Source organism: Planomonospora corallina, assembly GCF_042650625.1.
In the GTDB taxonomy this organism is placed as follows: Bacteria; Actinomycetota; Actinomycetes; order Streptosporangiales; family Streptosporangiaceae; genus Planomonospora_B; species Planomonospora_B corallina.
The window spans coordinates 144,232-199,714 of the sequence record NZ_JBHSBM010000010.1 but is presented as its reverse complement, the minus strand read 5'-3'; the positions used below and the strand labels follow the sequence as shown (position 1 = coordinate 199,714).

Here is a 55,483-nt window from a genome sequence, read left to right as displayed (position 1 = left end):
AGGAACTGGTCCCTGATCAGGTTGCCGACCATGATCGAACGGCCGCCGCCGAGCAGCTCGGGGATGATGAAGTTGCCGAAGCACGGCACGAAGACGAACAGGCAGCCGGTGGCCACGCCCGGCATGGTCAGCGGGAGCGTCACCAAGAAGAAGGTGCGCGCCGGCCCGGCGCCCAGGTCGGTGGAGGCTTCGCGGAGCTGCGGATCGAGCTTCTCGATCGCGGCGTAGAGCGGGAGCACCATCAGCGGCAGGTAGGAGTAGACCAGGCCGGTGACGATCGCGCCCTCGTGGTAGAGCAGCTCGAAGGGCCCCAGCCCCGCCGTCTCCAGCGCGCCGTTGACCAGGCCGGGACCGCTGAGCAGCACGATCCAGGCGTAGATGCGGACCAGGAAGTTCGTCCAGAACGGCAGCACGATCGCGACCAGCGCGACCGTCTTCCACCGGCGCGGCAGGCGCGTGATCAGGTACGCCGTGGGGTAGCCGGCCAGCAGGGCGATCACCGTGGAGATCGTGGCCAGCTTCAGCGACGAGAGCACGACGTCCAGGTAGAGCGGGTCCAGCAGCCGGGTGAAGTTCTCCCCGGTGACCTCGTGGACGACCCCGCCGAAGCGCCCCCGGCGGAAGACCGTGTAGCTGAGCAGCAGCGCCAGCGGGATCAGCAGGAACGCGACCAGGTAGGCCAGGCCGGGCGCCAGGAACACCAGCCGCCCCGGCCCGCGCGACCGGCGCGACCGCGCTGTCGCGGCCGCGCCGGGGACGACGGTGGAGGGGGTCACTGCTGGGCCGCGACCTCGGTCGCCAGGCGGGTGAACTTGGTGGAGTCCTCACCCAGGTCGATGATCGACTCACCCTGGAGCAGGTCCGCCGGGGTCATCTGCAGCGGCGTGTTCTGGGCCTTCAGCTCGGCGTCGACGATGTCCATCGCGGCCTTGTTCGGCACCTTGTACAGGATGTTCTCCGCGGCCCAGCCGTGCACCTTCGGGTCGAGGATGTAGTTGATGAAGGCGTGCGCGGCCTCCTTGTTCTTGGAGGACTTCAGGATGACCATCGTGTCCACCCAGAGGTCGCTGCCCTCGTCGGGGACCACGAACTTGATGTTCTTCTCGGAGGTCGGGCACCAGCCGTCCCACGCCTCGACCATGACGGCCTCGCCCTTGGTCAGGCGCTGGCCGAAGGTGGTGTCGTCGTAGGCGAGCAGGTTCGGCTTGGCCGCCAGCAGCTTCTCCTTGACCTTGGCCAGCTCCTCGTCGCTGCGGGTGTTGACCGAGTAGCCGAGCGCCTTGAGCGCGGGCAGGGCCAGCCAGCGCTCGGTGGTCATCATGGTGACCTTCTTCTTGGCCTCGGCCGGCGGGTCGAGGATGTCGTTCCAGCTCTTGGGCGGCGTCTTGACCAGGTCCTCCCGGTAGCAGATGCCGGTGGTCCCCCAGGTGTAGGGCACCGAGAAGGTGTTGCCCTTGTCGTAGGAGAGCTCCTTGGCCTCGGGGTAGAGGTTGGCCAGGTTCGGGATCAGCTCGGGGTGAAGGGGCTCCAGCAGGCCGGCCTCGTTGAGGGCCTGGGCGTACTGGCCGGAGACGAAGGCCACGTCGAGGCCGGTGTCGGCGCCCGAGGTGAGCTTGGCCATGGCCGTCTCGTTGGTGTCGTGCAGGGTGATCTTCAGGTCGAAGCCGAGCTTGGCCTTGACCTCCTGGGGCAGCTCCTTGGGCGTGTAGCCGTCCCAGACGGTGACCGTGAGGCTCTGCTTCGTCAGGTCGGCGTTGGGGTCGAGCTGCGCGGTGGAGGCACCGGTGGCCGGGGACGCCGAGGTGTCAGCGGACTCCCCGCCGCACGCCGAGACCGCGAGCGCGAGACCGGCCGCCAGGACGGCGGACGGAAGACGACGGGTGTACCGGGAACGGGACACAGCCGCTACTCCTTCATAATTCAGATGTCTTAGGGCGGTCCGGTCCTTACGGGCATGACAGACCAAAGCAGGAGTGTTGCAGGCAACATCAACTTCAGCAACACTGATCGCATCATCACCACGCATGTAATCGAGTCGTTTATTTGAATTCATGTTCAATATGGGACCGCCTGGACACCGCTCCCCGGGCGGGCGACGGCCGGACCGCCGAACTGCTGGCCGCTCTCACCTGTCACGTTCCCGCACCGTACGGGCTGGAGATCTTCCAGCCGCTCCCCGCCCTGCCGACCGGCAAGGCTGAACGCGGGTTCGACGTGGACCAGACGAACCACTCCGTCGTGGTCGGCGAAACCGTCGTAGTGAAATGGCTCACACCTCCCGCCCGGCTCCCCCAGCCCGCTCCCGAGACGCTCGCCCACCTGTCCGCGGTCGGCTTCACCGCCACGGCCGCGCCGTACGCGGCGCTCTCCCGCGGCGGCGAGCTGCTCGCCCTGGTCACCGCCTACCTGCCGCAGGCGCGGGACGGCTGGGAGTGGTGCGTGGACGACGCCGCCGCCGGCCGTACGGACTTCACCGCCGACCTGGGCGTGCTCGCCGCCGACCTGCACGCCGCCCTGGCCACCCCGTCGGCCGTCCTCCCCGACCCGGTACGGCTCCCGCCCGCCCGCCCGGCCGGCGCGATGGAGCGGGTCCCCGCCCGGTCGCCGGAGGACGGCCCGATCCCCCGCCAGGACGCGCCGGAGACGGTTCCCGGCGCGAGCCATCCGTGGTCCCGGCGCGCCGAGGCCGCGCTCCGCGAGGCGCTGGAGCTGACCGGCGGCGAGGACGGCGCGTGGCTGGCCTCCCGCGCGGGCCTCCTGCGGCGGGACTTCGCCGCCCTTCAGAACCCCGGCCCGGCCCCGCTGATCCGCATCCACGGCGACCTGCACGTCGGCCAGGTCCTGCGCTGGCCCGGCGGCTACGCGGTGGTCGACTTCGACGGCAACCCGACGGTCTCCGACACCGAGCGCTTCCAGCCCGCCGCCCGCGACCTCGCCCAGCTGCTCACCAGCCTGGAGCACGCCGGGCAGGTCGCGGTCAGGCGCCGGGACGCCGACCCCGCCGCCATCGGGCGCTGGGCCGCCGAGGCCACCCGATCCCTGGCGGACGCCTACACCGCGCGCCTGCGCGAACGCGGCCACGCCCGTCTGCTCGCACCGGGGCTGCTGCGGGCCTTCGCCGCCGAGCAGGAGTGCCGCGAGCTCGTCTACGCCGCCCGCCACCTGCCCCGCTGGCGCTACGCCCCCATGGGCGTGCTCCGCTCGTGGTACCCCTGACCCGCCCCACCACCCGGACGGAGCCCGGGCCGGCGGGACCCGATCCCCTCCCGACCAAGGAGAACGCGTGAACCCCGAGTTGTACCTCGCCGACCTGGAGGCGAAGCCCGCCGCGCTGGCCGGGCTCGCCGACGCCCTGGAGAGCGGCGACCCGTTCGCCGGGCTCCCGGACCCGGCGCGGATCCGGCGGGTGCTCCTCCTCGGCATGGGCAGCTCCCGGTACGCCGCCGGGGTCGCCGCGCTCCGCCTGCGCGCCGCCGGGATCGACGCGGCCGCCGAGTACGCCTCGGCCCCGTTCTCCTACCCGCCCTCCCCGGAGACCCTGGTCGTGGCGATCTCCGCCACCGGCGGCAGCCGCGAGACCCTGGACGCGGTCGCCCGCCACCGGGGCCGCTCCTCCGTGCTCGCCGTGACCGAACGGCCCGGCTCCGCCGTCACCGAGGGGGCCGACCTGGTCGTGCCGCTGCGCGCGGGCGAGGAGCGCGGCGGCGTCGCCTGCCGCAGCTTCCAGCACACCCTCGCCCTGCTGCTCGCCCTCACCGGCCGCCTCACCGGGACGGCCCGGGACCTGCCCGCCCTGCTGCGCCGGAGCGCGGAGGCCACCGCCGACCTGCTCGACCGGCGCGGCGAGTGGCTCGCGGACGCCGCCGCGCTGCTGGACGGGCCCGCCGGCGTCTACACCATCGCGCCCGCCGAGCGGCTGTCGTCCGCCGAGCAGTCCGCCCTGATGGTCCGCGAGGGCCCGCGCCGCCCCGCCGACGCCTGCGAGACCGGCGACTGGGCCCACGTCGACGTCTACCTCACCAAGACCCTCGACTACCGGGCCGTGCTCTTCCCCGGCTCCCGCTACGACGAGCAGGCCATGGAGTGGGTGCGCGAGCGCGGCTCCACCGTCCTGACCGTCGGCGGCGAGCTCCCCGGCGCCGCCGCCTCCGTCCGCTACCGCCACGACGACGACCCGGACGTCGCGCTGCTCACCGAGACCCTCGTCTGCGAACTCGTCGCCGCCCGCTGGTGGCTCGGCTCCTGACCCGCACCGGCGGTGGACCCTCCCCCGAGTCGCGGGACGGGCCCCGCGTTCCGCGCCGGGCCGGTCACCGCGGGCGCCGGGCGGTGCTCCGGTCCGGCCGGTCGCGCCCCGAGCGTGTCATCCCTCCAGGCCGAGCTTGGCGCTCAGCTCACTCAGGCACTCCTCGAAGACCGGCTCCATGTCGGAGTAGGCGAAGTCGACCTGGTGCAGGACCTCCATGCACAGCAGGCCGTACAACCTGATCCAGCACGACAGGAAGACGTGCGCGGCCTCCGGGGGCAGGAGTCCGCCGATCGTCTCCGAGTACGCGTGCAGCTGCTCCAGCAGGGAGGGGCCGAGCTCGGCGGGCTCGGGCACGGGGAACGGCCGGGTCCGCCACAGCTCGACGACCTGGTCCAGGAGGATCTGCTCGAAGCGACGGCCGGCCAGCTGACGCGGCGCGTCGGGGTGCCGGTCGGGCGACGCGACGGGACTGGCGAAGATCCACCCGAACTCGGCCGGATGGGCGACCGCCCAGGCACGCATGGCCCGGCAGGTCGCCAGCAGCCGATCGGCGGGCGGCGCGTCGGCGCGGGCGTCACGCGCCTGTTCCATGGCCTCGGCCAGTTCGCGGAGGAAACCGGCGGTCACGGCGCCCACCAGTTCCTCATGACCGGCGTAGTAGTGGTACAGGGCCGGCCCGCTCATGCCCATCTCCCGGGCGACCGCGTTGACGGTCACCGCCGTGGGCCCCTTGGTGACCAGCAGTCTGCGCGTCACCGCGTGGATCTCCTCCAGCGTGGCCTGCCGGAGCCTCTCCCGCCGGCTCGGAGTCTTCGCCGCCATATCCCTCTCTCTCATCGCGTTGACATACTATGCCATCTATGTTTGCTTAATAGCTCTAAGGAAATCTAGAGCAATGAGGTTCATCTATGAGTAATCGATGGTGGCTCCTGTCCGCTCTGTCGGTGCTGCTCCTGACGGCCGCGTGGTGGGGCAGGTCGCGATCGGTCCATCGGCGCCGCGCCGTCCGAGAGGAGCGGTGACATGCGTAATCCGCTGGCAGGAGCGTTCGCCAAATACGTCGTCACCGCTGCCGTCGCCGAGACCGAACCGGTCACTCCCACGATGCGGCGCATCCGCCTGGTGGCCGACGGACCGATCGCCTTTCCCTACACCCCGGGTCAGCACATCCGGATCCAGCTCAAGGACCCGCTGTCGGTCTCCGGGATCCTGCGGCCCGCCGACACCCTGCGCACCTACACCATCTGGGACTTCCAGCCCTCGGAACGCGCGCTGGAACTGCGCGCCCACCTCTACGAGGGCGACGGCATCGGACTGGCCTGGGCCCGCACGGTGCGTCCCGGCGACCCGGTGACCTTCTGGTGGCCTCAGGGGGACTTCTTCACCCGTGAGGCCCCCTACCACGTGTTCATCGGCGAGGAGACCGCCAGCGCGGCCTTCGGGCCCATGATCAGGGGGCTCGGCGCGTCCGCCCGGGTGTACGGCGTGCTGGAGAGCGACTCCCCCGAACACGACCTGCCCATGCCCGGCCCCCACCGGCTGCACCGGGTGCACCGCCACGGTGCGCCGACGGCCTCGTCCCGGGCGCTGCTGACCGCCGTGGCCGCCCTCGACCTCCCGGGCAACGCGGGCGCCGCCTACGTGGCCGGCGAGGCCAGGACCTGTCAGATGATCCGCGACTACCTGGTCAGGCAGCGCAACTGGTCGCGCACCTCGATCAAGGTCAAGCCCTTCTGGACGCCGGGCAAGCGCGGGCTCCACTGACATGCGGGCGACTCCGGACCGGCCCGGGCCACGGCACCCCTGGCCCCTGCCCCCCTGGCAGGCCTGCCCGCGACGGCAGGCCGGAGCACCGGCCTGCCCCACCTATGACATCCCTTGACGCGACGAGCCAGAGGATTCTCTCGGTCAGGTACGTGAAGTACTCTAAGTACTTGCATGTCGGAGGCAATCACCGGCAGACCGGAAGAAGGAACCATGGCCTCTCTCCACTACGACAGTTACACCGATGCGCGTGCCCACCTGAAGGATCTTCTGGATGCGGCGGCGCACGGCCGGATCGCCACCGTCCGGCGCGACGAGACCAAGGCCGTCGTGGTGGACGCGGAGCGGTTGAGGCACTTCCTGGTCGCCGTCACACCGTCACGTGCCGAGGTGGTGGCCGAGGGGGAAGGGTGGTCGGTGTTCATTCCCGGGCTGCCGATCGCCGCGGACGGATCCACCTTCGAGGAGGCGATCGGCGAGATGGTCGGCGCACTCCGCGAGTACGCCGAGGACTGGCAGGACCATCTGCTCAACGCACCCAACCACCGGGAGAACTGGGGACTGGTCCAGCTGATCGCTCTCAGTGACGACGAGCAACTCCGCCGCTGGCTCATCGGGCAGGCGGCATGACCTGGCCGCAGGCGACCAGGGAAGAGCATGAACGGTTCTGCCTGACGGAGGGATGGAACCGGGTCAGGGACGCCCGCGGGCGCTCGGGCACCCACCACGTCACCTACGAGATGTGCCTTCCGGACGGTCGCGTCCTCCGGACCAGGATCTCGCACCCTCCGGACCGCACCTCGTACGGCCGCAGCCTCTGGAACCACATCCTCCGTGACCAGCTCGTGGTCACGGAGGAGGAGTTCTGGAAGTGCGTGAAGGAGGGCGAGAAGCCGAATCGGGGAACACCGGCCATCCCCACCGAGACGCTTCCCGCCGACCTCGTCCACCTGCTCATCACCAAGGTCGGGCTCCCAGAAGCGGCGGTCGCGAAGATGACCAGAGAGGCCGCGATCACCAGGCTTCAGCGCTTCTGGACCGAGGGCGAGTGACCTCGCCGGCCTGCCGCCATTGGGCACCGGACTCTCGGCGGCAGACAGTTGCGGAGCACCCATCGCGGGCGGAGCTCCTCATGGGTGCCGCTGCAGGGCTCCCTACGGCGCCCGGCCCGAGCTCCTTCCCGACAGGATGGCCGCAAGGCGACGGCAAGCAGCCATCAGCCGGTCCCGCGCGGATCGCTTCAGCGTCGGCGAGAACACTGGGCGGCCCGGAGGCGAGACGCTACGGCCCGCGTGAGTACGGCATGCACGGAGCGTGGGGGCGGGCCGGTGCTCCGGCCGGCGTAAAAGGGTCCGCAACCCCGCGCGCCCGGCCGACGCCGGAGGCGAAGACCCACCAGAGAGCAACTGCGACGGCCGGCCGGAGCACCGGCCCGCCTCCACGTCTGCGGCCATCAACCTGGCATGGGAACGCCGGACCCGCCCAGGACACCTCGAGGGGGAGCACCCGGACGATCTCCGAAGGGACACGGCGGATATCGTCGATGGTCCCGACGGAGGAGGCCGTGATGTCACGCGAACGTGCCGCTGAGATGGTCGAGAGCCAGGCGAGGTCCTGCGCGCAGCTCGGCTCGCCGCTCTACGCCGCCCTGCTCGGCCGGGTGGCCGAGGACGTGCGGGCCGGAGGGCCCTGCGCGGACGCGCTGGCCGGGTACGAGGACGCCCCCGGCCCCGACGCGATCGCGCTCCGGCTGCTCGGCGGGGTCCACGCCCTCGCCCTCACCGGCCGCGCCCCCGAGCTGGCCGCCTGCTATCCGAGCACGGGCGGGACCTTCGACCCGGACCGGCCCGACGCCTGCTGGCCCGCCTTCCGCGAGGCCGTCGCCGCCGAGCCGGAGCAGGTCCGCGACTGGATGACCCGCCCGCCGCAGACCAACGAGGTCGGCCGGGCCAACCTGCTGATCACCGGACTGCTGCACGCCGTACGGTCCGCCCCGCTGCCCGTCCGCCTGTTCGAGCTGGGCGCGAGCGCCGGGCTCAACCTCCGCGCCGACCGCTTCCGCTACGTGGCGGAGGACTTCGCGTGGGGGCCGGCGGACTCCCCGGTCGTCCTGGAGAACGCCTGGGAGGGCGCGCCGCCCGCGTGGCTGGTGGAGGCCGGTCAGGAGCACCCGGCCCTCACGGTCGTGGAGCGGCGCGGCTGCGACCTGACGCCCGTCGACCCGTCCTCCCCCGAGGGGGTGCTCGCCCTGCGCGCCTACCTCTGGCCGGACCAGGAGATCCGGGCCGCCCGGCTCGACGGCGCCCTGCGGCTGGCCGCCCAGGTGCCGGCGGCGGTCGAGACCGCCGGCGCCGCCGACTTCCTCGCCGGCGTCACCCCGGTCCCGGGCACGCTGACGGTGGTCTGGCACTCGATCATGCGCCAGTACGTCCCGGCCGAGGAGTGGTCGCGCGTCGAGGGCGAGCTGGACCGGCTCGCCGCCGCGGCCGCGCCGGACGCGGCGTTCGCCCACATCTGCTTCGAGCCGCGCAGGGTCGACGGCCGGCACCGCTTCCAGCTCGCCGTACGGCTCGGCGCGGAGCCGGAGCGGGTCCTGGCGGAGGCTCCCCCGCACGGCCTGCCGGCCCGCGCCGCCGGCTGAGCGCCCGTTCCGGGGGACGCCGGAGGCCGGTACGGCGGGAGCCGTACCGGCCGCACGCGCCGGGCCGTCAGACGGACATGCCGTAGGCGGCGCGTACCCTCAGGACGTGCTCGACCAGCGTGATCAGCGTGGCCTTGACGGACTCGCGGGAGCGGGCGTCGGTGCGCACGATGGGGACGTGCGGGGCGAGCGCCAGGGCCTCCCGCACCTCCTCCTCGGTGTGCGGGAACTGCCCGTCCCAGCCGTTGATGCCGACCACGAAGGGGAGCTTGGCCTCTTCGAAGTAGTCGATCGCCGGGAAGCCGTCGGCCAGCCGGCGGGTGTCGATCAGGACCACCGCGCCGATGGCGCCGCGGACCAGGTCGTCCCACATGAACCAGAACCGGTGCTGCCCCGGCGTGCCGAACAGGTACAGGATCAGGTCCTGGTCCAGGGACAGACGGCCGAAGTCCATGGCGACCGTGGTGGTGGCCTTGTTCGGAGTGAGGCCGAGGTCGTCGACCCCGGAGCTCGCCTCCGTCATGACCGCTTCCGTGGTCAGCGGGAGGATCTCCGACACGGCGCCCACGAACGTGGTCTTGCCGACGCCGAACCCGCCCGCGACGACGATTTTCGTCGACGTCAGGCCGCCGCGGTTAGAGCCTGCGAAGTCCACTGAGCACCCTTTCGAGCATGTTGAGATCCGGTTGTCCCTGGTCGAGACGTGGCTGGTGGAGCCGGACGAGGCCCTCGTCCGCCATGTCCGCCACCAGCACACGGGCCACGCCGAGCGGGACCCGGAGCAGCGCCGAGATCTCGGCGACCGACCGGAACGAGCGGCAGAGCCTGATGATGGCGTCCTGCTCGGGGGTGAGCAGGGCCAGTTCCTCGTCCAGGATGGGCGAGGAGGAGACCAGCGTCTCCATCGCCAGGTGATAGCGGGGCTCGGCGCGACCGCCGGTCACCGTGTACGGACGGAACAGGGGCTCCTCGTCCCCGGTTCCGTCAATGCCCAGCACGGCCCTCTCCAGGTGCGGGCACCGGCGAGGACGGGCGGGACGATCGCGTGGTCCCGGCGCACCGGGTGTGTGTGCTCCCGGTCATCAGCGCCCCCGCGAGGCCTGCAGCTCGGCCCGGATCGCCGGGGTGAGCACCTGGCCCGCGCGGTCGACGAGCAGGGTCATCTGGTAGGCCACCAGACCCATGTCGCACTCGGGGGAGGCCAGCACCGCGAGCACGGAGCCGTCGCTGATCGCCATGACGAGCAGCAGGCCGCGCTCCATCTCGACCACGGTCTGGGTGACCGCGCCGCCCTCGAACACCCGGGACGCGCCCACCGTCAGACTGAGCAGTCCGGCGGCGACGGCGGCGAGCTGGTCGGCGCGGTCATCCGGGAAACCCTCAGAGCTGGCGATCCGCAGACCGTCGGCCGACACGACCACCGCGTGCGCGACACCGGGGGTGCCGCGGACGAACTCGGTGATCAGCCAGTCGAACCTGCGGGCCTCATGGCTCAGGGTAGTCACTGGCCCTCCTCCTTTTCCGCCCTGTTGCTGGCGGTGTCCTCATATAGTTCCGCACGGCCCCGTCGTACGCCCTGCTGGAAGCTCGACAGCCTGTTCCGCACCCGCTCGGGCGAGATGGGCGGCATCGGCGTCGCCGGGACGCTGGACGCCGCTCCCGGAACCAGGTTGGCCTTGGGGGTCCGCTTGGGCAGACCCGCGGCGGTGATCCCGCCGAGGCTGGGGTCGCTGGCCGCCTTGGCGGCCTGCCAACCGGCGTCGGCCGGGGTCTGCCAGTTCTCCGGCTCGCGGGCCTGGATCGTCCGCCTGAGCGGAACGGCGGACGGCGCCGCGGCGGTCACCGGCTCACGGGCCGGTTCGGGCGCCGGCGGGCCGGTCCCGGACGCGCGGCCGGGGATCTCGGCCTCGATCCGCTCCACCTCACCCGTCCGGTCGATGTCCTCGACCTCGGCGACCTCGGCGAGCTCCGCGGGCTCCATGGGCTCCATGGGCTCCATGGGGTCCACCACCCGGCGGAACCACGCCGACTCGACGGAGGCGAAGATCGGCAGGAACTCCTCCTGCTCGGGTTCGAGCGGGGAGACGCCGACCGCCGGCATCGAGGCCGTGGCGGGGTCGTCCTGGGAGGCCTGCTCCCACGAGGGGGCGAAGGCGGCGAAGCCGTCCCCTCCGCCCGCTCCGCCCGAGCCGGCGCTGCCGTTCAGCGTGCCGCCGACCTGGCGCTTGGGCAGCGGAGACTCGCCGTTCTGCGGCGGCGCGCCGAACAGGCCGGACGGCTCCCGCCGCGGAAGCGGCGGCTCCGTGGCGACGGGGCCGTAGGAGGGCGCCGGCGGCGTGGAGGCCTGGCCGAACGGGCTCTGCCCGAAGGGGTTCTGGTCGAAGGGGTTCTGGTCGATGGAGGCCTGGCCGAACGAGTTCTGGCCGGGGAAGGCCTGGTCGGCGGAGCCCTGCCCGAACGAGCCCTGCCCGAACGAGCCCTGCCCGAAGGAGCCCTGCTCGATGGAGGCCTGGCCGAACGAGTTCTGGCCGAGGGATGCCTGCGCGAAGGAGCTCTGGCCGGGCGGGCCCTGGGCCAGGGATGCCTGTCCGAAGGAGCCCTGCGAGCCGAACGACTCCGATCCCCACGACGGGGTCGGGACCTGGACCGCCGACTCGGCGATGAGCTCCGGCGGGAAGAGCACCATGGCGATGAGGCCGCCGCTCTCCTGCGGGCGGAGCTGCACCCGGATGCCGTGGCGCAGTGCCAGGCGGCCGACCACGAACAGACCCATTCGCCGCGACACCGACACGTCCACGACGGGCGGGTCGGCCAGGCGCCGGTTGGTCTCGACGAGCTCCTCCGGCGTCATGCCGATACCGGCGTCGCTGACCGCGAGCAGCGCGCCGCCGCCCTCGATCATGCTGCTGGAGACGACGACCTGGCTGTTGCGGGGCGAGAACTGGATGGCGTTCTCCACCAGCTCGGCCACCAGGTGGACGATGTCGTTGGCGGCGCTTCCGGCGACCGAGATGCCGCGGTGCACCTTGACCTGGACCCGCTCGTAGTCCTCGACCTCCGACAGGGAGGCTCGGACGACGTCGACGAGCTTGGCCGGCTGGCTGCGCCGCCGGGCCGGCTCGTGACCGGCGAGGACCAGGAGGTTCTCGGAGTTGCGGCGCATGCGGGTGGCCAGGTGGTCGAGCCTGAACAGGTCGGCCAGGCGGCCGCCGTCCTGCTCGCCCTTCTCCAGGCCGTCGATGAGCGAGATCTGGCGCTCCACCAGGGTCTGGGTCCGCCGGGAGAGGTTGACGAACATCGCGCTGATGTTGGAGCGGAGCTCGGCCTCCTCGGCCGCCAGCCGTACGGCCTGGCGGTGGACCTCGTCGAAGGCCTTGGCGACCTCGCCGATCTCGTCGCGGCTGTCGACGGAGATGGGCTCGACCTCGGGGGTCTGGCTGTCTCCGGAGATGCGGAGCTTGCGCACGACGTCGGGGAGCCGGTTGCCGGCGACGTCCAGCGCCTCGACCCGCAGGCGGCGCAGCGGCTGGACCATCGACCGGGCGATGAGGACGGTGAGGCCGAGGACCAGCAGGAGCAGGGTCACGATCAGCGCGGTCGCGATGATGGCGGAGCGCTGCTCGGCGTCCTCCAGCTCACGGGCTCGGGCGATCACGTCGCCCTCGACCTTCTCCTCGACCTTCTTCATCCGGTTGAGGACCTCGGTGTTGTCCGAGAACCACTGCTTGACCTCGGCCAGGTCGTTCATCAACCGGCCGGAGGCGTTCGGCTTGCTGGCGAGCGCGAGCGCCTTGGACTTGGTCAGCTCGGCGCGGTGCACCCGCTCGTCGACCAGGGTGGTGCTCAGCAGCTGGCTGTTCTCCGCGCCCGACTCGATGGAGAACTCGGCCTTGCGCTCGTCCATCCGCGACCGGGAGGCGATGAACTGCTCGATCCGCTGGGAGGTGACCAGGGCGGGCGCGTAGTAGCCGGCCAGCAGGATGGTCCGCTGGAGGGAGACCTCTTCCTTGGCGTAGGCCAGCGCGCTGAGACCCCGGGTGTTGCCGACGATCTCCGGGTCGTCACTGACCAGCGCGAGCTCCTCGTGAACCTGGAGGAGCATGCCGATCAGGGGCGCGTAGCCCTCGGCCCGCGCCGTGCTGGGCAGATCGCGGGTGGTGTCGAGGCTCTCGAGCTGGTACGCGGCGTCACCGGCGGCCTTGACCGCGCGGGGGCCGAAGGACTCGTCGATCGCCCGCAGGTCCTGGCGGACCTTCTGCACGAGACCGTCGACGACCTCCTGCTGCTCGATGAGGCTGCTCTCCAGCCCCTTGTTGCCGGGCTGGAACGACGACCAGGTGCCCCGGTCGCGTTCCAGGCCGAGTGCCTGCGTCAGATCTCGCAGGCGGCCGGAGTAGACCGCGGCCGTCTCCGTGCGCTGGTGGACGGAGATGCCCTCGACGGAGTCCACCACCTGTCCACCGGCGAGCAGCACGCCCACCGCGGTCGGCACCAGGATCAGTGCCGTGAGGCGCGTCCGCACGCGCCAGTTGCGCAGACCGAATCGAGCGGCAGCCCGCTTGCCGCGGTCGCGCACCGATGCGGTCTCGCTATCGGTAGGTCCCGTCGTCACCGCTCTAGATACCCTTCACCATCACGACACAAGTGGCCATCATCAGACCACAGCCCCACGGGACAGAAGCGACATAAGCGGCAAATCGGACTTAATCGTTACAGAGGTGACGGGAGAATGATTTGCGATGGTTATCTCAGAGCGCTGAGTACCTGATCCCGCACCTGTGCACGCTGGGCCCTGTCCGCCAGAGGACGTCCTGCCCTGTCAACCACGTAGAAGACGTCCACCGCCTCTGCGCCGAGAGTCTCGACACGCGCGGCGCGTACGTCAAGACCACATTCCCCAAAAGCTCTACCAATCCGCCACAATAGCCCCGGACGGTCGTGGGCGCGTACTTCTACGACGGTCGCGGTGAGCGACGCGTCGTCCACGAGGGTAACCCGTGGCGGAGCCACCGGAACCCGCGCCGGTCGCAGCGAGCGGGTACGGCGCGCCAGACGCTCCTCGATGTCCAGCCGGCCCGCCAGGACGAGCCGCAGGTCGGCCTCCAGCGTCGCGGGGTCGGGCGGCGTCCCGTACTCGGGCACCACTGAGAATTCGATCACAGCGGTGGAGCCCGCCGAGGCCGCCGAGGCGGCGCGGACCACCATCCGGTGCGCGGCGAGCACCCCGGCCGCGTGCCAGAGCAGACCCGACCGGTCGGGCGCGACCACGGTGACCGACCCGCCGCTGACCCGGATCGCGCCCCCGCCGTGCCGGGCCAGCGCCGCCTGCCGGGCGGAGAGCGCGGGCGCGGGCCGCGGCGGGGCGCCGGACAGGACCGAGCGGACCCGCCGCACCAGATCCGAGACCAGCGAGGCCTTCCAGGAGTTCCACGCGGCGGGCCCGGTGGCGTTGCCGTCGGCCACGGCCAGCGCGGCGAGCAGCTCCAGCACCTCGCGTGAGCCGACCGCCTCCACCACCCGGGAGATCGTCACCGGGTCGTCCAGGTCCCGCCGGGTGGCGGTCTCCGGCAGCAGCAGGTGGTGGCGGACCACCGTCTCGAGGATCTCCACGTCGGCCGGGGGCAGTCCCATCCGGACGCCGATGTCGCGGGCGACGACGGCGCCGGTGCTGGAGTGGTCGCCGGGGTACCCCTTGCCGATGTCGTGCAGGAGCGCGCAGATGAGCAGCAGGTCGGGCCGGGAGACCTCCCGGGTGAACGCGGCCGCCCCGGCCGCGGTCTCGATCAGGTGGCGGTCGACGGTGTAGCGGTGCACCGGATTGCGCTGCGGGCGGTGCCGTACCCGCTCCCAGTCGGGGATCAGCCGCACCAGCACGCCGGCCTGGTCCAGCTCCTCCCAGACCGGCACCGCGGCGCGCCCGGCGCCGAGCAGCGCCACCAGCGCGTCGCGCGCCTCGTCCGGCCAGGGCACCGGGAGCGGCGGCGACTGGGCGGCCAGCGTGGTCACGGTCGCGGGGGCCAGTGGCAGCCCCGCCTCCGCCGCCGCCGCGGCCGCGCGGAGCACGAGCACGGGGTCCTTGCGCGGGTCGGCCCCGCGGGCGAGCACGACCTCCCCGCCGTGCTCGACGACGCCGTCGGCGAGCGGCCGGCGCCCTCGCGGAACGGGGCCCGACAGCAGCCGGTCCACGGTGCGCCAGGTGGCGCCGTAGGCGTGCGTGATCGTCCTGCCCGCCTCGGCGATCCTGCGCATGAGCGCCTCGGCGTCGAGCAGGCCGAGGATCCCGGCGACCGCGTCCTGCTCCTGGAGGACCAGCCGGTCGGTGCCGCGCGCCGTCACCAGGTGCAGGCCGTGGCGGACGTCGAGCAGGAGCTCGTAGGCCTCACGCACCCGGGGGCCCGGAGCCGAGGCGACCCAGGCGGCGGCCACCGCCTGCATCGCCTGGACGTCGCGGAGCCCGCCGTGCGCGTCGCGCAGGTCGGGCTCCAGCAGGAAGGCCAGCTCGCCGCCGGTCTCCGCCCGGCGGTCGGCGGCCTCGCGCAGCTCGCCCAGGCGGCGCCGGGAGTCGGCCCGCCAGTCGGCGAGCACGATCTCGCGTGCCGCGCGGGTCAGCTCGGGGTCCCCCGCGACGTGCCGGGCCTGGATCAGCCCGAGCACCGCCTTGAGGTCCTCGCGGGCCACCTTGGCCGCCTCGTCCACGGTCCGGACCGAGTGGTCGAGACCGATCCCGGAGTCCCAGACCGGGTACCAGACGCGGTCGGCGACCCGGGCGATGTCCTCGCGCCCGTCGTGCAGCAGGACCAGGTCGAGGTCGCTGCCGGGCGCCAGCTCCGAGCGGCCCAGGCTCCCGACCGCGACGAGCGCGACCCCCCTCAGGGTGCCGCGCTCGTCGCCGTTGCGGATGTCCCGGCCGTCCGGGCCCTTCCCGGGGCGCCCGTACGGCGTGCCGCAGGCGGTGCGGAGCAGGTCCGTCAGCCAGCGGTCGACGTCCGCGGCCCGCTCCCTGCGGGCCGCGGCGTACGAGCGGGTGTCTCCTCTCACCGGTTAGAGCGCCTCGGGTCCGCGCTCACCGGTCCGGACCCGGATCACGGTGTCGACCGGGACCGACCAGACCTTGCCGTCGCCGATCTTGCCGGTCTGCGCCGCCTTGACGATGACGTCGATCACGTCCTCGGCGTCGTCCTCCTCGGCGAGGACCTCCAGCCGGACCTTGGGGACCAGGTCCACCTGGTACTCGGCGCCCCGGTAGACCTCGGTGTGGCCGCGCTGCCTGCCGTACCCGCTGGCCTCGCTGACCGTCATGCCCTTGACGCCGAACTGCTCCAGGGCGGCCTTCACGTCATCGAGCTTGAAGGGCTTGATGACCGCGGTGATGAGTCTCATGCCTCCACCTTCTTACCGGCCGGAACCGCCGCCGAGCCGTTGGGGGACGTCACGCCGGAGGCGTGGACGGTGCCGAGGTCGTAGCCGGTCTCGGCGTGGGTGGTGATGTCGATGCCCGTGACCTCGTCCTCCTGGGAGATCCGGAAGCCCATGGTCCTGTCGATGACCTTGGCGATGATCCACGAGACGGCGAAGGAGAAGGCGCCGACCGCGACCGGGCCGAGCACCTGCACCCCGAGCTGGGAGATCGGGCCGCCGGTGAGGATGCCGTTGCTCTGGCCGTCGGCGAAGGGACGGGTGGCGATGAAGCCCAGCGCCACCGCGCCGATGACGCCGCCGACCAGGTGCACGCCGACCACGTCGAGCGAGTCGTCGTACCCGAGCCTGTACTTCAGGCCGACCGCGTAGGCGCAGCCGACACCGGCGATCGCGCCGATGACGAAGGCCCCCCACGGCTCGACGAACCCGCAGGCCGGAGTGATCGCGACCAGGCCCGCCACCGCGCCGGAGGCGACACCGAGCGTGGTGGAGTGGCCGTCGCGGAGCTTCTCCACGAGGAGCCAGGCACCGGCGGCCACCGCGGTGGCGATCTGGGTGTTGATGAACGCCAGGCCGGTGACGCCGTCCACGGCGAGCTCCGAACCGGCGTTGAAGCCGAACCAGCCGAACCAGAGCAGGCCCGCGCCGAGCAGGACCAGCGTGAGGTTGTGCGGGCGCATCGGGTCCTTGCGCCAGCCGACGCGCTTGCCGACCACCAGCGCGACCGCCAGCGCCGCCGCGCCCGCGTTGATGTGGACGACCGTGCCGCCGGCGAAGTCCTCGATGCCGAGGTTGCTCAGCCAGCCGCCGCCCCACACCCAGTGGGCCACCGGGAAGTAGACGACCGTCGCCCAGACGATCGCGAAGACGACCCAGGCGCCGAACTTGACCCGGTCGGCGAGCGCCCCGCTGATCAGGGCCACGGTGATGATCGCGAAGGTCATCTGGAACATGGAGAAGACGAGGCTGGGCATGCCCGTCCCGTCGTCCTTGGTCGCCGTGTCGACGAGCCCGCTCAGCCCAAGGTTGTCGAGCCCTCCGACGAGCTTGTTGAGGATCCCGGTGCCGTCACCGGCGGCGTCGAAGGCCAGTGAGTGTCCGTACAGGACCCAGGTGATCGTCACCACGATGATGCTCACCCACGACATCATCATCATGTTGAGAACACTCTTGGCCCTGGTCATGCCCCCGTAGAAGAACGCGAGGCCCGGGGTCATGAGCAGGACGAGTGCGGCGCTCATGAGCATCCAGGCAGTGGAGCCGGCATCGATCTTCATTTCGATGCGACCCTCCTTCCGATTGGCGTGTGGCCGGTTGTGCAGTCGCAGTGGGCGCTTCCAGGGCTTCGTCGACCGGCCGCGCACTGACGCTCTGTCACGGAGTCGGGCACCCTCACACGGCCTCCGACGGCCCGCTCACGCGTCCGTCCGGGGGTTCCGGCTCGGTCTTCCCTTCCGCTCGCCAAAGCGTGTTCTTCCGCGGTTTCAGGGCACGACCGGGTGTGTTTCGCATCTGTGAAACCCGGCCGCACGGTGTTTCGGCCCCGTTTCGGTCCCCTCACTTCCAGAAGAAGGGACCGCCCGGAACCAGACGCGGGTTCCTCCGGCCTTTCCGGTGCGCTCCGGCCGATCGCCGCAGGAGCCCTGCCGGGGACTTCCGGAACCGGTGATGCGGCGGCACCGCCTGCCATAGTTTGTGATCATGACGAGATCACGTTCCGGAGACCCGGAACCACCGCGCGCCCGCCGGAGGTGGGCCGGTCACGCGGTGGCGGTCTGGGGGTTCGCCTTCGCCGTGCCGAGCTTCTACTGGGCGCTCGGTGGTACGGCCGGCGCGACCACGACGATCTCCCCCTCGCTGGTCCGGCTGCTCGAGGAGCAGGTCACCTGGTTCGTGGTCACCCTGTGGGCCACCGGGACGCTCAAGGTCGTCGGCGGCCTGCTGGGACTCGCCCTCGCCCGCGGCCCATGGGGGCGGACGGCGGACCGGCTTCTCCAGTTCGCCGCCTGGGGCGCGGCCGTGCTGCTGTTCTGGCACGGCGCCGCCTTCGTGGTCCAGGGCGTGCTCGCCGGGACCGGAGCCCTCGATCTCCCTGCGGACTTCCTCCCGGTGCTGCCCTGGTACACCTACCTCTGGGGGCCGTGGTTCGCGGCGGGCGGGCTCCTGTTCGCCGTGGCGGCCCGTGCCCACCTGGCCCGGATGCCGGACCCCCGCGGCGGGACGGTCGCCGCGGCGATCGGCGGTGCCGGCGCCCTGCTCCTGTCCGCGGCGGCGCTCGCGGCGGGCGTCGGATAGGGACACGGATAGCGGCGCGGCCCGCCCGGCCCGCGTGTCCCGCGCTCCGCCGAGGGGCCCGGCCGGGCCTGAGCGCATGAGAAGACCCGGCCGAGGCAGGGAACCGGGCCGGGTCGGTCGGTGCGGGGGAGGTCAGGCCGCGGTGGCCATCTTGCGGAGGCGGGCCAGAGCGTCGCGCTCGATGCGGCGGGCGCGGTCACGGCCGATGCCGTAGCGCTCGCCGACCTCGGTGAGCGTGTGCTCGCGCCCGTCGACCAGGCCGTACCGCCAGCGGAGCATCTCGCGCGTCTGCCCCTCCAGGCCGGTCAGCCACTGCTCCAGGCGCTCACGCTCCAGGGTGTCCAGCGCCTGCTGCTCGGGGTCCGCCCACGTCTCGTCGGCGATCATGTCACCGAGTTCGGTCTCGTCCTCGTCGCCCACGCCGAGCTGGAGGGAGACCGGGTCGGAGGCCCAGCGGCGCAGCTCGCGGACCCGCTCGATCGGCAGCTCCAGCACCGCCGCGAGGTCGGCGTCGGTCGGCTCGGCGTCGAACTCGGCCAGCATGTCCCGGCGGACCCGCATCAGCCGGGTCATCTGCTCCCCGGCGTGGGTGGGCAGCCGGACCGGGCGGGCCTGCTCGTGGATGGCGCGCCCCACGGACTGCCGGATCCACCAGGTGGCGTAGGTGGAGAACTTGTAGCCGCGCCGGTAGTCGAACTTCTCCACCGCGCGGACCAGCCCCAGGTTGCCCTCCTGCACCAGATCGATCAGCGGCATCCCCCGGCCGGAGTACTTGCGCGCGACGGCCACCACAAGACGTAGATTGGCCTGGATGAACTCGTCCTTGGCCCGCTGCCCGGAGACGGCTATCCGTTCGAGCTCCTCATCGGACGCGTCCCCGGCCCGCGGCTCCGTCAACCCGCTGTCCAGCAACTGCTCCGCGAAGAGGCCGGCTTCGATCCGCTTGGCGAGCTCGACCTCCTCCTCAGCCGTCAGCAGGGGGACCCGCCCGATCTCAGCCAGGTAGGTTCCCAGCAGGTCCCGCTCCGAGACGTGCTGGTCCTGCGTCCGATTCCCCGTCGGCCTTGCCATCCGATGGCACCTCGCTCCGCCTGTAATAGCGTGCCCGTCCGCTCGTTCGCACACCCCGCGCGCACGGACACGTCGCTTGCCTGACCAACGCATGGATCAGGGCAAAGATTCCCTAAAGAGCTACGCCCGGAGGACGGTTTCACTCTCCTCCTCAAGGAGGATGACCTCCGGGCGCGGCGACACAAGCAGTGCGGGTTACCCCGGCCTGAACCGTTCAAACAGCGGATTCCGGACGGCCCCGGCCGCGGGCGGCCGTCAGACGACGCGGCGCCCCTCCTTCCAGACCTGCAGCACCAGCGGCACCCCCGGGCGGTAGGCCAGGTGGACGTAGGACGGCGCGTCGAGGATCACCAGGTCGGCGCGGGATCCCGGGGTGAGCGTGCCGACGTCGGTGCGGCGCAGGGCCGCCGCTCCCCCGCGCGTGGCGGCCCGCAGCGCCTCCCGCGGCGTCATCCCCATCTCCCGTACGGCCAGCGCCACGCAGAACGGCATGGACGAGGTGAAGGAGGAGCCCGGGTTGCAGTCGGTGGCCAGCGCCACGGTCACCCCGGCCTCCAGCAGGCTCCGGGCGTCCGGGTACGGCGAGCGGGTGGAGAACTCCGCCCCGGGCAGCAGCGTGGCCACCACCCCGGCCGAGGCGAGCGCCTCGACGTCGGAGCCGGACAGGTGGGTGCAGTGGTCGGCGGAGGCCGCGCCCAGCTCTGCCGCGATCATGGCCCCCGGTCCGGGGCCGAGCTGGTTGGCGTGCACCCGCGGCTGCAGCCCGGCCTTCACCCCCGCGGTCAGGATCTCCCTGCTCTGGTCGGCGTCGAACGCGCCGCGCTCGCAGAAGACGTCCACCCACCGGGCGTGCGGCGCGCAGGCCTGGAGCATCTCCCCGGTCACCGTGCGGACGTAGTCGTCGGCCGAGGCCGCGTCCGCCGGCACCACGTGCGCGCCCAGGTAGGTCGTCTCCTCGGTGAACCCCCGGGCGACCTCCAGGCAGCGCCGCTCGTCCTCCACGGTGAGCCCGTAGCCGCTCTTGATCTCGACGGTGGTCGTGCCCTGGGCGAGCATCTCCGCCACCAGGGCGGCGGTCCGCGCGGCGAGTTCGGCGACGGTGGCGGCGCGGGTGGCCTCGACCGTGGTCCGGATGCCGCCGGCGGTGTAGGGCTCCCCCGACATGCGGGCGGTGAACTCGGCGGTGCGGTCCCCGGCGAAGACCAGGTGGGAGTGGCTGTCGACGAACCCGGGGACCACACACCGGCCGCCGGCGTCCACCCGTTCGTCGGCGCCGGGGTCGTCGCCCGCCGCCCCCGTCCACACCACCCGGCCGTCCTCGACGACCAGGGCGGCATCGGTGGTCTCCTCCCGTTCGGGATCGCCGGTGTGGAGCAGCCCGATCCGGTCGAAGAGCGTGCTGGTCACACACCCACCCCTCGGACCTCGCCGATCGCGGACTCCAGCAGCGCGCCCACGTCACCGAGGACGTGGTGCCCCTCGGCCACCACCTGGCGGCCGCCGGAGACCACGGAGTGCACGTCGGCGGCGGTGGCGGCGAAGACCACGGTCTCGGCCGCCCCGGCGGCTCCGGCGCCGGCCGTGCGGACCGAGTCCAGCCGGACCGAGACCAGGTCGGCCCAGGCGCCCGGGCAGAGCGTGCCCGCGTCGGGGAAGCCCAGGGAGGCGTGCCCGGCCGCGGTCGCGGCCGTCAGCAGCTCGGCCGCCCGCCAGTGGCCGCGCCGCTCGCTGGCCAGCCGCTCGTCCAGCTCGACCGCGCGGGCCTCCTCGAACAGGTCGACGACCGCGTGGCTGTCGGAGCCGAGCGTGATCGTCGCACCCGCGTCGTGCATCGCCCGGGCCGGGCCGATGCCGTCGGCCAGGTCCCGCTCGGTCGTCGGGCACATGCACACGTGGGTGGTGGACTGGCCGAGCAGCGCGACGTCCGCCTCGGTGACGTGCGTGGCGTGCACGGCGGTGGTGCGCGGGCCGAGGATGCCGTGCTCGTGCAGCACCTGGACGGGCGTGGCGGAGTACATCTCCACGCAGGCGGTGTTCTCGGCCCGCTGCTCGGAGACGTGGACGTGGAGCGGGACCCCGTGGTGGTGGGAGAAGGTCGCGACCGTGCGCATGTGCTCGGGCGGGACGGCGCGGACCGAGTGCACGGCCGCGCCGATCTCCACGTCCGGCGCGCCGGCGTAGGCGGCGCAGAGGGCCTCGGCGCGCACGGCCCACCGCTCGGCGTCGCCGTCGGTGAACCGGTGCTGCACGCCGTCCAGGGCGACGCCCACCCCGCCGCTCAGGTAGCACGAGTCCAGCAGCGCGATCCTGAGCCCGGCCTCGCGCGCCGCCGCCACGAGCGCGTGCCCCATGGCGTTGGGATCGTCGTACGGCGTGCCGTCCGGCGTGTGGTGCAGGTAGTGGAACTCCCCGACGCAGGTGATGCCGGCCAGCGTCATCTCGGCGAAGACCGCCGTGGCCAGCCGGAGGTAGGAGTCGGGGTCCAGGGTCCGGGCCAGGCCGTACATCTGGTCGCGCCAGGTCCAGAAGCTGCCCTCGGACGCCTGCGTCACCCCGCGCAGGGCCCGGTGGAAGGCGTGGGAGTGGGCGTTGGCCAGGCCGGGGAGGGTCAGGCCGCGCAGCCGTACCGCTCCCGGCGGCGGGTCGGGCACGCCCGGCGTGATGTCGGCGATCCGGGTGCCCGAGACCGTGACGACGACGCCCGCGGCCACCTCGCCCGGTGGCAGCCAGGCCAGCTCGCACCAGTAGGTCAGCTCCGACACAGCTCCTCCAAGGTGGCGGCGAGGGCGAGGACGCCCAGGTGACAGTCGGACGCCTCCGCGTGTTCTTCCGGAGAATGTGAGATGCCCGTTGGATTGCGGACGAACACCATCGCGGCGGGAACCCCGGCGGCGGCGAGGATCCCCGCGTCGTGCCCGGCCCCGGTGGGCAGCACGGGGACGGGCCCGGCCGGCGGCACGCCGGACGGGGCGGAGGGCGGGGCGGAGGGCGGGGCGGAGGGCGGGGCGGAGGGCGGCACGGCCGTGTCCCCCCGTCCGCCGTCCGCCGCGCTCCCGGTACGGCCGGCGAGCGCCGCCCCGGCGACCTCGGCCAGGCGGTCCCGGAGCACGGCGTCGAAGTCCACGGCCGGAGTCCACGACTCCTCGCTCACCTCGGCGCCGGAGAACTCCGCCAGCTCGGCGACCAGGGCCCGGACCGCGTCTTCGTCCCCGCCGCGGGCGTCCAGCCAGGCGCTGACCAGGCCGGGGACGGCGTTGGCGTTGCCGGGCCAGACACGCAGCTTGCCGAAGGTGGCGAGCACGCCGCCGCGCCGGGCGGCCTCGCGCGCGTGCAGCGCGGTCCGGGCGAAGGGCAGCATGGGGTCGTCGCGGTCCGCCAGGCGGGTGGTGCCGGCGTGGTCGGCCCGCCCGCGGAAGTCGAAGCGCCAGCGCCCGTGCGGCCAGATCGTGCTCGCGACGCCGACCGGCGCCCCGGTGCGGACGAGGCCCCGGCCCTGCTCGACGTGGAGCTCGACGAAGGCTCCGACGTGCCCGAGCGTCTCGTCGTCCCGGCCGAGCGCGCCGGGGTCGCGCCCGGCCCGGCGGAGCACCTCGGCGAGCGTGGCGCCCTCGTCGTCGGTGAGGCCGCGGGCCCGGTCCGGGTCGAGGGTCCCGGTGAGCAGCCGGGAGCCGACGCACGGCACACCGAAGCGGGCGCCCTCCTCGTCGGTGAAGCAGGCGATCCCCAGCGGGCGGGCCGGCTCGGCGCCGCGCCGGTCGAGCAGGTCGAGGGCGGCGAAGGCGGAGACGATCCCCAGCGGGCCGTCGAAGGCGCCGCCCTGCCTCACCGAGTCGAGGTGGCTGCCGGTGACCACGCCCGGCCGCCGCGAGGGGTCGCCCCGCCAGGCCCAGAGGTTGCCGTTGCGGTCCTCGCGCAGGTCGAGGCCGCGGCGGGCGGCCTCCTGCCGGAACCACTCCCGCAGCTCCAGGTCGGCGCCCGACCACGCGTCGCGCAGGTAGCCGCCGGTCCGGCCGTCCCGTCCGAGGTGCTCTATGGCACCCCACATCTCGTCGAACACCCTTCCATTATGTGAATGATCCCATTCATGCGCGAGGGGGACGACCGATATGCCGACCGAAAGGATCACTTAAGGCGCCGTTAAGACGGAACCTGCCAACATGCCGGGAACACGGGCTTTCCTTCTCCGGCCCGTCCGGCGGGACGCCGCGGTGCACGGACGGACCGGCCCTCCAACCGTCGAGCACGTGCGGCCGCGCGGCCGCACCGGAACGTGTGCGGCCGTGCCGCACCAAGGAGTGATCAGGTGTCGAGACAGCGCATCATGTCGTCTCTCGCGGCCGCCGCGGCCGCGGGCGCGCTGACGGTCGTCCTGCCGGCGTCCCCCGCCTCCGCCGCCGACTGCGCGGCCGGGTGGAACTCCGCCACGGCGTACCACGGCGGTGCGACCGTCTCCTACAAGGGGCGCAACTGGAGCGCCAAGTGGTGGACCCAGAACGAGACCCCGGGCGGCTCCTCCGGAGTCTGGGCCGACAAGGGGACCTGCGGAGGCGGCACGCCGGCCCCGTCCCAGCCGCCCGCCTCCGGCTCGTGCGACCATCCGAGCTGGGCGGCCGGCCGCGCCTACGCCGCCGGTGACGTCGTCAGGTACACCGACGGGAAGCTGTACCGGGCCGAGCACGCCAACCCGGGCTACGACCCGGTCATCAGCACGTGGTACTGGGAGCCGTACACCTGCGGCGGCTCCAGCCCCACCCCGCCGAACCCGTCGAACCCGCCGAACCCGTCGGGCTTCGTCGTCAGCGAGGCGCAGTTCAACCAGATGTTCCCGAGCCGGAACCCCTTCTACACCTACAAGGGCCTGGTCGCGGCGCTCAACGCCTACCCGGCCTTCGCCAGGACGGGCGGCGACACGGTGAGGAAGCAGGAGGCCGCGGCCTTCCTGGCCAACATCAACCACGAGACCGGCGGCCTGGTGCACGTGGTCGAGCAGAACACCGCGAACTACTCGCACTACTGCGACCGGAGCCAGTCCTACGGCTGCCCGGCCGGGCAGTCGGCCTACTACGGCCGCGGCCCGATCCAGCTGAGCTGGAACTTCAACTACAAGGCGGCCGGCGACGCGCTCGGCGTCAACCTGCTGAACAACCCGAACCTGGTGCAGACCGACGCCGCGGTGGCCTGGAAGACCGCCATCTGGTACTGGATGACCCAGAACGGCCCCGGCACGATGACCGGGCACAACGCCATGGTCAACGGCCGCGGCTTCGGTGAGACGATCCGCAGCATCAACGGCAGCCTGGAGTGCGGGGGCCGCAACCCCGCCCAGGTGCAGAGCCGGATCAACGCCTACCAGAGGTTCACCCAGATCCTGGGCGTGACCCCGGGCGGCAACCTGAGCTGCTGACCGCCGGCCCGGCCGCGCGGGATCCGCGCGGCCGGGCGCAAGACGGAGGGCGGAAGGCAGGGGCGGGGCACGGCGCAGCCGTGCCTCGCCCTAATTGGCGGGCCCGGCCGACGGCCGGACGGTGATCTCCGTGACGTGCGCGTCCGGGGAGGCCGTCACCGCCGCCAGCACGGCACGGGCCACCGAGTCCGCCCGGAGGTACTTCTCCGGCTGGTACTCGCCCTCCTCCTGGGCCCGGACCCCGCGCTGCATGTCGGTGTCCACCCGTCCCGGGTAGACCGTGGTCACCCTCAGGCCCGGCTCCTCCAGGCGGAGCGCGTCGGCGAAGGCCCGCAGCGCGAACTTGCTGGCGGAGTACGACGCCCAGTCCGGGTTGGCCCGCTGCCCGGCGCCGGAGTTGACCAGCACGACGTGCCCGTCCGCGGCGCGCAGCGCGGGCAGCAGCAGCCGGGTCAGCTCCGCGACCGCGACCACGTTGACCTCCAGGGTGCGCCGCCACACCTCGGCCGGCGTCTCCTCGATCCGTCCCAGCGTCACCACGCCGGCGCTGTGCACCAGCACGTCGAGCCGGTCGATCCCGGCGACGTCGGCCTCGGTGACGGCGGTCAGCTCCACCGGCCAGGTCCGGGCGCCCGGCAGCCCCACCCGCGCCTTCTCCAGCGCGTCGCGGTCGCGGCCGCCGAGCAGCAGGTCGTGGGTGGGCGCCAGGGCGCGGGCCACGGCGGCCCCCACCCCCCGGGACGCCCCGGTGATCAACGCGGTAGGTCGCTCTGACATGCCGCCCAGCCTATTGCTCCGGCCGCAGCGTGTTCGGCCCAGGGCGCTCCAGGACGAGGGTGTAGGCGTCACCCGGGTAGTCGGGGTCGGCCGGCCGGACCCTGACCGCGTCGGCGGCGGCCTCCAGGATCACGCACCGGTACCACCGCCCGCCCTCGAAGAACTCCCAGGGCCGCATCAGCACATCCAGCCCGGTCCGGTGGACCTCACCGGACGCGTCCTCCTCCGCGCCGGGAGCACCGAGGGGATGGCCGAACACCGTCAGCGGCTGCCAGCCGCCGTCCACCTGCCGGATGTAGCCGAGCAGGGCGCCGTCGTCGTCACGCCTGATCTCTTTCACGGTTGACAGCCTACACAAACTTGAATACAAATTTGAATATGTCCTCGACCCGCACCCTGATCCTCGGCGTACTCCTCGACGGCCCGCTCCACGGATACGAGGTACGGCGCCGCCTGGAGAGCTGGGGCACCGACCAGTGGGCCAGCGTGGCCTACGGCTCGATCTACCACGGCCTCGGCAAGATGGCCGACGAGGGCCTGCTCCGCCGGGTGGAGGAGGGCCGGGGCGGCAGGACCGTCTACGAGATCACCGAGGCCGGCCGGGCCGAGTTCATGCGGCTGCTGATGGACCACTGGTGGGAGCTCAAGCCCATCGTGGACCCCTTCCAGGTGGCGCTGACCTTCATGGACCGGCTCTCCCCCGCCGACCTCGCCGCGACGATGAGAGGCCGAGCGGCGCAGCTGCGGGCCGCCGTCGGGATGCTGGACCGGGCGATCGCGGCCAAACGCGCCCATGGAGCGCCCCGGCACGTCGACGAGACGCTCAAGCTCAACGCCGCCCAGTTCGAGGCCCAGCTCACCTGGATCGAGGACGCCCTCACGAGGGTCGAGAAGGGCGAGCTGCCCTGAGCACGCCCTCGGCGCGGCCCCTCCAGGGACCGGAGCGGCTCCGAAAACGCCGAAACCGCATGAATTAATACTCAGTAAAAGAAATTAATACTCTGTAAGATCCACCCGCGGTGCTCCTCCCGCCGGACTCCTCGCCCCTCCCCGGGCACGCGGCCACGGGAAAACCGGTTGATCCTGCCGCAGGGAGAGGGTCCATGCTCGGCATCCCCCACCAACGGAGAAAAGATGATCATTGAAGCGCACGACCTGCGCAAGACGTTCACCGCCAGACGCGGACGCGGGAAGACCGAGGAGGTCGAGGCCGTGCGCGGCATCGACCTGTCGGTCGGCGAGGGCGAGATCTTCGCCTGCCTCGGGCCGAACGGCGCGGGCAAGACCACCACCGTCCGCATGCTGGCCACCTTCACCGCCCCCACCTCCGGCACCGCGAGGGTCGCCGGGTACGACGTGGTGAAGCAGGCCGCGAAGGTGCGGGAGAACATCGGCTACGTCGGCCAGAACGGCGGAGTGGACGAGAACACCCCGGGCCGCGTGAGCCTGGTCATGGCCGCGCGCATCGCCGGGCTCTCCCGCGGGCAGGCGCTCGCCCGGGCGGACGAGCTGATGGCCGCCTTCAGCCTGACCGAGATCGCCGACCGCCCGGTGAAGACGCTCTCCGGCGGCCAGAAGCGCCGCTTCAGCCTGGCCATCGGCCTGGTGAACCGGCCCCCGCTGGTCTTCCTGGACGAACCCACCACCGGCCTCGACCCGCAGAACCGCGCCAACCTCTGGGACGAGATCCGCGCCCTGCGCGAGCAGGGCACCAGCGTCCTGCTGACCACCCACTACCTGGACGAGGCCGACGCGCTCTGCGACCGGCTGGTCATCGTCGACCACGGCGAGGTCGTCGCCGAGGGCACCCCGGCGGAGCTCAAGAAGGAGATCGCCGGGGACGTCGTCACGCTCCGGCTCGACGACCCGGCCGCGGGCCGCGCGCTGCTGGACGCCCAGCCGTACATCGCGGAGACACAGGAGGAGGGCGAGAGCCTGCGCGCCTACCTCGACGACGGCGAGCACAACCTCCCGGCGCTGCTGCGCGCCCTGGAGGCCGGCGGCCTGGCCATCAGGTCCATCTCCCTGGAGCGGGCCACGCTCGACGACGTCTTCCTCAAGCACACCGGCCGCTCGCTGCGCGACGCCGCCTGAGAAGGGGAACGATCCCGATGAGATTCCGGCACACCATGCTGTTCCTCGGCCACGAGCTGGGGATCCTGCGCCGCAACGTGGCCTGGCCGCTGTTCGGCATCATGCAGCCCATCCTCTATCTGCTGCTGTTCGCCCCGCTGCTGACCAGCATCACCCCGGGCGGCACCCTGAAGGAGGCGCTGGTCGTCTTCACCCCGGCCGCGCTGGTGATGATCGCCCTGTTCGGCTCGATGTTCGCCGGGTTCGGCATGATCAACGAGACCCGCAACGGGGTGCTGGAGCGGCTCGCGGTCAGCCAGGCCTGGCGGCCCGCGATCATCCTCGGCCGGGTGGTCAAGGACATGGTCATGCTGGTCCTCCAGTCGCTGATCGTCCTGGGCGTGGCCACGCTGATGGGCCTGCGGATCAGCCTGCCCGCGATGGGCCTCATGCTGCTGCTCATGGCCGCGGCCGCCCTGTTCGCCGCCAACCTCTCGTACGGCCTGGCGCTGGCGGTGCGCGACGAGAACGGCATGTCGCAGATCGTGCAGTTCTTCCTGATGCCGCTGATGCTGCTCTCCGGCCTGATGCTGCCCATCTCGCTCGGCCCGGAGTGGATGCAGACGGCGGCGAAGTTCAACCCGCTCTACTACGCGGTCGAGGCCGGCCGCGCGCTGTTCGCCGGGGACTTCTCCGACGGCACCATCCCGGTCGCCTTCGGCCTCTTCCTGGTCCTGGGCGTGCTCACCCTGACCTGGTCGGTCCGCTCGCTGCGGAAGCTGGCCGGATAGGCGCGGACGGCGGAGCCGTACCGGCCGCGGCGCCCCCGTCCCCGCCCCCCGTCCCCGCCGCGGTCCCCGCCGCCGGTGGCGGGGACGGCACCGGCGCGGTCAGGGCAGAGCCGTCAGGACAGAGCCGTCAGGACAGAAAGGTCCCGGCCTGGTCGGTCATGCGCTCGTACTCCTCCAGCCTCGCCTGCGTGCGCAGCGGCGCCGCGTCCGCCATGGCCTCCACCAGCACCATGGCCAGGGCGAGCGGCGCCGCGTGCGAGTCGAACACCAGCCGCTCGCCGACCGGGGCGGCGAGGACCACGTCCGCCTCGAACGGCACGTCCCGGCGGTCGGTGATCACCGCGGTCCGCAGCCCCAGCTCCCGGGCGTCGGCCAGGGCCGCCGCGGCCTCGGCCGGGTAACGCGGCAGGACCACCGCCAGCAGCCAGGCCGCTCCCGCGCGGCGGGCCGCGTGCAGGCCGTCGGCCAGCTCCGATCCGCCGTGGGTCAGCAGTCGCACGTCCGGGTGGATGCGGCGGGCGTAGTAGGCGAACGTGGTGGCCAGGCCGCTGGAGACGCGCAACCCGAGCACCGGCAGCGGCTCGCAGCAGGCCAGCGCGGCACCCAGCTCCGCGACGGCCGACGGGTCGGCCAGCGCCTCACGGACCGCGCGCAGGTTGCCGACCTCCGCGTCGATCGCGGCCTGCAGGTCGCCCGCCCGCCCCGCGGCCCGCGCGGGGACCCGGCCGTCGTTCCCCGCGGCGCGGGCGCCCGGCCCCGCCTGCGCGCCGCCGGGCCCTCCGGCCCCGCCGACGACTCCGCCGGCCGCTCCGCCCACCACGCCACCGGCCACGCCACCCACCGTGCCACCCACCACGCCACCGGCCACGCCACCCACCGTGCCACCGACCGGGCCGCCCACCGCTCCGCCCACCACCAGGGGGCGCAGCGCCTGCCGGAGCTCGGGGTAGCCCGCGAAGCCGAGCGCCATGGCGAACCTGGTCACCGACGGCTGGCTCACCCCGGCGCGCTCGGCCAGTTCCACACTCGACAGGAAGATCGCCTCGGCTAGGTGGTCGTCCAGGTAACGTGCGATCCGCCGCTGCACCGGCGAGAGCCTCCGGCCCTGAAGGAGTCGATCGAGTCCGTCGCCCACGTCCCCTCCAACCGGCGGTCCCGCGCCCTCATTCCCCCTCGGACTCGCGCATCGGGACGCGCACGCCGCGCTCCCGCGCGACCGCGGCGGCCTCGTCGTAGCCGGCGTCGACGTGCCGGATCACGCCCGTGCCCGGGTCGTTGGTGAGCACCCGGCGGAGCTTCTCCGCGCCGAGCGCCGTGCCGTCGGCGACGGTGACCTGGCCGGCGTGGATCGAGCGGCCGATGCCGACGCCGCCGCCGTGGTGGATGGAGACCCACGCGGCGCCGGAGGCGACGTTGAGCATCGCGTTCAGCAGCGGCCAGTCGGCGATCGCGTCGGAGCCGTCGAGCATGCCCTCGGTCTCGCGGTACGGGCTCGCCACGGAGCCGCAGTCGAGGTGGTCGCGGCCGATCACGACCGGGGCCTCGAGCTCCCCGGAGGCCACCATGTCGTTGAACCGCTCGCCGGCCAGGTGGCGCTCGCCGTACCCGAGCCAGCAGATCCGGGCGGGCAGGCCCTGGAAGTGCACCTTCTCCCCCGCCATCCGGATCCACCGGGCCAGCGGCTCGTTGTCGGGGAACAGCTCCAGGACAGCCCGGTCGGTCTTGGCGATGTCGGCGGGGTTCCCCGAGAGCGCGGCCCAGCGGAACGGGCCCTTGCCCTCGCAGAACAGCGGCCGGATGTAGGCGGGCACGAAACCGGGGAAATCAAACGCGCGGTCGTAGCCGGCCAGCTTCGCCTCGCCGCGGATGGAGTTGCCGTAGTCGAAGACCTCCGCGCCCGCGTCGGCGAACCCGACCATCGCCTCCACGTGCCGGGCCATGGACTCGCGGGCCCGCGCGGTGAAGCCAGCCGGGTCCTTGTCCCGCTCTGCGGCCATGTCCTCGAAGGCCACGCCGAGCGGCAGGTACATCAGCGGGTCGTGGGCCGAGGTCTGGTCGGTGACGATGTCGATCTCGGCGCCGCGGCGGAGCAGCTCGGGCACGGCCTCGGCGGCGTTGGCCTCGACGCCGATGCTGAGCGGGCGCCGCGCGTCACGCGCCTCGTAGGCCAGCCGGAGCGCCTCGTCGAGGTCGGCGGCGCGCACGTCGAGGTAGCGGTGCTCGATCCGCCGCTCGATGCTGCGCGGGTCGCAGTCGACGCAGATCGCCACGCCGCCGTTCATGGTGACGGCCAGCGGCTGGGCGCCCCCCATGCCGCCGAGCCCGGCGGTCAGCGTGATCGTCCCGGCCAGGGACCCTCCGAAGCGCTTGGCGGCCACGGCGGCGAAGGTCTCGTAGGTGCCCTGCAGGATGCCCTGGGTGCCGATGTAGATCCACGAGCCGGCGGTCATCTGCCCGTACATGGTCAGGCCCGCGGCCTCCAGGCGGCGGAACTCCTCCCAGTCCGCCCAGTCGGGCACCAGGTTGGAGTTGGCGATGAGGACCCGGGGCGCCCACTCGTGGGTGCGGAAGACGCCGACCGGGCGGCCGGACTGCACCAGCAGCGTCTCGTCGCCCTCCAGCGTGGTCAGCGTGCGGGTGATCGCGTCGAAGGAGCGCCAGTCCCGGGCGGCCTTCCCCGAGCCGCCGTAGACGACGAGCCGTTCCGGGTGCTCGGCCACCTCGGGGTCGAGGTTGTTGCAGATCATGCGGAGCGCCGCCTCCTGCGGCCACCCCTTGGCGGTGAGCGTGGTACCGCGCGGCGCGCGGACGGTCCGGCTGCCGGTCATGGCCGAGCCTCCTCCTGGCATGAATGAGTGCATTCATATTTGTCACTCTCAGGCCACGGGTCAACCCGGAGGACGGCCCTGGGAGCGGAGGCGGGACACGCGGAGTGGGAAGGAGCACCCCGGGGAAGGCGTCCCCGGGGTGCCCTCTACCTGCCGGCCGCCGTTCCGGCCCGTCCCGCACGGACGGACCGGGGAGATCGGCTCGGCGGGCGCCTGACGCGCCCGTGAACGGAGGAGAGACTCCGTAGCAGGCGGGATGCCCGCCCCTGGCGGAAAAAACCGATCTTTAACGTTATTTGCCCAACTTCGTCCCTTGTCAGGGCCGGAGACCGGTCACGACTCCACGGATGCCGGAGCCCGCCCGGTGGCGCCGCCCGCCGCACCGTCATCGGCTCCGTCCGCACTCCCGTCCGCGGCCTCGGTCCCGCCCGCGGCCTCGGTCCCGTTCGCGGTTCCGGCGGCGATCCCCTCCGCCGGCCCGGCGGTGAGCAGGAACTGGGTGGCGGCGAGCTCGCGGTAGAGGTCGTCGCCGGCGAGCAGCTCGTCGTGGGTGCCCACGGCCCGGACCCGGCCGCCCTCCATCACCACGATCCGGTCGGCGCCGGTCACCGTGGAGAGCCGGTGGGCGATCACCAGCACGGTCGTCTCCTTCGCCACCTCGGCGATGACCTCGCGCAACCGCAGCTCGTTGACCGCGTCGAGCTGGGAGGTGGCCTCGTCGAGCAGGAGCAGCCGGGGCCGGCGCAGCAGCGCCCGCGCGATGGCGACCCGCTGGCGCTCCCCTCCGGAGAGCATGACGCCGCGGTGGCCCACCATGGTCTCCACCCCTTCGGGGAGGCGGGCGACCAGGTCCTCCAGGCGGGTCAGCGCGAGCACCCGGCGTATCTCGGCCTCCGCCACGCCGGGGGCGGCCAGGACGAGGTTCTCCCGGAGCGTGCCGTCCAGCACGGGCGCGTCCTGCTCGACGTAGCCGAGGGCGGCGCGCAGCCCGGCCAGCGGCCAGTCGCGGATGTCGCGGCCGTCGATCGCGATCCTCCCCGCCCCGCGCTCGTAGAAGCGCTCCAGCAGGGCGAAGACCGTGGACTTTCCCGCCCCCGAGGGGCCGACCAGCGCGGTCATCCCGCCCGCCGGGACCTCGAAGGACACGTCCTGGTGGACCACCGGCCGGTCGTCGCCGTAGCGGAAGGACACGTTCTCGAACACCACTCCGGCGGGAGCCGTACCGGCCTCGTGGCCCGGCCCCGGACGGGCGGGCTCCTCGACGGGGAGCTCCTCGACCTGGCGGATCCGCCGCACCGCGGCCAGGCCGCTCTGCACCTGGGTCGCGCCCTGCACCAGCTGGCCGACCGGAGCGACCAGGTAGAAGAGGTAGAGCAGGAAGGCGATCAGCGACGACACCTCCAGCTCGCCGGAGGCGACCCGTGCCCCGCCGATGCCGAGCACCGCCACGAAGGCCAGCTGCGCGGCGACCCACGCCGAGATGCCCGCGATCGAGGTCCACCAGGCGACCGCGACCCCCCGGTCGCGGGCCTCCCCGGCGGCCTCCCCCACCGCGGCGATCTCCCGCTCCTCGGCGCCGCTCGCCTTGACCGTGCGGAAGGCCTGGAGCACCCGGTCGAGCACCGCGCCCATCTCCCCGACCGCGGACTGCGCCTCGACCGTGGCCCGCTGGATGCGCGGCATGACCAGGCCCACCAGCCCGCCGACGCAGACGAGCACCACCAAAGTGATCAGGAGCAGGAACCCGTCCATGAGCGCCATCATCACGACCGCGCCCACCAGCACGAAGACCGCGCCGACCGACTCGACGATCCCGTCGGTGAAGACCGCGCGGAGCAGGGTGGTGTCGGAGGTGACGCGGGCCAGCAGGTCGCCGGGCTTGAGCCGGTCGACCTCGGAGACGCGCAACCGGAGCATGCGGTCCACCAGGCCCCGGCGGGCGGAGAAGACGATGCCCTCGCCCATGCGCTCCAGCACGTACCGGCCGAGGGCCCCGACGGCCGCGCCCGCCAGCACGGCGACGGTCAGGCCGAGCACCGGCCCGGCCAGGGAGCGCTCCGCGCCGAACGCGTCGATCACCGCCTTGGCCAGCAGCGGCATCGCCAGCCCGGCCAGCGAGCTGACGAGGCTCAGCACGCCGCCGAGCGCGAGCACCTTCCGGTACGGCCGGACGTAGCCCAGCAGCAGCCGCCACGACCCGGGCTCGCCTCCGGCCCCGTCCCCCCGCCCGCGGCCGGACCCGGCCTCCGCGGCGCGTCCTCCGTCGCCGGCGGCCCTTCCCGGACCGGCTCCGGGCCCGCCCCCCGCGCCGGCCCCGCTCCCGGCCTCTGCCCCAGCCCCGCTCCCGGCCCTGCTCTCGGTCACCCTCATCCCCTCCGCAACGGCGTGGCCGACCTCCGGCCGCCGCCCTTCCTCTCTACCGTCCATGCCGCCTCCGCGAGCGTTTCGCCGGTTTTCATAGACCAAAGTCGGTCTTCATCGACAGAAGTCGGCCTTTGTCAACATAGGTTGACGGCCGGAGAGATGTCAACTGCGGTTGACAGGGGTGGCAGACTGGCCCCATGCCGCATGCCGTACCGGAAGCGTTCTCCGATGCCGAGGCCCGCCTGGTGACCCGCTTCGGGCCCGGCGCGCGCGACTGCAGACCGCCCCGACCATGCCCGACCGGATCACAGAGAAGCCCCGGCACTTGCGGTTATACCGAGTTATACTTCCTCTCATGAAGACAGCCATCTCGGTTCCCGACGAGACCTACTCCCGAGTGGAGAGATGCGCAGCCGCCATCGGTATGAGCCGATCGGAGTTCTACACCACCGCGGCGCAGCGTTATCTGGAGCATCTGGAGGAGAGAAGCCTCACCCGGCAGATCGACGCAGCGATCGAGCTGGCAGCCGGAGACGACTCCAACGAGACGGCGGTCACCGCCGGGCGGCGCCGGATCGCCATGGAGGAAGACGAGGAGTGGTGATCCTCCGAGGCCACATCTACTGGGCCGATCTCGGTGAGGCCATAGGCAGCCGCCCCGCGAAGCGGCGTCCCGTCCTCGTGGTGCAGTCCAAGCCCTACAACACCAGCCGTCTCGCGACCGTGCTGGTGGCGGTCATCACCTCGAACACCGGTCTCGCCGCCATGCCTGGCAACGTGTTCCTACCGATCGCCGCGACCGGTCTCAAACGCGATTCCGTCGTGAATGTGACCGCGTTGGCCACGATCAACAGAAATGAACTCGACGGTCCTGTGGGGTCCGTACCGGACACATTGATGGACGCGGTCGACGACGGGCTCCGGCGCGTTCTCGGACTCTAGCGCACGCTTGACCCCGAACCGGGGCACCGGCGATCCACTGCGCCCGTCAGCGGGTACGGCGGGCGGCGTGCTCGCGGCGCGCCTCGGCCACGGTCGCCAGGATCTCCTCCTGGGTCCGCAGCAGCCTCGCCTCGGCCTCCTCGGTCCGCCCCTCGGCGGCCAGGCGGCGGTTCCCGGTACTCCTGCCCAGCGCGCGCTTGGCGCGGGCCTTCAGCTCACGCAGACCGAATCCGTCCACGGGACACTCCCTCCGTCAGGCTGGACCGTCACCTGCCCGGAAGCCTCCCTGCCATGCGTGCCCGCCCGTCCCGCGGTCGTCGCCTGTCATCAGTCGGGCTCCGGGACGTCGACGTCGTAGTCGGCGTCGCCCTCGTCGGCGCGGCGGAGCCCGATGTCCTCCACCCAGGCGGTGACGAACAGCCGGATCCGCCGGACCGCCTCCTCGTCCAGCCCGTAGGCCTCGAACTCCTCGTCGGCGATGAAGTCGACGAACTCCAGCCGCATCACCAGCTCGGCCAGGGAGAACTCCTCGTTGTGCAGGCGGGCGAGCCGCTCCAGCTCGCGGAAGCCGTACAGGTCCGCGACCGCGGCGACGTCGATGACGTCGCGGGCGAGACCCCGCTCGTGCAGGGCGCGCATCTTCAGCCCGACGGCGTCCTCCAGCCCGACGACCGGCAGGTCCGCCACCGTCACGGCACCGCGCTGCAGCGCCTCCCGCAGCAGATCGAGCTCGCACGCCTGCCCGGTCACCGGGTCGGTGACGACCAGCCGGCCCATGCGCGCCGTCACCTCGTGCACGGCGACCTCCAGCCCGGCCGCCCGCAGCGCCTCCGCCACCCCGCCGGCCACCTCCGGCAGCGGTGTCCCGGCCGCCGTCGCGAGGTCCAGGTCCCGGCTCGGCCGGTCGGTGAGTCCGTGCAGCCGCATGGCGTGGCCGCCCGCCAGCACCAGCCCGAACCGGTCGCAGACCGGGAGCACGGTCCGCAGGATCCGCTCCTGGAACGGCGGGAAGCCCATCCGCTCAGGCCCCCAGGGCGGGGAGCTTGCCCTCCCAGGCCCTGCGGTAGGCGGAGCCGATCCCCCGGCGGAGCACCGGCCAGTCGGTGCGCAGCAGCTCGCCGTTGAGGTAGGTCTCGGCGTCGGCCCGGCCGCCTCCGGTGATGACCGTGCGGTACAGGCTCATCCGCAGGCGCGGGTCCGCCAGGTCGAACTCGGTCAGGCCCGACCAGGCCAGGTGGATCGGGAGCGCGACCACCCCCGCGGCGGGACCGCGCAGGTCGGCCAGGGAATCGGGGACCCGCCGGTCCACGTCCTGCCAGCGGGACGGAAAGGTGCGCACGGGTCCCAGTATGCCTCTGGGGCCTGGGATTCGTCAGCGCGTTCGAGAGCCCACTACCGGCGGGTGCGCAGGCGGCTGGAGGGCAGGTCGTGGCGGCCGGAGACGAACTCCTGGAAGGCGATCTTGGCCTGGATGACCGGGCGGCGCCAGCGCTTCTCCCGGCGGACGGCGCGGGCCATCAGCGCGGGCCGGGGACGGCGGGCGGTGGAGGCGTAGAACCAGTGGGCCCAGGGCGAGCCGGGCCGGGCCAGCCGGAGCGCCCCGACGATCAGCAGGAACGGCAGGAACAGGCCGACCAGCCCGGTCCAGATCTTGCCCTTGAGCAGGGTGACGATCGCCAGCACGAGGTTGGCTACGACGAGGCCGACCGCCGCCCAGGGGCCCTGCGGGGTGTCGCCGGAGTCCTCCCAGCCCAGCGGGCGCAGGCCCAGCAGGAGCAGGCCGGTGACCGCGACCGCGACGAAGACGGCGTCGACCGAGGTGCGGCCCTCCTCCTCCCAGTAGACGTCGTGCAGGTGGAGGATGAGCGCGAACTCGTCGAGGATCAGGGCCGCGCCGACGCCGAAGACGGCGGCCGTCACCGCGTACCAGGTGTCGGAGACGCCCGAGACCAGCAGCCCCGCGACGCCGCCCAGCAGGCTCAGCACCACGCCGAACACCATGTGGTGGATGTGCATCTCACCGACGTTGACGTCGCGGAACCAGCCCACCCCGGCCCGGATGAGCCGGACGTTGATCCGCGTGAAGACGAAGGCGACGATCAGCGCGACGAAGAAACAGAACAGCGGCAGCCGTTCTGTTTCGATGATCCGTTGCTGGAACCACTCCCCCACAGCCGTTACAGGTTATGCCAGGAAGCCCCGCAGAAGTGCCGCCGTTCCCTCCAGGTGCTCGGTCACGGCGCGGCGGGCGGCCTCGGGGTCGCCCGCCAGGACGGCCTCGACGATCGCCTCGTGCTGGGCGGCGGCGTGCTCGATGTTGCGCTGCAGCACCGGGATGGCGTTGAGCAGGTCGGTGACCCGCAGCCGCGCCTCGGCGCAGGCCGCGGCGAGGGACGCCGAGCCGGTCAGTTCGGCGATGGACAGGTGGAAGGCGGTGTCCAGCCGGCGGTAGTCCTCCGGGCTCGCGGAGTTGACCTCCGCCAGGCGCCGGCGCAGCGTCTCGCGCCACTCGCCGGCCGGCTCGGCGGTGGCCAGCACCTGGGCCGCGCCGCACTCGACGGCCAGCCGGAAGGTGAGCGCGTCGGCCAGGTGGCCGCTGCCCATGTCGGCCACCGCGCGGCGCAGGTCGTCCTGGCGGGGCGCGGGCGGGGTGTAGGTGACGAACGCGCCGCCGTACCGGCCCCGCCGCACCTGCAGGTAGCCCGCCTCGGCGAGCGCCCGGATGGCCTCGCGCAGCGTGACGCGGCTGATCCCCAGCTGGGCGGCGAGCTCCCGCTCCGGCGGCAGCTTCTCGACGACGAGCCCGAGCTTGATGGCCGAGAGCAGTCGCTCCACGGTCTCCTCGAAGGCGTTGCCCGCCCGCACCGGCCGGAGCACGCTCGCCGGCGGCGACGTCGGTGGCAGCGACTCCCGCAAACCTCACCTCCCGCTCTTGACAACCCCATCCTCGGTGCACATCAATGGTCTGACACTAGCCCAATGAGACTCCTGCGAGGAGGGCGCGTGGACATCGGCGAACTGCGCGACGAGGTGGCGGCCGGGCGGATCGACACCGTGCTGCTGGCGGTCACCGACATGCAGGGCCGGCTCCAGGGCAAGCGGCTGTCCGCGCGCTACTTCCTGGAGGAGGTGCTCCACCACGCCGCCGAGGGCTGCAGCTACCTGCTCGCGGTGGACGTCGACATGAACACCGTGGACGGCTACGCCATGTCGTCCTGGGACAACGGGTACGGAGACTTCGTGATGCGTCCCGACCCGGCCACCCTGCACCGGGTGCCCTGGCAGGAGGGCACCGCCCTGCTCCTGGCCGACCTGGTCTGGCAGGACGGCTCGGACGTCGCGGCCTCGCCCCGGCAGATCCTGCGCCGCCAGCTCGGCCGCCTGGCCGCCCGCGGCTGGGAGGCGTTCGCCGGCACCGAGCTGGAGTTCGTCGTCTTCACCGACACCTACGAGGACGCCTGGCGGCGCGGCTACCGCGACCTGACCCCCGCCAACCTCTACAACGTCGACTACTCCATGCTCGGCACCGCCCGCGTCGAGCCGCTGCTGCGCGCCGTACGGCTCGGCATGGAGGGCGCCGGGATGTACGTCGAGTCGGCCAAGGGCGAGTGCAACCCCGGCCAGCACGAGATCGCCTTCCGCTACACCGACGCCCTGACCACCTGCGACAACCACACGATCTACAAGAACGGCGCCAAGGAGATCGCCGCCCGGCAGGGCATGTCGCTGACCTTCATGGCCAAGCCGAACTCCCGCGAGGGCAACTCCTGCCACATCCACCTGTCGCTGCGCGACGACGGCGGGGAGCCGGTCATGGCCGGCTCCGGGCCGCACGGCCTGTCGGAGACCGGGCGGCGCTTCATCGCCGGGCAGCTCGCCTGCCTGCGCGAGTTCACCCTGCTCTACGCGCCCAACATCAACTCCTACAAGCGGTACGCTCCCGGCAGCTTCGCCCCCACCGCGGTGCGCTGGGGCGTGGACAACCGGACCTGCGCGCTCCGCCTCGTCGGGCACGGGCCATCTCTGCGGATCGAGAACCGCGTGCCCGGCGGCGACGTCAACCCCTACCTGGCGGTCGCGGCGATGGTCGCGGCCGGGCTGCACGGCATCGAGAACGGCCTGGAGCTCCCCGAACCCTTCGAGGGCAACGCCTACGCCTCCGACTCCCCCACCGTCCCGCGCACCCTGCGCGACGCCCTGGACCTGTGGGAGGGCTCCGGGCTCGCCCGCCGGGCCTTCGGCGAGGAGGTCGTGGCGCACTACGCCAACGCCGCCCGGGTCGAGCTGGCCGCCTTCGACGCCGCGGTCACCGACTGGGAACTGCGGCGCGGATTCGAGCGGATGTGACATGAAGATCGTGAACCCGGCGACCGAGGAGGTCATCGCCGACGTCGAGGCCGCCGACGCCGCCGAGATGGACCGGGCGGTCGAGCGCGCCCGCGCGGCCTTCCCCGCCTGGCGCGGGATCGCCCCCGGTGACCGCGCCCGGCTGCTGCGCGCCTTCGCCGCGCTGGTGCGCGAGCACGGCGCGGAGCTGGCCGCCCTGGAGACCGCCGACGCCGGGCACACCGCCGCGAACGCCCGATGGGAGGCGGGCAACGTCGCCGACGTGCTCGACTTCTACGCCGGCGCGCCCGAGCGCAACCACGGCAGGCAGATCCCCGTCCCCGGCGGCTGGGACGTCACCTTCGCCGAGCCGCTCGGCGTGGTCGGCGTGATCGTGCCGTGGAACTTCCCCATGGTGATCATGATGTGGGGGGTCGCCCCCGCGCTGGCCGCGGGCGACACGGTCGTCGTCAAGCCCGCCGAGCAGACCCCGCTGACCGCCCTGCGCCTGGCCGAGCTGGCCCTGGCGGCCGGCCTGCCCGAGGGGGTGCTCCAGGTCGTGCCCGGCGAGGGCGGGGTCGCCGGCGCCCGCCTCGTCGAGCACCCGGACGTCGCGAAGATCGTCTTCACCGGTTCGACCGAGACCGGCAAGCGCATCGCCGCGGTCTGCGCCGGGCAGGTCAAACGGCTCACCCTGGAGCTCGGCGGCAAGAGCGCCAACATCGTCTTCGCCGACGCCGACCTGGACAGGGCCGCCGCCACCGCGCCGTACGCCGTCTTCGACAACGCCGGGCAGGACTGCTGCGCCCGCTCCCGCATCCTGGTGGAGCGCACCGTCCACGACGAGTTCCTGGCCCGCCTGTCGGAGGCGGTGCTCGCGGTCAAGGTCGGCGACCCGCGCGCCGAGGAGACCGAGATGGGCCCGCTGATCAGCGCCGCGCACCGCGACCGGGTCGCCTCCTTCGTCACCGGCACCCCCTACCTGCAGGGCACCTGCCCGTCCGGGCCCGGCTTCTGGTTCCCGCCGACGGTCCTGACCCCCGGCCCCGCCGACCCCGCCTTCACCGAGGAGATCTTCGGGCCGGTCGTCTCGGTCGTCCCGTTCGACGGCGAGGCGGACGCCGTGCGGATCGCCAACGACACCCGCTACGGCCTCAGCGGATCGATCTGGACCCGCGACATCGGGCGGGCCCTGCGGGTCGCCCGGGCCGTCGAGGCGGGCAACCTCAGCGTCAACTCCCACTCGTCGGTCCGCTACTGGACGCCGTTCGGCGGGTTCAAGCAGTCCGGGCTCGGCCGCGAGCTCGGCCCCGACGCCCTGTCCGCGTTCACCGAGACCAAGAACGTCTTCATTTCGGAGGATTGATGCAGCGCCTGCAGGACCGCGTGGCCGTCATCACCGGCGCCGGGAGCGGGATCGGCCTGGCCACCGCGCGCCGCCTCGCCCAGGAGGGCGCGAAGGTGGTGTGCGCCGACGTCGACGAGACGGCCGGCGCCGAGGCCGCCGCCGAGGTGGGCGGCCTGTTCGTGCGCGCCGACGTCACCAGCGAGGACGACGTCGAGCGCATGTACCGCACGGCCGTCGAGACCTACGGCAGCGTGGACGTCGCCTTCAACAACGCCGGCATCTCCCCGCCGGACGACGACTCCATCCTGGAGACCGGCCTCGACGCCTGGCGCCGGGTCCAGGACGTCAACCTCACCAGCGTCTACCTGTGCTGCAAGCACGTCATCCCCCACATGCGGCGGCAGGGCAGGGGCTCGATCATCAACACCGCCTCGTTCGTCGCGGTGATGGGATCGGCGACCTCCCAGATCTCCTACACCGCCTCCAAGGGCGGCGTGCTGGCGATGTCCCGGGAGCTCGGCGTGCAGTTCGCCCGCGAGGGCATCCGGGTCAACGCGCTCTGCCCGGGGCCGGTCAACACGCCGCTGCTGCAGGAGCTGTTCGCCGCCGACCCCGAGCGGGCGCGGCGCCGCCTGGTGCACGTCCCGCTCGGCCGCTTCGCCGAGGCCTCCGAGATCGCCGCGGCGGTGGCGTTCCTGGCCTCCGACGACGCGAGCTTCGTCACCGCCTCGCAGTTCCTCGTCGACGGCGGGATCTCCGGCGCCTACGTCACCCCGCTGTAGGACGGCCGCCGTGTCCCGTCCCGTCATCGGCATCACCTGCTACGTCGAGCCCGCGCGCTTCACCGTCTGGGACACGCCCGCCGCGCTCCTGCCGTACGGCTACGTCGACCACGTGGTCCGGGCCGGCGGCCAGCCGGTGATCCTGCCGCCGGCGGGCGACGCGGCCGCGCTCGCCGGCCGCCTCGACGGGCTGATCGTGGCCGGCGGCGGCGACGTCGACCCCGCCCGGTACGGCGCGCCGCCCCACCCCGCGACGAGCCACGTCCGCCCGTTCCGCGACGACTTCGAGCTCGCCCTGGTCCGGGCCGCGCTCGACGGCGGCCTCCCCCTGCTGGGCGTCTGCCGGGGCCTGCAGATCCTCAACACCGCCCTGGGCGGCACCCTGCACCAGCACCTGCCCGAGACCGTCGGCCACCGCGGCCACGCCCCAGCCCCGGGGACCTTCGGCCACCTGGCCGTCCACCTCGCACCCGGCAGCCGGACCGCGGAGATCCTCGGCGCGCGGACCGCCGACGTCGCCCACTACCACCACCAGGCCGCCGACCGGCTCGGCGCCGGCCTGACCGCGACCGCCCACGCCGGCGACGGCACCGTCGAGGCCGTGGAACTCGACGGCCACCCCTTCGCCCTCGCCGTCCAGTGGCACCCCGAGGCCGGCGACGAGTGCGCCCTGTTCGCCGCGCTCGTCGGCCACGTCCGCCCCTGACCGGCCCGCCCGGCCTCGTCCGCCCCCGCACGGATCCGCCACAGGCCGCGTGCGCGCCCCCGCGCGGGCCCGCCACAGGCCACGTGCGCCCCCGTGCGGGCCCGCCAGGAGCGACGAGTCCCGCACCGGGGATTTCGCTCGGCGGGCGGCGGCCGTTAGGCTGACCGGGACACCGATGAACCCGCGCGGGAGAGCGTCCTGACAGCCAGGCCAGGACCCCTGAAGGAGCAAGCCCTCCCCGCGAACCTCTCAAGGCAAAGGACCGTGCGGGTAGGTGCCCTCTGGAAAGCAGGCCCCCGCGGCCTCGCCGAAGGTGAAAGTCCGGTTAAAACCCGGGCGAAGCTCTCAGGCACCCATGACAGAGGGGGAGGATGCTCTCATCCGACCCATGTCCGAGGTGCGATCATGTCCCGACCCACGCCGCTCCGCGGCGTCCACGAGTCCCTCGGCGCGACGCTGACCGACTTCGCGGGCTGGCTGATGCCGCTCCGCTACGGCAGCGAGTCCGCCGAGCACAACGCGGTCCGCCAGGCCGCGGGCCTGTTCGACCTCTCCCACATGGGGGAGATCTTCGTCACCGGGCCGCAGGCCGGCGAGGCCCTCGACCACGCCCTCGTCGGGCACCTGTCCACGCTGGAGCCCGGCCGCGCCCGCTACACGATGATCGTGAACGCCCAGGGCGGCGTGCTGGACGACCTGATCGTCTACCGCCTCGCCCCCGAGGAGTTCATGGTCGTCGCCAACGCCTCCAACTACCCCATGGTCGCCGCCGAGCTCACCGGGCGCGCCAAGGCGTTCGACGCCGCCGTCGAGGACCGCTCCGACCGCTACGCGCTCGTCGCCGTCCAGGGCCCCCGCTCGCAGGAGATCCTCTCCCGCCTCACCGACGCCGACCTGGCCGGCCTGAAGTACTACGCGGGCCTGCCCGCCACCGTCGCCGGCCGCCCCGCGCTCATCGCCCGCACCGGCTACACCGGCGAGGACGGCTTCGAGCTCTTCATCGCCTGCGACGACGCCGAGCCGCTCTGGGCCGCGCTCACCGAGGCCGGCGAGCCGTACGGCCTGCGCCCCGCCGGGCTCTCCGCGCGCGACACCCTCCGCCTGGAGGCCGGCATGCCGCTGTACGGCAACGAGCTGTCCAGCGCCCGCACCCCGTTCGACGCCGGGCTCGGCCGCGTGGTGAAGTTCGACAAGCCGGGCGACTTCGTCGGCCGCGCCGCCCTCGAGGCGCTCAAGGACACCGCCCCGGCCCGCCGCCTGGTCGGCCTGGCCGCCACCGGCCGCCGGGTCCCCCGGCACGGCTACCCGGTGGTGCGCGCCGACACCGGCGCGACCGTCGGCGAGGTCACCAGCGGAGCGCCCTCCCAGACGCTCGGCCGGCCCATCGCCATGGCCTACGTCGAGACCGAGGCCCTGGACGACCCGCTGGCGGTGGACATCCGGGGCAGCCGTGAGCCGGTCGAGGTCGTCGACCTGCCTTTCTACAGGAGGAACAAGTGAGCAGCATTCCCGACGAACTCCGCTACACCAAGGAGCACGAGTGGGTGGCGGGCGACGGCACCGTCACCGTCGGCATCACCGCCTTCGCCGCCGAGGCCCTCGGTGACGTGGTCTACGTGCAGGTGCCCGAGGCCGGCTCCACCGTCGCCGCCGGCGACGCGGTCGGCGAGGTCGAGTCCACCAAGTCGGTGAGCGACATCTACTCCCCCGTCGGCGGCGAGGTCGTCGAGGTCAACCAGACCGTCGTCGACGACCCCTCCCTGGTCAACAGCGACCCCTACGGCGAGGGCTGGCTCTTCCGTGTCCGCGTCGAGGGCGACACCGGAGACCTGCTCTCCGCCGAGGAGTACGCCGCCCTCACCTCCGGCGAATCCTGACACGTCCCCTCTCCGTGCCGTGACCGCGCGCGCCCTGCGGACGCGCGCGGTCACGGCTGCTCCTAAGGAGCGATGATCAATGGCGATCAGCGTCTTCGACCTCTTCAAGATCGGCATCGGCCCGTCCAGTTCCCACACCGGCGGCCCGATGGCCGCCGCGCACCGCTTCGCCCGGAGCCTCGACCACGACGGCCTGCTGGACAAGACCGCCCGCGTCGAGGCCGTCCTCTACGGCTCCCTCGGCCTGACCGGCAAGGGCCACGGCAGCGACAAGGCCGTCCTGCTGGGCCTGTCCGGCGAGAAGCCCGAACTCGTCGACGTCGACACCGTCGACGAGCGGCTGGCCGCCATGAAGGCCTCCGGCACCATCCACCTGTACGGCTCCCGCGAGATCCCCTTCGTCGTCGGCGAGCACCTCGTCTTCGAACGCAAGATCTCGCTGCCCGGCCACCCCAACGGCATGCGCTTCACCGCCTTCGACGAGAACGGCGAACCCCTCCGCGAGAAGATCTACTACTCGGTCGGCGGCGGCTTCGTCGTCGACGAGAACGCCACCGGCGCCGACCGCATCAAAGCCGACGACACCGCGCTGCCGTACCCCTTCACCACCGCCGCCGAACTGCTCGCCCACTGCCGCGAGACGGGCCTGTCGGTCTCCGGCCTGATGCTGGAGAACGAGAAGGCCTTCGGCCGCACCGAGGCCGAGATCCGCACCCGCCTGCTCGAACTGTGGCGCGTCATGTCCGAGTGCGTCGAGCGCGGCATCACCAAGGAGGGCGTGCTGCCCGGCGGGCTGAAGGTCCACCGGCGCGCCCACCGGCTCCACCGGCGGCTGCGCGGCGAGAGCCACGAGAAGGACCCGCTCCAGGTGATGGACTGGGTCTCCCTGTTCGCCCTCGCCGTCAACGAGGAGAACGCCGCCGGCGGCCGCATCGTCACCGCCCCCACCAACGGCGCCGCCGGCATCATCCCCGCCGTCCTGACCTACTACGACCGGTTCGTCCACGAGGCCGACGACGACGGCGTGGTCCGCTTCCTGCTCACCGCCGGCGCCGTCGGCGTGCTGTTCAAGGAGAACGCCTCCATCTCCGGCGCCGAGGTCGGCTGCCAGGGCGAGGTCGGCTCGGCCTGCTCCATGGCTGCCGCCGGGCTCACCGAGGTCCTGGGCGGCACCCCCGAGCAGGTCGAGAACGCCGCCGAGATCGGCATCGAGCACAACCTCGGCCTGACCTGCGACCCCATCGGCGGCCTGGTCCAGATCCCGTGCATCGAGCGCAACGCGGTGGCCTCCATCAAGGCCATCACCGCCGCCCGGATCGCGCTGCGCGGCGACGGCCAGCACTTCGTCTCCCTCGACAAGGCCATCAAGACCATGCGCGACACCGGCCGCGACATGCTCGACAAGTACAAGGAGACCAGCCGCGGCGGCCTCGCCGTCAACGTCATCGAGTGCTGACCGGAGACGTGCGCGCGGGGCGCCCTCCCGCCCCGCGCGCACACCGCCGACACGGGACGAACAGGGCGGACGCCGCCGACTTCACCGATCCGTACAAGAGCACCCAACCCGGGGACTATCGTGGTTGAACCCTTCGCGGAGGCCGGGCAGCGCCCGCGAAGGGTTCACGAAAGGCCAGGGAAAGGCCAGGGAGGCCGTGTGACGACGCAAGCCCCACCGGCGGTCCGCTTCTTCCGCGCCCACTGGCTCTTCCTGACCGCGCTGCTGGCCGGCTGCGCCCTGCGCGCCCTGGCCGTCCTCGGCTACCGCCCCGCCCTGTGGTTCTGGGCCGACTCCTTCGCCTACCTCAACACCGCGCTCGACCCCCGGCCCATGGAGTCACGCCCCAGCGGCTACTCGCTGTTCCTGTGGCTGCTCGGCCCCCTGGAGAGCGTCCAGGCCGTCGCCGTCGCCCAGCACCTGCTCGGCCTGACCACCGCCGTCTGCGTCTACCTCCTGCTCCGCCGGCTGGGCCGCCTCCCCGGCTGGGGCGCGACCCTCGCCGCGCTCCCCGCCCTGCTCGACGTCCACCAGGTCCAGCTCGAACACCTCATCATGGCGGACCTGCTCTTCGAGTTCCTGCTCGTGCTCGCCGTCACCCTCGTGATGTGGCGGCGGCGCCCTCCCGTCTGGGCCGCCCTGCTCGCCGGAGCCCTGCTCGCCGCGGCCACCGTCACCCGGACCGTCGGCCTCCCGCTCATCGCCGTCGTCGGCGTCTGCCTGCTGCTCCGCCGCGCCGGCTGGAGGGCGCTGCTCGCCACCGCGACCGCGAGCGCCCTCGTCCTCGGCGGATACGCCGCCTGGTTCCACTCCGAGCACGGCGACTACGGCATGACCCGCGGCAACGCCTTCCTCTGGGCCCGCACCATGACCTTCGCCGACTGCGCGAAGATCAAGCCCACCGGCCCCGAGGCCGCGCTCTGCCCCACCGAACCGCTGAGCGAGCGCAAGGCGCCCCCCGTCTACATCTGGGACGGGGACTCCCCGTTCAACAAGATCAAGGGTTCCTGGGCCGAACGCGACGCCCTCGCCGGCGACCTCGCCACGCAGGCCATCAGGGCCCAGCCCCTCGACTTCCTCCGCACCGGCCTGGCCGACCTGGCCCACGTCTTCGACTGGCAGCGCCGCGTCTACCCGACCGAGGGCGACCAGAGCGCCTACGTCTTCCCCGAGGGCACCACCTCACTGCCCGACGGCGCCGCCTCCCGCGGCCGCACCGCCGAGGAGATCATCACCGCCTACCAGGGCGGCCCCGGCGACACCTACCTCGCCGAACCCCACGCCGGCCGGCTGCGCGCCTACCAGGAGCACGGCTTCCTGCGCGGCCCCTTCCTCGGCGTCATCCTCCTCATCGGCCTGATCGGCGTGCTGACCCGGTGGCGGCACCTCGGCGGCCCCGTGCTCCTGCCCTGGGCCGCGGCCGCCGTCCTGATCGCACTGCCGCAGTTCGTCGCCGCCTTCGACCACCGCTACGTGGTGCCCGCCGTGCCACTGGCCTGTCTGGCCGCCGGCCTGGCCTTCGCCAGGAACACCGCCCCCGACGAGCCCGCACGGACCTCCCCCGCGGAACCCGCGGGCGACGAGGGCGACGGCGGCGACGGAGACGGAGACGGAGACGAAGGATGGTGGCCCTCAGCGACGGCGGACATGAAGACGGACGAGCACCCCCAGCCCATCGTCCCCCACCGCCCGTCGAACCCGGTCGACGGCGTCCTCGTTCATCCGCTCCACCAGCCCGCCGACGTCGGTGGCGGGCCCGCAGCTCACCGCGATCCGGACCCGGTCCCCCTCGACCGTCCTGACCTGCACCCGGCCGAGCCCTTCGACTTCTTTAAGCGCCACCCCCAGCATCGCGATGCCGGTCTCGCTGCGCCTGCCCCGCCGTCCCCAGCCCAGCGCCCGCAGCAGCCAGCGCACACAGACAAGCCCCAGTACTACAAGTACTAGCGCGGCCAGCCATCCCGACCCCGGATCCTGCTCCAACCGGCCCGAAAGCCCCTGGTCCAGCACCGGACCGGCGGCCGGATGGCCCGGGATCCGCCCCAGCCCGCGCAGCACGCCGTACAGCCCGGCCCCGGCCAGCGCCGTCCCGACCACGGCCAGCCCGATCCGGTTGCCCAAGTACGCCCTCACCGCCCGGCCCGCCCGCGTAGTCGCACCACGACCTCGTCACCGCACATCGCGCCCAGCGCCACCAGCCGGTCCCCGACCGCCGCGCCGACCCGGCGGAGCAACCGCCCGTCCCCGTCCGCCCCGGCCACCCCGTCCGCCCCGGGCACCACGACGACCTCCACGTACCGGCGTCCCAGACGCACCCGCGCCCCGGACACCCCCTCCACCGCCAGCGCCGCGTCCCGCAGCGTACGGCGCAGCCCCGCCCGGGTCATCCCGATCACCGCCAGCGGATCACCCGTCTCCAGCGGGACCAGCCGGGTCCGCCCCGGCACCACCGCCAGCACGACCAGCGACGACCCCGCCGCCACCAGGACCAGCCCCGCGCCCAGGACCACCGGATCCGACCAGCTCAGCCCACCGGCCCCGGCCGCGAACCCGGCGTACGACGCCAGCGCGGCGGGCGCCCGGACCAGCAGGGCCACCGTCCCGGCGGCCGCGGCGCACAGCACCACGGAGGACACCAGCGCGGTCACCGCACCCGCCGGGCTCCGGTCCGGCCGCAGCGACCGCACCACCCTGCGGCGGTCCACCTGGCGGACCGGCGCCTCGAGCACGCCCGCCGGACCCACCGGGGTCTCCTGGAGAGTAGTCATCACCCGGCCAGGTCTACGACGGTCCCGCCCCCGGAGGGAGGGCGCGACGCACCCGGGCGCCCGAATCCGGACCCGGCCTTGGCCGGGAAATTACCCGCGCGCGGTTAACGTGAGAACTACTCATGTTATCTGCGCGCGGTTATCCTGCCCTCAACCCCACCCACCGGCCCACGAGGAGAACGATGGACGACCAGCGGCGCTACGACCACGCCACCGCCCACCTCGACCCGCCCCTCGCCATCCTCGACCTCGACGCCCTGACCGCCAACGCCACCGACATGACCCGCCGCGCCGCCGGCAAACCCATCCGCGTCGCCAGCAAATCCCTCCGCTCCCGGCCCGTCCTCGAACACATCCTCACCCTCGACGGATTCAGCGGCGTCATGGCCTTCACCCTCCCCGAAGCCCTCTGGCTCGCCTCCACCGGCATACGCGACATCCTCGTCGGCTACCCCACCACCGACCGCGCCGCCCTCACCCGCCTCGCCACCGACCCGCACGCCGCCCGCGAGATCACCCTCATGGTCGACCGCACCGACCACCTCGACCTCATCGAGACGACCCTCCACGGCCTCGGCGGCCGCAACGAACTCCGCCTCTGCATCGACATCGACGCCGGCTACGTCGCCCTCGGCGGCGGATTCCGCGCCGGCGCCCTCCGCTCCCCCATCCGCGACGCCGACCAGGCCACCGACCTCGCCGCCGACATCGCCAAACGCCCCGGCCTCCGCCTCGCCGGCCTCATGGCCTACGAAGCCCAGATCGCCGGCGTCGGCGACGCCCCACCCGGCAACCCCCTCATGACCCGCGCCATCCGCTGGATGCAGGACCGCTCCCGCCGCGAACTCGCCCTCCGCAGAGCGGCCATCGTCCAGGCCGTCCGCCAGCTCGCCGACCTCGAATTCGTCAACGGCGGCGGCACCGGCAGCCTCGACACCACCACCCGCGAGAAAGCCGTCACCGAACTCACCGCCGGATCCGGCTTCTACCACCCGCGCCTGTTCGACTTCTACCGGGACTTCACCGGCCGCCCCGCCGCCCTCTTCGCCCTGCCCGTCGTCCGCCGCCCCGGCCCCCGCACCGTCACCGTCCTCGGCGGCGGCTACCCCGCCTCCGGCGCCCCCGGCCCCGACCGGCTCCCCCAGCCCTACCTGCCCGCCGGCCTCCGCTACGACCCCCGCGAAGGCGCCGGGGAAGTCCAGACCCCCCTCACCGGACAGGCCGCCGAAGACCTCCGCCCCGGCGACCGCGTCTGGTTCCGCCACGCCAAAGCAGGCGAACTCTGCGAACGCTTCGCCACCCTCCACCTCGTCGAGGGCGACCGCGTCACCGGCCAGGCGCCCACCTACCGCGGCGAAGGCCACACCTTCCTGTGACCCCCGCCTCCCAGGCGGGCCCCCACGACCGGCCGCCCACCGGCACCGGCCGCCGCACCGGGCGGCCACCTCCCCGCACCGGCCGGCATCCCGGCTTCCAGCACGCGCCCACCGGCACCGGCCGCCGCACCGGGCGGCCCCGCGTCACCTGCGGCGCCGCCGCCTCACCAGCACGACCACCGCGCCGACCACCAGCACCGCACCCACACCGACCAGCACCGGAGCCAGCGGCGGCGCCTCCTCCGCCCACAGGTCCTGCGGCTCCTCACCCGGCTTGACCGCACGCGGGGACGCCCCCACCGCGTCACCGATCCTGTCCCCCAGGGAGGCGACGAACTCCTTCGCGTTCGCCTCCATCCTGGCGACGGTCCGCCGCGCGACGTTCCTCGGACGCACCCGGTCCGCGATCTCGTCGACCGTCCGGGCCAGCTCCGCACGCGTGCGCTCGATCCGCCGCTCCAGCTCCGCGGGATCGGTCTCCGCCATGGCTCTCCTCTCATCGCCCTCGACACCGATCAGTCTGTCAGGTCCGGGCTCCTCCGGCACTTCGCGCAGGCCGGTAGGTTGGCCGCCGAGAACCACTCTCCGGAGGAACCGTGACGAAACTCGAACCAGGCGACGCCGCCCCGGACTTCGCCCTCCCGGCCGCCGACGGCACCACCGTCTCCCTGGAGGCCCACCGCGGCAGGCAGGTCATCCTGTACTTCTACCCGGCCGCCATGACCCCCGGCTGCACCAAGCAGGCCTGCGACTTCCGCGACAGCCTGGACTCCCTGGCCGCCGCGGGCTTCGCCGTACTCGGGGTCTCCAAGGACACCCCCGCCAAGCTGGCGAGGTTCGCCGAGCACGACGCCCTGACCTTCCCCCTGCTCTCCGACCCCGGACTGGAGGTGCACAAGGCCTACGGCGCCTACGGCGAGAAGACGATGTACGGCAGGACCACCGTCGGCGTCATCCGCTCCACCTTCGTCATCGACGCCGACGGGAAAATCGCCAAGGCCCTCTACAACGTGAAGGCGACGGGCCACGTCGCCCGCCTCCGCCGCGACCTCGGCCTCGACTGAACACCCGTTTTTCGCCATTTAAGATGATTTATCCATGCCCCAAGAATTGTCACTCCCTTGACCTAGACTTGGGGCATGCCAATCAAATACAAGTACACCCCAGAAATGCTCGCCGAGGCGGCGGCCAACTCCCGCAGCATCGCCGACGTCCTCCGCCACCTCGGCATCAAGTGGACGGGCGGCTCCCACGCCCACATCAGCCGCCGCCTGAAGCACTTCGGCATCGACACCTCCCACTTCCTGGGACAGGCGCACCGCCGGGGCCAGACCTTGCCTCCTCGACGCCGCCCCGATCAGATTCTCGTCGTTCTCCCCGAAGGGAGCCCTCGCCCCAGCCCCAGGCAGCTCCGGAGGTGCCTGATCACCCTCGGGGTGCCACATCGCTGTGCGGGATGTAAGATCGGGCCCGTCTGGCGAGGTCAGCCTCTGACACTGCATGTCGATCACATCAGCGGCGACTGGCTGGACAACAGAAAAGAAAATCTGCGCTTTCTCTGCCCGAACTGCCATTCGCAGACGGACAACTTCGCAGGGAAGGGCAGGGGGTCGTAGTCCAGCGGTAGAGACACACGGTTTAGGTCCGTGCCAGCGCGGGTTCGAATCCCGCCGACCCTACAGAACAATCATCAAATATACATGCGGTGACCTCAATCCGAGGGCCACCAGCGTGACCCTCTCCCCGCAAGACGTCTTTTTCATCGAAGATTCACTTTCCAGCGGAAAATCGAAATCCCGGTCCGCGATCATACGCGAGGCACTCCGCCTTCTCCGAGAGAAGGCTGAGGAAAAAGAACGCGCAACCGCGCTTGAAACGGCGCTTGAGCGTGAGTACGAGATCGCCTTCAGTGAGTGGGACGACAGCGAGAGCGTTGCCTGGGACGACACCACCACCCGGCACGCGGACTCCCTGATCCGCCCGACGGCGACCGGGGATGACGGAACAGGCCGTCATCCCAGACTGCCATCCAGCGGAAACGTCACGGCGTAGAAGGTCCAGGGTCCGGCACGGTGCAGAGGTCGCTCTGGGTGGGGCCGCAGACGTACGGCTGACCGAAGCCGTCGCCGGGGACGCGGCCGTCGGAGCCGCTCTGGGGGTCTCGCCCCTGGTCGGAGCCGTCCGGCCCGTTGTCGGGGCCGTACCAGTCGTTCTGGTCGCCCCAGCCGTCGCGGCTGGGTTCCTGGTCGAGGTCGGCTCTCTGGTCGCGGTCGCCGACGCGTCGCTCGTCCGTGCGGGTGAAGGCGTTTCCGGCGCGGTGGCGGTCGCCGATGGTGTCGAGGACGGTGACGGCTCCGCCGCCGATGAGGGCGCCGATGAGGGCTGCGGCGGTGATCTGGAGGGGTTTGCTCCGGGCGGCGTGGGTGAGGCGGGCGATGCGGCCGGGCCTGGGGTGTTCGGTGGTGGGCGCGGTCGTGCCGGAGGCGGTGGTGGCCCAGCCGGGGGCGGTCCAGCCGGGGCCGCCGGGGGTGTAGGGGCCGCCGTACGCGCCGGGGCCGCCGGGGCCGGTGGGGGGTTGCACGGAGGACGCGGGGTCCGGCGTGGGGGTCTGCGCGGGCAGGCGCCGGGTGTCACCGTCTCGGACCTCCGGATCGCGCGGCGGGTTCTCCTCGCCGCGCGATCCGGGGTTGTTGCGATCCGCCGTCACAGACCACTCTCCCTTTACTCACCCCCTGTGGGGGTGCTCCCGGAAACCATGGTGCCGGAGGGGGCGTAAGCGTCACGTAAGGGGCGGATGGCGTGCGACCTGAGTCGTAGGCGCGTCTCCGTCTTTCGGTGGAAGGGCGCTGATCTGCGGATACGTATGGTTGTGTCATGTTCGGCAGATTGCATGCCTGGGGCGGGCGTCATCCGAGGGTCCTGGACACCCTGTGGCTGGCGCCGTTCCTGCTGTTCGCGGGGTACTTCCTGGTGTCCGTCACCCTGAATCCGGATCTCTATCCGGGCGATGTCCCCCCGGCGGCGCTGTGGGCGCTGGGTGCGGCGCTGGTGGTGCCGTTGTTCTGGCGGCGGCGGTGGCCGGTGCCGGTGTTCGGGGTCGTGGCGCTGGTCTGCTTCGTGCAGTGGCTGGCGGGGGTGGAGGCGACGCCGGTCAATCTGGCGGTGCTGGTGGCGATGTACGCGGTGGCGTCGTACCGGCCGCTGCGGTGGGCGGTGGCGGCGGGTGCGGTGGCCGAGCTGGGGCTGGCGCTGGCGTTCGGGCGGATCACCGAGGAGCCGGATCCGAAGATGTGGGCGAGCACGTCGGTGTTCGTGGTGGCGGTCTGGCTGGCGGGCATCTACGCGAACACGCGCCGTCGTTATCTGGAGAGCCTGGAGGAGCGGGCCGAGCGTGCGGAGCGGGAGCGGGACCAGCGGGCGCGGCTGGCGGCGGCGGAGGAGCGCACGCGCATCGCGCGGGAGCTGCACGACGTGGTGGCGCACAACGTGAGTGTGATGATCGTGCAGGCGGACGGGGCGGGGTACGCGATCGACAGTGATCCGGAGCAGGCTCGGCTGGCGGTGCGAGCGGTCTCGGCGGCGGGGCGGCGGGCGCTGGCGGAGATGCGCCGGATGGTGGGGGTGTTGCGGACGGACGCGGAGGCGGTGGAGGGGGAGTACGCGCCGCAGCCGGGGTTGTCGCAGCTGGATGCCCTGATGGAGCAGGTGCGGTCGTCGGGGTTGCCGGTGGAGGTGCGGGTCTCGGGGGCGGTGCGGGAGTTGCCGGAGGGGGAGCAGCTGGCGGTGTACCGGATCGTGCAGGAGGCGCTGACGAATACGCTCAAGCACGGCGGTCCGGGGAGCAGGGCCGAGGTGGAGCTGGAGTACGGCGTGCGTGAGCTGGTGGTGCGGGTGGCCGATGACGGCCGGGGGGTGGCGGCGCCGGGTGGGCCGGGGGGTCATGGCCTGGTCGGGATGCGTGAGCGGGTGATGGTGTACGGCGGGAGCCTGGAGGCGGGGCCGCGGCCGGGGGGCGGTTTCCGGGTGGTGGTGCGGCTGCCGGTGGGTGAGCTGGGCGGGAGCCGGGCGGCGTGAGGGTGCGGGCCGGGTCCGGGGTGCGGGTCCGCGGTGGTCTCGCCGGGGCGGGCCGGGAGGGGCGGGCGGCGTGATCCGGGTGATGCTGGTCGACGACCAGGAGTTGTTGCGGACGGGGTTCCGGATGGTGCTGGGGGCGCAGCCGGACATCGAGGTGGTGGCGGAGGCGGCCGACGGTCGCGCCGCGGTGGAGGCGCTGCGGGGGACGGGCGGCGCCTCCGGGGTCGGCGGCGGAGTCGGCGGAGTCGGCGGAGTCGGCGGAGTCGGCGGAGTCGGCGGAGTCACGGTGGACGTCGTGCTGATGGACGTGCGGATGCCGGTGATGGACGGGGTGGAGGCGACCCGGTTGATCTGCGCGGCGGAGGGGGGTCCGCGGGTGCTGATCCTGACGACGTTCGATCTGGACGAGTACGTGTTCGCGGCGTTGCGGGCGGGGGCGTCGGGGTTCTTGTTGAAGGACGTGCCGCCGGCGGAGCTGGTGAGCGCGATCCGGGCGGTGCACGGCGGGGACGCGGTGGTGGCGCCGGGTGCGACGCGGCGGTTGCTGGAGCGGTTCGTGGTGCATCTCCCGTCGCCGGGTGGGGCGGATCCGGCCGCGGTGTCGTCGTTGACGGCGCGGGAGCGCGAGGTGCTGGTGCTGGTGGCGCGGGGGTTGTCGAACATGGAGATCGCCGGGCGGCTGGAGCTGGCGGAGGCGACGGTGAAGACGCATCTGGGGCGGGTGCTGGCGAAGCTGGGGTTGCGGGACCGGGCGCAGGCGGTGGTGTTCGCCTACGAGACGGGTTTGATCGTTCCGGGGGCGGCGGGTTAGCCCGCCCGGCGGGCCGGCCCCCGGCTGGTCGGGTCCGGGCGGGCTCGGTCCGGGCGGGCCGGGTTCCGGGCGGGCCGGGTCCGGGGTCGCGGAGCGTCCGTGCGGGAGGGTCGCGGCGAGTCTGAGATTTCTCGGTTTTTTCTTCTCCGGGATGTCGAGAGCGCGGTGCCGGCTCCGACCTGTTGCCGAGAAGACGGTTCGGACCGGTTCCCCGCGGGGGCCGCGACGGAGGAGGGATCGCAGATGAGCAAGGTCGTTGTGGGCATGTCCGTGTCGCTCGACGGGATCGCCGGCGGTGCGAGCGAGGCCGACTGGTGGCCGGTCCACGAGAAGGTCCTCGGCTGGCTGTTCGACCTGAGGAGCTGGCGGGCCGCGCAGGGCATGGAGGGCGGCCGGGACAACGCCGACTCCGAGCTGTGGGCGGAGTCGTACGGGCGGATCGGGGCTCAGGTGATGGGCCGGAACATGTTCGACTTCGGGGTGGAGCACTGGGGGGAGAACCCGCCGTTCCACGCTCCGGTGTTCATCGTGACGCACCGGGAGCGGGAGCGGGTCGTCAAGGAGGGCGGGACCAGCTACACGTTCGTCACCGACGGAATCGAGAGCGCGGTCAAGCAGGCGGTCGAGGCGGCGGACGGCAAGGACGTGCTGATCGCCGGCGGGGTGAGCGTGGCGCAGCAGGCGATCGCGGCGGGGCTGGTGGACGAGCTGGAGCTGCATGTGGCGCCGGTGCTGATCGGCCGTGGTCTGCGGTTGCTGGAGAACCTCGGCGGTGAGTTCGTCCCGCTGGAGAGCACCCGGGTGGTGGGGTCGTCCGGGGTGGTGCACCTGCGGTACTCGGTGGTGCGGTGAGCCGGTGCCCGGGTGGTGGAGCCCGGGCGCCGAGGTGGGTCCCATCGGCCGAATGGCCGATGGGACCTCTACTGCGCGGGTCGCACCGGCCCGTTCCCGGTGCCCCTTCGGCTGAGGGGAAGTCCGTCCGCTGGTCCGATGGATCACGCCTTTCCCGGCAATAGCGTTTTTCCCGGCTTGAACGAACGCACTGATCGCCGAGGAGAGAACGCATGACGATCACCGGAGAGGTGGGCGCGTGGAGCGCGCGGGAGGACAGGGCGCCGGCGGTGGTCGCCCGGGGGCTGACGAAGGTCTACGGCCAGGGGAACGCGGCGGTGCACGCCCTGCGGGGGGTGGACGTCTCCTTCGCGACGGGCGCCTTCACGGCGATCATGGGTCCTTCCGGCTCCGGTAAGTCCACGCTGATGCACTGCCTGGCCGGGCTCGACACGGTCAGCGGCGGGCGGG

Annotated in this window: 56 protein-coding genes, 1 tRNA gene and 2 riboswitches (2 of these 59 running past the window's edge); of the genes, 30 read left to right on the top strand and 27 right to left on the bottom strand. The window is 72.7% G+C overall.

Annotated features, from left to right (window positions below; all coding sequences use genetic code 11):
* A protein-coding gene (locus ACFOWE_RS04535; protein ID WP_377285568.1) for an ABC transporter permease crosses the window boundary here: on the bottom strand, positions 1–776 show its 5' portion. Its footprint begins 103 nt before the window's first position; 776 of the gene's 879 nt are visible here — the first part of the coding sequence; it begins with the start codon at positions 774–776; its stop codon lies off the left edge, out of view.
* Positions 773–1,900, bottom strand: a complete 1,128-nt coding sequence (locus ACFOWE_RS04530) for a polyamine ABC transporter substrate-binding protein (RefSeq protein WP_377285567.1) — start codon at positions 1,898–1,900, stop codon at positions 773–775. The genes ACFOWE_RS04535 and ACFOWE_RS04530 overlap by 4 nt, the downstream gene beginning before the upstream one ends.
* Positions 1,901–2,043: 143 nt before the next feature.
* On the opposite strand from ACFOWE_RS04530, the gene ACFOWE_RS04525 reads away from it, so the two are divergent.
* Both ACFOWE_RS04525 and ACFOWE_RS04520 read left to right on the top strand, forming a co-directional pair.
* On the top strand, positions 2,044–3,216 hold the full coding sequence (locus ACFOWE_RS04525; RefSeq protein WP_377285565.1) for a hypothetical protein: 1,173 nt from the start codon (positions 2,044–2,046) through the stop codon (positions 3,214–3,216).
* Between the two features lie 67 nt (positions 3,217–3,283).
* Complete coding sequence (locus ACFOWE_RS04520) at positions 3,284–4,246, top strand: SIS domain-containing protein (protein WP_377285563.1); 963 nt, start codon at positions 3,284–3,286, stop codon at positions 4,244–4,246.
* Between the two features lie 117 nt (positions 4,247–4,363).
* On the opposite strand, the gene ACFOWE_RS04515 is transcribed toward ACFOWE_RS04520, so the two are convergent.
* Complete coding sequence (locus ACFOWE_RS04515; protein ID WP_377285561.1) at positions 4,364–5,086, bottom strand: TetR/AcrR family transcriptional regulator; 723 nt, start codon at positions 5,084–5,086, stop codon at positions 4,364–4,366.
* A 186-nt stretch (positions 5,087–5,272) separates the two neighbouring features.
* On the opposite strand from ACFOWE_RS04515, the gene ACFOWE_RS04510 reads away from it, so the two are divergent.
* The 4 genes from ACFOWE_RS04510 (at position 5,273) to ACFOWE_RS04495 (ending at position 8,654) form a co-directional block, all read left to right on the top strand.
* Positions 5,273–6,013, top strand: coding sequence for a siderophore-interacting protein (locus tag ACFOWE_RS04510; protein ID WP_377285559.1), 741 nt, complete (start codon positions 5,273–5,275; stop codon positions 6,011–6,013).
* A gap of 213 nt (positions 6,014–6,226) precedes the next feature.
* On the top strand, positions 6,227–6,643 hold the full coding sequence (locus ACFOWE_RS04505; protein ID WP_377285557.1) for a prevent-host-death protein: 417 nt from the start codon (positions 6,227–6,229) through the stop codon (positions 6,641–6,643).
* On the top strand, positions 6,640–7,065 hold the full coding sequence (locus ACFOWE_RS04500; protein ID WP_377285555.1) for a cytotoxic translational repressor of toxin-antitoxin stability system: 426 nt from the start codon (positions 6,640–6,642) through the stop codon (positions 7,063–7,065). The genes ACFOWE_RS04505 and ACFOWE_RS04500 overlap by 4 nt, the downstream gene beginning before the upstream one ends.
* Before the next feature lie 515 nt (positions 7,066–7,580).
* Positions 7,581–8,654, top strand: coding sequence for a DUF2332 domain-containing protein (locus tag ACFOWE_RS04495; protein ID WP_377285553.1), 1,074 nt, complete (start codon positions 7,581–7,583; stop codon positions 8,652–8,654).
* Positions 8,655–8,721: 67 nt separating this feature from the next.
* Here ACFOWE_RS04495 and ACFOWE_RS04490 read toward each other — a convergent pair whose 3' ends face one another.
* The 7 genes from ACFOWE_RS04490 to ACFOWE_RS04460 form a co-directional block, all read right to left on the bottom strand.
* Positions 8,722–9,309, bottom strand: coding sequence for a GTP-binding protein (locus tag ACFOWE_RS04490; protein WP_377285552.1), 588 nt, complete (start codon positions 9,307–9,309; stop codon positions 8,722–8,724).
* A complete protein-coding gene (locus ACFOWE_RS04485; RefSeq protein ID WP_377285551.1) occupies positions 9,290–9,652 on the bottom strand; it encodes a DUF742 domain-containing protein in 363 nt (120 codons plus the stop codon). Before ACFOWE_RS04485 ends, ACFOWE_RS04490 begins: the two co-directional genes overlap by 20 nt.
* Positions 9,653–9,736: 84 nt before the next feature.
* Entirely contained in the window at positions 9,737–10,159 is a 423-nt protein-coding gene (locus ACFOWE_RS04480; RefSeq protein WP_377285549.1) for a roadblock/LC7 domain-containing protein, read from the bottom strand.
* On the bottom strand, positions 10,156–13,176 hold the full coding sequence (locus tag ACFOWE_RS04475; RefSeq protein ID WP_377285547.1) for a nitrate- and nitrite sensing domain-containing protein: 3,021 nt from the start codon (positions 13,174–13,176) through the stop codon (positions 10,156–10,158). The genes ACFOWE_RS04480 and ACFOWE_RS04475 overlap by 4 nt, the downstream gene beginning before the upstream one ends.
* Positions 13,177–13,397: 221 nt before the next feature.
* Entirely contained in the window at positions 13,398–15,692 is a 2,295-nt protein-coding gene (locus ACFOWE_RS04470) for a [protein-PII] uridylyltransferase (protein ID WP_377285545.1), read from the bottom strand.
* A gap of 3 nt (positions 15,693–15,695) precedes the next feature.
* Entirely contained in the window at positions 15,696–16,034 is a 339-nt protein-coding gene (locus ACFOWE_RS04465) for a P-II family nitrogen regulator (protein ID WP_184945529.1), read from the bottom strand.
* Positions 16,031–17,350, bottom strand: a complete 1,320-nt coding sequence (locus tag ACFOWE_RS04460) for an ammonium transporter (RefSeq protein ID WP_377285543.1) — start codon at positions 17,348–17,350, stop codon at positions 16,031–16,033. Before ACFOWE_RS04460 ends, ACFOWE_RS04465 begins: the two co-directional genes overlap by 4 nt.
* A 424-nt stretch (positions 17,351–17,774) precedes the next feature.
* On the opposite strand from ACFOWE_RS04460, the gene ACFOWE_RS04455 reads away from it, so the two are divergent.
* Positions 17,775–18,368 (top strand): DUF3995 domain-containing protein, encoded by a 594-nt coding sequence (locus ACFOWE_RS04455; RefSeq protein ID WP_377285542.1) that lies wholly within the window; start codon positions 17,775–17,777, stop codon positions 18,366–18,368.
* Between the two features lie 132 nt (positions 18,369–18,500).
* On the opposite strand, the gene ACFOWE_RS04450 is transcribed toward ACFOWE_RS04455, so the two are convergent.
* The 4 genes from ACFOWE_RS04450 to ACFOWE_RS04435 all read right to left on the bottom strand — a co-directional run bounded on the left by ACFOWE_RS04450 (position 18,501) and on the right by ACFOWE_RS04435 (position 23,484).
* Positions 18,501–19,439: a sigma-70 family RNA polymerase sigma factor gene (locus tag ACFOWE_RS04450; RefSeq protein ID WP_377285540.1), complete on the bottom strand. Its 939-nt coding sequence runs from the start codon at positions 19,437–19,439 to the stop codon at positions 18,501–18,503.
* 255 nt (positions 19,440–19,694) lie between these two features.
* Positions 19,695–20,846 (bottom strand): imidazolonepropionase, encoded by a 1,152-nt coding sequence (gene hutI / locus ACFOWE_RS04445; protein ID WP_377285539.1) that lies wholly within the window; start codon positions 20,844–20,846, stop codon positions 19,695–19,697.
* The gene (locus tag ACFOWE_RS04440; RefSeq protein WP_377285538.1) at positions 20,843–22,201 is read right to left on the bottom strand and encodes a formimidoylglutamate deiminase; all 1,359 of its coding nucleotides are present in this window, start codon (positions 22,199–22,201) and stop codon (positions 20,843–20,845) included. The genes hutI and ACFOWE_RS04440 overlap by 4 nt, the downstream gene beginning before the upstream one ends.
* Complete coding sequence (locus tag ACFOWE_RS04435) at positions 22,189–23,484, bottom strand: allantoate amidohydrolase (RefSeq protein WP_377285682.1); 1,296 nt, start codon at positions 23,482–23,484, stop codon at positions 22,189–22,191. The genes ACFOWE_RS04440 and ACFOWE_RS04435 overlap by 13 nt, the downstream gene beginning before the upstream one ends.
* A gap of 258 nt (positions 23,485–23,742) precedes the next feature.
* Between ACFOWE_RS04435 and ACFOWE_RS04430 the strand changes: the two genes are divergently transcribed.
* Positions 23,743–24,843, top strand: coding sequence for a glycoside hydrolase family 19 protein (locus ACFOWE_RS04430; protein WP_377285537.1), 1,101 nt, complete (start codon positions 23,743–23,745; stop codon positions 24,841–24,843).
* A gap of 90 nt (positions 24,844–24,933) precedes the next feature.
* Here the strand turns inward: ACFOWE_RS04430 and ACFOWE_RS04425 are convergent, their stop codons facing one another.
* Positions 24,934–25,620 carry an SDR family oxidoreductase gene (locus ACFOWE_RS04425; RefSeq protein ID WP_377285536.1) on the bottom strand — a complete coding sequence of 229 codons (687 nt, stop codon included), beginning with the start codon at positions 25,618–25,620 and terminating at the stop codon, positions 24,934–24,936.
* A 10-nt stretch (positions 25,621–25,630) separates the two neighbouring features.
* The gene (locus tag ACFOWE_RS04420; protein ID WP_377285535.1) at positions 25,631–25,960 is read right to left on the bottom strand and encodes a hypothetical protein; all 330 of its coding nucleotides are present in this window, start codon (positions 25,958–25,960) and stop codon (positions 25,631–25,633) included.
* 38 nt (positions 25,961–25,998) lie between these two features.
* Here ACFOWE_RS04420 and ACFOWE_RS04415 point away from each other — a divergent pair, with 38 nt between their 5' ends.
* The 3 genes from ACFOWE_RS04415 (at position 25,999) to ACFOWE_RS04405 (ending at position 28,484) form a co-directional block, all read left to right on the top strand.
* Positions 25,999–26,529, top strand: a complete 531-nt coding sequence (locus ACFOWE_RS04415; protein WP_377285534.1) for a PadR family transcriptional regulator — start codon at positions 25,999–26,001, stop codon at positions 26,527–26,529.
* 225 nt (positions 26,530–26,754) lie between these two features.
* Positions 26,755–27,714: an ATP-binding cassette domain-containing protein gene (locus ACFOWE_RS04410; protein WP_377285533.1), complete on the top strand. Its 960-nt coding sequence runs from the start codon at positions 26,755–26,757 to the stop codon at positions 27,712–27,714.
* A gap of 17 nt (positions 27,715–27,731) precedes the next feature.
* Positions 27,732–28,484 carry an ABC transporter permease gene (locus tag ACFOWE_RS04405; RefSeq protein WP_377285532.1) on the top strand — a complete coding sequence of 251 codons (753 nt, stop codon included), beginning with the start codon at positions 27,732–27,734 and terminating at the stop codon, positions 28,482–28,484.
* 127 nt (positions 28,485–28,611) lie between these two features.
* Here ACFOWE_RS04405 and ACFOWE_RS04400 read toward each other — a convergent pair whose 3' ends face one another.
* The 3 genes from ACFOWE_RS04400 to ACFOWE_RS04390 form a co-directional block, all read right to left on the bottom strand.
* Positions 28,612–29,619: a MurR/RpiR family transcriptional regulator gene (locus tag ACFOWE_RS04400; protein ID WP_377285531.1), complete on the bottom strand. Its 1,008-nt coding sequence runs from the start codon at positions 29,617–29,619 to the stop codon at positions 28,612–28,614.
* Between the two features lie 28 nt (positions 29,620–29,647).
* The gene (gene hutU, locus ACFOWE_RS04395; protein WP_377285530.1) at positions 29,648–31,312 is read right to left on the bottom strand and encodes a urocanate hydratase; all 1,665 of its coding nucleotides are present in this window, start codon (positions 31,310–31,312) and stop codon (positions 29,648–29,650) included.
* 333 nt (positions 31,313–31,645) lie between these two features.
* Complete coding sequence (locus ACFOWE_RS04390; RefSeq protein WP_377285529.1) at positions 31,646–33,676, bottom strand: ABC transporter ATP-binding protein; 2,031 nt, start codon at positions 33,674–33,676, stop codon at positions 31,646–31,648.
* Between the two features lie 355 nt (positions 33,677–34,031).
* Between ACFOWE_RS04390 and ACFOWE_RS04385 the strand changes: the two genes are divergently transcribed.
* Both ACFOWE_RS04385 and ACFOWE_RS04380 read left to right on the top strand, forming a co-directional pair.
* On the top strand, positions 34,032–34,280 hold the full coding sequence (locus tag ACFOWE_RS04385) for a hypothetical protein (RefSeq protein ID WP_377285528.1): 249 nt from the start codon (positions 34,032–34,034) through the stop codon (positions 34,278–34,280).
* Positions 34,274–34,618, top strand: a complete 345-nt coding sequence (locus tag ACFOWE_RS04380) for a type II toxin-antitoxin system PemK/MazF family toxin (RefSeq protein ID WP_377285527.1) — start codon at positions 34,274–34,276, stop codon at positions 34,616–34,618. Before ACFOWE_RS04385 ends, ACFOWE_RS04380 begins: the two co-directional genes overlap by 7 nt.
* Positions 34,619–34,664: 46 nt before the next feature.
* Here ACFOWE_RS04380 and ACFOWE_RS04375 read toward each other — a convergent pair whose 3' ends face one another.
* The 5 genes from ACFOWE_RS04375 to ACFOWE_RS04355 all read right to left on the bottom strand — a co-directional run bounded on the left by ACFOWE_RS04375 (position 34,665) and on the right by ACFOWE_RS04355 (position 37,534).
* Positions 34,665–34,856, bottom strand: a complete 192-nt coding sequence (locus ACFOWE_RS04375) for a hypothetical protein (RefSeq protein ID WP_377285526.1) — start codon at positions 34,854–34,856, stop codon at positions 34,665–34,667.
* Between the two features lie 89 nt (positions 34,857–34,945).
* Complete coding sequence (locus tag ACFOWE_RS04370) at positions 34,946–35,635, bottom strand: nucleotidyl transferase AbiEii/AbiGii toxin family protein (protein ID WP_377285524.1); 690 nt, start codon at positions 35,633–35,635, stop codon at positions 34,946–34,948.
* 4 nt (positions 35,636–35,639) lie between these two features.
* Positions 35,640–35,957 carry a hypothetical protein gene (locus tag ACFOWE_RS04365; protein WP_377285523.1) on the bottom strand — a complete coding sequence of 106 codons (318 nt, stop codon included), beginning with the start codon at positions 35,955–35,957 and terminating at the stop codon, positions 35,640–35,642.
* A 53-nt stretch (positions 35,958–36,010) separates the two neighbouring features.
* Positions 36,011–36,790 carry a hypothetical protein gene (locus ACFOWE_RS04360; RefSeq protein ID WP_377285521.1) on the bottom strand — a complete coding sequence of 260 codons (780 nt, stop codon included), beginning with the start codon at positions 36,788–36,790 and terminating at the stop codon, positions 36,011–36,013.
* 12 nt (positions 36,791–36,802) lie between these two features.
* Entirely contained in the window at positions 36,803–37,534 is a 732-nt protein-coding gene (locus ACFOWE_RS04355; RefSeq protein ID WP_377285520.1) for a FadR/GntR family transcriptional regulator, read from the bottom strand.
* 63 nt (positions 37,535–37,597) lie between these two features.
* Here ACFOWE_RS04355 and ACFOWE_RS04350 point away from each other — a divergent pair, with 63 nt between their 5' ends.
* The 8 genes from ACFOWE_RS04350 to ACFOWE_RS04315 all read left to right on the top strand — a co-directional run bounded on the left by ACFOWE_RS04350 (position 37,598) and on the right by ACFOWE_RS04315 (position 47,099).
* Positions 37,598–38,965: a glutamine synthetase family protein gene (locus ACFOWE_RS04350; RefSeq protein WP_377285518.1), complete on the top strand. Its 1,368-nt coding sequence runs from the start codon at positions 37,598–37,600 to the stop codon at positions 38,963–38,965.
* A 1-nt stretch (position 38,966) separates the two neighbouring features.
* The gene (locus ACFOWE_RS04345) at positions 38,967–40,310 is read left to right on the top strand and encodes an aldehyde dehydrogenase family protein (protein WP_377285517.1); all 1,344 of its coding nucleotides are present in this window, start codon (positions 38,967–38,969) and stop codon (positions 40,308–40,310) included.
* Positions 40,310–41,074, top strand: a complete 765-nt coding sequence (locus tag ACFOWE_RS04340; protein ID WP_377285516.1) for a 3-oxoacyl-ACP reductase — start codon at positions 40,310–40,312, stop codon at positions 41,072–41,074. The genes ACFOWE_RS04345 and ACFOWE_RS04340 overlap by 1 nt, the downstream gene beginning before the upstream one ends.
* Positions 41,075–41,084: 10 nt before the next feature.
* The gene (locus ACFOWE_RS04335) at positions 41,085–41,780 is read left to right on the top strand and encodes a gamma-glutamyl-gamma-aminobutyrate hydrolase family protein (protein ID WP_377285515.1); all 696 of its coding nucleotides are present in this window, start codon (positions 41,085–41,087) and stop codon (positions 41,778–41,780) included.
* Between the two features lie 176 nt (positions 41,781–41,956).
* A riboswitch (glycine riboswitch) is annotated at positions 41,957–42,055 on the top strand.
* Positions 42,056–42,152: riboswitch (glycine riboswitch) on the top strand.
* A 33-nt stretch (positions 42,153–42,185) separates the two neighbouring features.
* Positions 42,186–43,280, top strand: coding sequence for a glycine cleavage system aminomethyltransferase GcvT (gene gcvT / locus ACFOWE_RS04330; RefSeq protein WP_377285514.1), 1,095 nt, complete (start codon positions 42,186–42,188; stop codon positions 43,278–43,280).
* A complete protein-coding gene (gene gcvH / locus ACFOWE_RS04325; RefSeq protein ID WP_377285513.1) occupies positions 43,277–43,657 on the top strand; it encodes a glycine cleavage system protein GcvH in 381 nt (126 codons plus the stop codon). Before gcvT ends, gcvH begins: the two co-directional genes overlap by 4 nt.
* A 79-nt stretch (positions 43,658–43,736) precedes the next feature.
* The gene (locus tag ACFOWE_RS04320; RefSeq protein WP_377285512.1) at positions 43,737–45,113 is read left to right on the top strand and encodes an L-serine ammonia-lyase; all 1,377 of its coding nucleotides are present in this window, start codon (positions 43,737–43,739) and stop codon (positions 45,111–45,113) included.
* A 198-nt stretch (positions 45,114–45,311) separates the two neighbouring features.
* Complete coding sequence (locus tag ACFOWE_RS04315) at positions 45,312–47,099, top strand: hypothetical protein (RefSeq protein ID WP_377285511.1); 1,788 nt, start codon at positions 45,312–45,314, stop codon at positions 47,097–47,099.
* Positions 47,100–47,281: 182 nt separating this feature from the next.
* On the opposite strand, the gene ACFOWE_RS04310 is transcribed toward ACFOWE_RS04315, so the two are convergent.
* The gene (locus ACFOWE_RS04310; RefSeq protein ID WP_377285510.1) at positions 47,282–47,920 is read right to left on the bottom strand and encodes a DUF6286 domain-containing protein; all 639 of its coding nucleotides are present in this window, start codon (positions 47,918–47,920) and stop codon (positions 47,282–47,284) included.
* A gap of 182 nt (positions 47,921–48,102) precedes the next feature.
* Between ACFOWE_RS04310 and ACFOWE_RS04305 the strand changes: the two genes are divergently transcribed.
* The gene (locus ACFOWE_RS04305) at positions 48,103–49,296 is read left to right on the top strand and encodes an amino acid deaminase/aldolase (protein WP_377285509.1); all 1,194 of its coding nucleotides are present in this window, start codon (positions 48,103–48,105) and stop codon (positions 49,294–49,296) included.
* A 144-nt stretch (positions 49,297–49,440) separates the two neighbouring features.
* On the opposite strand, the gene ACFOWE_RS04300 is transcribed toward ACFOWE_RS04305, so the two are convergent.
* Positions 49,441–49,782 (bottom strand): DUF3618 domain-containing protein, encoded by a 342-nt coding sequence (locus ACFOWE_RS04300; protein ID WP_377285507.1) that lies wholly within the window; start codon positions 49,780–49,782, stop codon positions 49,441–49,443.
* Between the two features lie 110 nt (positions 49,783–49,892).
* Here ACFOWE_RS04300 and bcp point away from each other — a divergent pair, with 110 nt between their 5' ends.
* From bcp to ACFOWE_RS04280, 4 genes are all read left to right on the top strand, one after another.
* Positions 49,893–50,360, top strand: a complete 468-nt coding sequence (gene bcp, locus ACFOWE_RS04295) for a thioredoxin-dependent thiol peroxidase (protein ID WP_377285506.1) — start codon at positions 49,893–49,895, stop codon at positions 50,358–50,360.
* Between the two features lie 75 nt (positions 50,361–50,435).
* Positions 50,436–50,912, top strand: a complete 477-nt coding sequence (locus ACFOWE_RS04290) for an HNH endonuclease signature motif containing protein (RefSeq protein WP_377285504.1) — start codon at positions 50,436–50,438, stop codon at positions 50,910–50,912.
* A tRNA-Leu gene (locus ACFOWE_RS04285) sits at positions 50,903–50,975 on the top strand. The genes ACFOWE_RS04290 and ACFOWE_RS04285 overlap by 10 nt, the downstream gene beginning before the upstream one ends.
* Positions 50,976–51,027: 52 nt before the next feature.
* Positions 51,028–51,348, top strand: coding sequence for a ribbon-helix-helix domain-containing protein (locus ACFOWE_RS04280; RefSeq protein WP_377285503.1), 321 nt, complete (start codon positions 51,028–51,030; stop codon positions 51,346–51,348).
* Here the strand turns inward: ACFOWE_RS04280 and ACFOWE_RS04275 are convergent.
* Positions 51,338–52,003: a hypothetical protein gene (locus tag ACFOWE_RS04275; RefSeq protein WP_377285502.1), complete on the bottom strand. Its 666-nt coding sequence runs from the start codon at positions 52,001–52,003 to the stop codon at positions 51,338–51,340. The genes ACFOWE_RS04280 and ACFOWE_RS04275 overlap by 11 nt on opposite strands.
* 167 nt (positions 52,004–52,170) lie before the next feature.
* On the opposite strand from ACFOWE_RS04275, the gene ACFOWE_RS04270 reads away from it, so the two are divergent.
* The 4 genes from ACFOWE_RS04270 to ACFOWE_RS04255 form a co-directional block, all read left to right on the top strand.
* Positions 52,171–53,370, top strand: coding sequence for a sensor histidine kinase (locus ACFOWE_RS04270; RefSeq protein ID WP_377285501.1), 1,200 nt, complete (start codon positions 52,171–52,173; stop codon positions 53,368–53,370).
* 70 nt (positions 53,371–53,440) lie between these two features.
* Positions 53,441–54,181, top strand: coding sequence for a response regulator (locus ACFOWE_RS04265; protein WP_377285500.1), 741 nt, complete (start codon positions 53,441–53,443; stop codon positions 54,179–54,181).
* Positions 54,182–54,424: 243 nt separating this feature from the next.
* Positions 54,425–55,033, top strand: coding sequence for a dihydrofolate reductase family protein (locus tag ACFOWE_RS04260; protein WP_377285499.1), 609 nt, complete (start codon positions 54,425–54,427; stop codon positions 55,031–55,033).
* A gap of 212 nt (positions 55,034–55,245) precedes the next feature.
* Positions 55,246–55,483: the beginning of an ABC transporter ATP-binding protein gene (locus ACFOWE_RS04255; RefSeq protein WP_377285498.1), read on the top strand. It continues 533 nt past the right edge of the window; 238 of the gene's 771 nt are visible here — the first part of the coding sequence; the start codon lies at positions 55,246–55,248; its stop codon lies beyond the right edge, outside the window.

Bases quoted from the DNA above. Each gene is read 5' to 3' on its own strand.
- ACFOWE_RS04305 (WP_377285509.1), top strand. From the start codon at position 48,103: ATGGACGACCAGCGGCGCTACGACCACGCCACCGCCCACCTCGACCCG.
- ACFOWE_RS04410 (WP_377285533.1), top strand. From the start codon at position 26,755: ATGATCATTGAAGCGCACGACCTGCGCAAGACGTTCACCGCCAGACGC.
- ACFOWE_RS04370 (WP_377285524.1), bottom strand. From the start codon at position 35,635: ATGGGCTTCCCGCCGTTCCAGGAGCGGATCCTGCGGACCGTGCTCCCG.
- ACFOWE_RS04260 (WP_377285499.1), top strand. From the start codon at position 54,425: ATGAGCAAGGTCGTTGTGGGCATGTCCGTGTCGCTCGACGGGATCGCC.
- ACFOWE_RS04340 (WP_377285516.1), top strand. From the start codon at position 40,310: ATGCAGCGCCTGCAGGACCGCGTGGCCGTCATCACCGGCGCCGGGAGC.
- ACFOWE_RS04300 (WP_377285507.1), bottom strand. From the start codon at position 49,782: ATGGCGGAGACCGATCCCGCGGAGCTGGAGCGGCGGATCGAGCGCACG.
- ACFOWE_RS04415 (WP_377285534.1), top strand. From the start codon at position 25,999: ATGTCCTCGACCCGCACCCTGATCCTCGGCGTACTCCTCGACGGCCCG.
- ACFOWE_RS04290 (WP_377285504.1), top strand. From the start codon at position 50,436: ATGCCAATCAAATACAAGTACACCCCAGAAATGCTCGCCGAGGCGGCG.
- ACFOWE_RS04450 (WP_377285540.1), bottom strand. From the start codon at position 19,439: ATGGCAAGGCCGACGGGGAATCGGACGCAGGACCAGCACGTCTCGGAG.
- ACFOWE_RS04455 (WP_377285542.1), top strand. From the start codon at position 17,775: ATGACGAGATCACGTTCCGGAGACCCGGAACCACCGCGCGCCCGCCGG.
- ACFOWE_RS04435 (WP_377285682.1), bottom strand. From the start codon at position 23,484: ATGTGGGGTGCCATAGAGCACCTCGGACGGGACGGCCGGACCGGCGGC.
- hutU (WP_377285530.1), bottom strand. From the start codon at position 31,312: ATGACCGGCAGCCGGACCGTCCGCGCGCCGCGCGGTACCACGCTCACC.
- ACFOWE_RS04320 (WP_377285512.1), top strand. From the start codon at position 43,737: ATGGCGATCAGCGTCTTCGACCTCTTCAAGATCGGCATCGGCCCGTCC.
- ACFOWE_RS04505 (WP_377285557.1), top strand. From the start codon at position 6,227: ATGGCCTCTCTCCACTACGACAGTTACACCGATGCGCGTGCCCACCTG.
- ACFOWE_RS04465 (WP_184945529.1), bottom strand. From the start codon at position 16,034: ATGAGACTCATCACCGCGGTCATCAAGCCCTTCAAGCTCGATGACGTG.
- ACFOWE_RS04310 (WP_377285510.1), bottom strand. From the start codon at position 47,920: ATGACTACTCTCCAGGAGACCCCGGTGGGTCCGGCGGGCGTGCTCGAG.
- ACFOWE_RS04460 (WP_377285543.1), bottom strand. From the start codon at position 17,350: ATGAAGATCGATGCCGGCTCCACTGCCTGGATGCTCATGAGCGCCGCA.
- ACFOWE_RS04510 (WP_377285559.1), top strand. From the start codon at position 5,273: ATGCGTAATCCGCTGGCAGGAGCGTTCGCCAAATACGTCGTCACCGCT.
- ACFOWE_RS04515 (WP_377285561.1), bottom strand. From the start codon at position 5,086: ATGAGAGAGAGGGATATGGCGGCGAAGACTCCGAGCCGGCGGGAGAGG.
- ACFOWE_RS04500 (WP_377285555.1), top strand. From the start codon at position 6,640: ATGACCTGGCCGCAGGCGACCAGGGAAGAGCATGAACGGTTCTGCCTG.
- ACFOWE_RS04345 (WP_377285517.1), top strand. From the start codon at position 38,967: ATGAAGATCGTGAACCCGGCGACCGAGGAGGTCATCGCCGACGTCGAG.
- gcvT (WP_377285514.1), top strand. From the start codon at position 42,186: ATGTCCCGACCCACGCCGCTCCGCGGCGTCCACGAGTCCCTCGGCGCG.
- ACFOWE_RS04350 (WP_377285518.1), top strand. From the start codon at position 37,598: ATGAGACTCCTGCGAGGAGGGCGCGTGGACATCGGCGAACTGCGCGAC.
- ACFOWE_RS04270 (WP_377285501.1), top strand. From the start codon at position 52,171: ATGTTCGGCAGATTGCATGCCTGGGGCGGGCGTCATCCGAGGGTCCTG.
- ACFOWE_RS04385 (WP_377285528.1), top strand. From the start codon at position 34,032: ATGAAGACAGCCATCTCGGTTCCCGACGAGACCTACTCCCGAGTGGAG.
- ACFOWE_RS04425 (WP_377285536.1), bottom strand. From the start codon at position 25,620: ATGTCAGAGCGACCTACCGCGTTGATCACCGGGGCGTCCCGGGGGGTG.
- ACFOWE_RS04495 (WP_377285553.1), top strand. From the start codon at position 7,581: ATGTCACGCGAACGTGCCGCTGAGATGGTCGAGAGCCAGGCGAGGTCC.
- ACFOWE_RS04405 (WP_377285532.1), top strand. From the start codon at position 27,732: ATGAGATTCCGGCACACCATGCTGTTCCTCGGCCACGAGCTGGGGATC.